The organism is uncultured Sphingomonas sp. (assembly GCF_964237335.1).
GTDB lineage: Bacteria > Pseudomonadota > Alphaproteobacteria > Sphingomonadales > Sphingomonadaceae > Sphingomonas.
In genome coordinates, this window is the sequence record NZ_CAXSHM010000007.1 from 1 (window position 1) to 56,637 (window position 56,637).

The following is a 56,637-nucleotide window of genomic DNA, read 5'->3' on the forward strand; positions in this document are numbered from 1 at the left end:
GCTTCGCAGTCGCCTGATCAAGCCGTCATGCGCCAACCCCGTGAGCAGTTACGCCTCCCGGCAGGTACCATCCATCCGTGTAGGTGTGGCGGACGAGCGCGACGCGGTCATCCTGATCGAGCAGGATGGCCCGAACACCGATCGTGCGGGGCTTGCCGATCCGCCACGCCAACCGGCCAGCCTTGCCGATCAGCTCGTGGTACAACGTCATCGGAGCCGTTCCTATGCCCGGTCGATCCGTTCTGTAGTATGGGAGAGCGGCTCGATTGTAGCAATGCGACATGACCGGGCATCGCCGGGCCAAGCGCGGCAGCCCCGCTACCGCGCCAGCACCCGCACCTTAGCCAAGTCATTCCGGATCGTCGTCGCGGCCACGCCCGCTTCGCCCATCGCGTGGCTGATCTGGTCGAGCCCGCGCGCCACGTCGCCTGCCGCGTACAGGCCGGGGATGCTCGTGCGCTGGTGATCGTCCACCGCCAGGCAACCGTCATTGGTCGCGTCGGCGCCCAGTTCCACCGCCAGCTCGGACCGGATCACCGAGCCGAGCGCGGGATAGATGCTGTCGAACCGCTGCTCGCCGTTCGGCGTCGGCACGATGATGTGGTCGCCGTCGATGTGGATCGCGTGGCACGGCCCGGCGACGATCCCGATGCCCAGGTCGGCTAGCCGGGCGCGCTGGTCGTCGCTCAACCCGTGCTCGGCATGGGGGGAGATCAGCGTGACGTGGGGCGTGTACATGCGGATGAACACGGCCTCGTTCATGCCATGCTCGTGCGTGCCGATCACGCCGACGATCTTGTCGGTCACCTCATAGCCGTCGCAGATCGGGCAATAGCGTAGCAGGCCGCGGGCGAGCGCGAGATCGTGGATCTCGGGCGAGATCGCAGGGCGGTTGTTGACCACGCCGGTCGCCAGCAACACCGTGCGCGCGTGGATCGTCTCGCCGTTCACGGTGGCGACGAACACCGTGGCGCCGTCCCCGTCATCCTCGCGCTTCAGCGTCTCGACCAGCCCGTCGGTCACGGTCACGCCGAACTCCGCCGCCTGCTCGCGCATCTTGGCCAGCAGTTCGGTGCCGGCGATGCCGCCGGGATAGCCCGCATGGTTGCGCGTCCGCGGGATCCACGTGGCGCGGCTCTTGCCCGCATCGACCACCCGCACCGATAGCAGGAACCGCGCAAGATAGATGGCAGCGGTCAATCCCGCGGGCCCGGCGCCGATGACGAGACAATCTTCCATGCGGAGTGGACGCGGGAAGCGCGCGACGGTTCCTTGCGAGCAAACCTGACATGACGTATATCCACGCCGTCAATCCGGAGGGCGACATGGTGGATTTTCGAACTAAAATCTTCAAGTCGGGCAATTCGATGGCACTGCGTCTACCCAAGAGCTTAGGCCTGCAAGAGGGAGACGAGGTGGTACTCGTTCCTCACGCGGACAGCAGCGTGTCGTTCTGGCGGGCAAGCGACGCCGCGGCAGTACTCGACAGTCTCTATGGCGCATTCTCGCCCGGCTTCATGGCTGAGGGCCGTGGTGACACAGAGCAGGAAGAACGAGATTGGAGCCGACCGGCGAGAGATGCGGCGGCCTGATCGTGTTTCTGCTGGATACCAATGTCTGTCTCGACTTTACCTTGGCGCGTAGCGATCGGCTGCGGTCACGGGTGCGCGCTCAGAATGGGCGAGCGATGGCCATCTCCGCGATAACCCTGTCCGAACTACGCTACGGCGCGCGCCGCCCCGAAGCGGACCCGGAGGACGATCGCCGGCTGGCCTTGTTCGTTAGCGTGTTGACCCTGCACCCGTTCGGCGTGGAGGCGGCGGAAGCCTATGGCCGTTTCGGCGGGCTGGTGCCGCTCAAACGAACGAACTTCGATCGTCTCATTGCCGCCCATGCACTCGCGCTCGACCTGACGCTCGTGACGAACAACGAACGCGACTTCGCGGACGTGCCCGGGCTGCGCGTCGAGAACTGGACAATTTAGCGTGATGCCATGACCTTCCGCGCCACCGTCCTAACGCTATACCCCGAGATGTTCCCCGGCCCGCTCGGCCATTCGCTGGCCGGGCGCGCGCTGGCCGAGGGGGTGTGGTCCTGCGAGGCGGTCAACATCCGCGGCTTCGCGACCGACCGGCATCGCACCGTCGATGGCACGCCCGCGGGCGGCGGGGCGGGGATGGTGTTGCGCGCGGACGTTTTAGCAGCGGCGCTCGACACGGTCGCGGCTGCGCAGCCGGTGCTCGCCATGACGCCGCGCGGGCTTCCCCTGACCCAGGCCCGCGTCCGCCAGATCGCCGCCGGGCCGGGCGTCACCATCCTGTGCGGCCGGTTCGAGGGGTTCGACGAGCGCCTGTTCGAGGCGCGCGCCATCGAGGAGGTGTCGATCGGCGACTACATCCTGTCGGGCGGCGAGATGAGCGCGCTGGTGCTGCTCGATGCTTGCGTCCGGCTGCTGCCCGGCGTAATGGGCACGGCCTCGAGTGGGGACGACGAGAGCTTCGAGACAGGGCTGCTCGAATATCCCCATTACACCCGTCCCGTCACCTGGGAGGGGCGCACGATCCCTGAAGTGCTGCGATCGGGGGATCATGCGAAGGTCGCGGCCTGGCGCCATGCCAGGGCCGAGGCCGATACACGGCTACGGCGGCCGGACCTGTGGGAGCGTCACGAGGGCGCTCGGGTCCCGTCGCCCTCTGGCGCGCGGCATGAGAAGGACGAGACGCAATGAACCTGATCCAGACGCTCGAAGCCGAGCAGATCGCCAAGCTGACCGCCATCCGCGCGATCCCCGAGTTCCGTGCCGGCGACACGCTGAAGGTCGGCGTGAAGGTGATCGAGGGCGAGCGCACCCGCGTCCAGGCTTATGAGGGCGTGTGCATCGCGCGCTCCAACAAGGGCATGGGAAGCAGCTTCACCGTGCGCAAGATCAGCTTCGGCGAGGGCGTCGAGCGCGTCTTCCCGCTGTATTCGCCCAACATCGACGCGATCGAGGTCGTCCGCCGCGGTGCCGTGCGTCGCGCCAAGCTGTATTATCTGCGCGGCCGCACCGGCAAGTCGGCGCGCATCGCCGAGCGCCGCGACCCGCGCCCCGCCAAGAACGCCTGACCGCGATCCGGCCCCGCGCTTCGGTGCGGGGCCTGGCGGCGATTAACGGCCCGTACCTCGCGGTGCGGGCCGTTTTCGCGTGGTCAGGATGTAACGGGCGCGATCATCAGCGCCAGCGTCGGCGCCTTGTTGCCTGATACCTGCAACAGGTAGCGGCCGGGCGTCAGCGTGAAATCCACCATCTTGCGCACGGGGCTGCACGCCGGCCCGCGGCCGTGGGCGCTCGACGCCACGAAGCGGCCGTCGCGTACCATGTCGATCCAGGGGCCCGCGCCTAGCGCCACACGGTAGGTCCCGCTCTTCGTTACCGCAAAGGCGAACAGCCCGCCGCTCGTGCCGGGCTCGCCCGCATGGGCCGGCGCGACCGGATAGCTGACCTTGGCGACGGGCGAGAGCGTCGCGCGCACGCCGCGGCCGGGCACGATCGTCGCGAGCGCCAGCTCGCCGGGCATGCTCGCCGCGGTGATCGGCACCGCCGCGGCCCAGCCGGCAAGCTCGGGCGGCAGCGCGGCGGGCGTGGCAGGGCACGGGGCTTGAGCCGCATCCATCGGACCGGTCATCGCCATCGGCGGCGCCGCAGGCGTGGTCTGCGCGCTCGCCATCCCGGCACTCAGCGAAAGGGCCGCGAGGAAACGGGCAGGGCGGTGGAAGGCATCGGGCATCGTCGTCTCGCTCCGTGAAACACCATCACCGGATACAGGCTTGCGAGCGACTGCCAAGCCATTGCGTGACGCCGTCCGTCATCTCCGGCGGATGCTGGAATCGAGACGGTCTTTCGGCAGGCAATCTTGGAGGTCACGGCTCGGCGCCAACCGACGTGGCGCATGGCTTGCCATCACTGCGGCCGTATCGCTTGCGGCTCGACCGGGGCTTGCCTGTCCGCGCGCTTCGAGCCATGCCCCGCGGCGATGAGCTCGACCCGTGATCCCGACGCCGACAAGCGGCTCGCCGCGCTCGCCGCGGTGGCGGAGGTCGAAGCGGGGATGCTGGTCGGGTTGGGCACCGGTTCCACCGCGCGCCACGCGATCGACGCGGTCGGCGCGCTGATCGCCAAGGGCATGCGGCTGCGCGCGGTCGCGACGTCGCTCGCCAGCGCGCGGCAGGCGGAGGGGGTCGGCATCCCGCTGCTCGACATGGCGGACACGGCGGCGGTCGACCTGACGATCGACGGCACGGACGAGGTCGATTCCGCGCTGATCGCGATCAAGGGCGCGGGCGGGGCGATGCTGCGCGAGAAGGTGGTGGCCGCCGCCTCTGCCCGGATGGTGGTGATCGCCGACGGCTCGAAGCGGGTAGCGAGGCTCGGCGCCGCGCCGCTGCCCGTCGAGGTGGTGCCGTTCGCGCTCGCGTCCGTGCGCGCGCGCATTGCGGCGCTTGGCGCGGAGCCGATGCTGCGGATGGCCGATGACGGTCCCTATCGCACCGATCAGGGGAATGCGGTGTTCGACTGCCGGTTCGGCACGGTTCCCGATCCACGCGGGCTGGCGGCGCGATTGCAGGCGATACCGGGGCTGGTCGGTCATGGCCTGTTCCTCGACGAGATCGCCTGCGCCTACATCGCCGCGGACGGTGTCGTGAGCCGTATCGAGCGTCCCGTGCAATGATCGCGCAACCACCGCGTGTCCGCTTCGTTCGAGGCGGCGTGCGGTTTGAGTATGAGGGCTGAATGGCTGACGCAGATACGATGGATCACGTGTCCGACGCGAAGGTACGTGAGGATGGTCCGCCGCTCGACCGCAAGGCGATCGACACGATCCGAACGCTCGCCATGGATGCGGTGCAGAAGGCCAATTCAGGCCATCCCGGCACCGCAATGGCCTTGGCCCCGATCGCCGAGACGCTGTGGACGAAGTTCCTGCGCTACGATCCGACCGCGCCGGACTGGCCCAACCGCGATCGGTTCGTGCTGTCGGTCGGCCATGCCTCGATGCTGCTTTACTCGCTGATCCACCTTGCCGGCATCGAGGAGATCGACGCGGACGGCAACAAGACGGGCAAGCCCGCCGTCAGCCTCGACGACATCAAGCAGTTCCGCCAGCTATCGTCCAAGACGCCGGGCCATCCCGAATATCGGATGACCACGGGCGTCGAGACGACCACCGGCCCGCTTGGCCAGGGTTGCGGCAACTCGGTTGGCATGGCGATCGCCGAGCGTTGGCTCGCGTCGCACTTCAACAAGCCCGGTTATCCGGTATTCGAACACGATACGTACGTCTTCTGTTCGGACGGCGACATGATGGAGGGTGTTGCGAGCGAGGCGGCGTCCATCGCCGGCCACATGAAGCTCGCGAACCTCTGCTGGATCTACGACAGTAACCACGTCACGATCGAAGGCGGCACCGATCTCGCGTTCGACGAGGACGTTGCCGAGCGTTTCCGCGGCTATGGCTGGAAGACGCTGGTACTGGAGGATGCGGAGGACATCGCGACCTTTGCCGAGCTGATCGAGGAGTTCCGCGCGACCGACGACCGGCCGACGTTCATCCTCGTCCGGTCGGTGATCGGCATCGGCTTCCCCACGCGCGCCGGCACGCACAAGGCGCATTCCGACGCGCCGGGCGAGGAGGAGATCCGCGGCGCGAAGAAGAGCTACGGCTGGCCCGAGGACGCGCAGTTCCTGGTGCCGGCGGACGCCAAGCAGCATTTCCAGGACCAGATCGAAGGCCGCGGCAAGCCGTTGCGCGCCGAATGGGAGGCGATGTTCGCCCGCTACGAACAGGCGTTCCCGGACCTCGCCAAGGAACTGAAGGACGCGCGCCAGGGCAAGCTGCCCGACGGATGGGACGCGGACCTTCCGATGTTCGAGGCGGATGCCAAGGGAATCGCCAGCCGCGAGGCATCGGGCAAGGTCCTCAACGCGCTGGCGCCGAAAATCCCCTATCTGATCGGCGGCGCCGCCGACCTGTCGCCGTCGACCAAGACCGACATCAAGGGTGCGGACTCCTTGGAGCCGGGCAACTATGGCGGCCGCAACATGCATTTCGGCATCCGCGAGCATGCGATGGGCTCGATCGCCAATGGCATGGCGCTGACCTACCTGCGGTCGTACACCGGTACGTTCCTTGTGTTCTCGGACTATATGCGACCACCGATCCGGCTCGCCGCGATCATGGAAGTGCCCACGATCTTCGTGTTCACGCACGATTCGATCGGCGTCGGCGAGGATGGGCCGACCCATCAGCCGATCGAGCAACTGACGGCGTTGCGCGGCATTCCGAGCCTCGACGTGATCCGGCCGGGCGACGCCAACGAGACGCGCGAGGCGTGGAAGGCGGCGCTGAACGCGACGAACGAGCCGACCTGCCTGATCTTCTCGCGCCAGGCGCTGCCGACGCTCGACCGCACGAAATATGCACCCGCCGAGGGCCTGCACAAGGGCGCCTATGTCGTGACGCTCGACGAGGGGACGCCGGACGTGATCCTGATCGCCACCGGGTCCGAGCTCGGCCTTGCGGTGCAGGCGTCAGAGAAGCTGATCGAGGACGGCGTGAAGGTGCGGGTCGTGTCGATGCCGTCGTGGCACCTGTATGAGAAGCAGGATCAGGCGTACAAGGACAGCGTCCTGCCTCCGTCGGTGCGTGCCCGCGTCGCGATCGAGCAGGGCGGGCCGATCGGCTGGGACCGCTACGTCGGGTTCGAAGGCGAGACCATCGCGATGAAGACGTTCGGCGCCTCGGCCCCGATCGCGAAATTGCAGGAAAAGTTCGGTTTCACGATCGACAACGTGGTCAAGACCGCCCGGGCAGTGATGGAGAAGGCCAAGTGAGCGCACTCAACGATCTGGAAGCACTGGGCCAGGCGGTCTGGCTCGACTTTGTCGACCGCAAGTTCCTGGAGGCCGGCGGCCTGAAGAAGCTCGTCGACGAGGACGGTCTGACCGGCGTCACGTCCAATCCGTCGATCTTCGAGAAGGCGATGGGTCATGGCGATGCTTATGACTCCAGCCTCGCCGACTATGACAAGGCGCATCCCGACGCGGCGACGCTCGATCGCTACGAGAGCTTGGCGGTGCAGGACATCAAGGCGGCGGCGGAGACGCTGGCGCCGGTGTACAAGAAACTGGACGCCAAGGACGGCTATGTCAGCCTGGAGGTGTCGCCCTATATCGCCGACGATACGGACGCGGCGATCGCCGAGGCGGCCAAGCTGTGGAAGATGGTCGATCGCGACAATGTGATGATCAAGATCCCCGGCACCGCCGCCGGCGCGCCGGCGATCGCGGCGACGATTCGCGCGGGGATCAACGTCAACGTGACGCTGCTGTTCTCGGTCGAGGCGTACAAGCGCGTCGCCGAGGCCTATGTCTTGGGGCTGGAGGAGCGGGTGAAGGCGGGCGAGCCGATCGACCGGATCGCCAGTGTCGCAAGCTTCTTCGTCAGCCGTATCGACGGCAAGATCGACGATGAGATCGACAAAAGGCTGAAGGCCGGTGATGCCGACGCCGAGGCGCTGAAGGCGGTGCGTGGCAAGGTCGCGATCGCCAACGCCAAGCTCGCCTATGTCTGGTATCAGGAGTTCATCGCGTCCGATCGCTGGCAGTCGCTGGCGGCCAAGGGCGCGCAACCGCAGCGATTGCTGTGGGCGTCGACGGGCGTCAAGAATCCCGACTATCCCGACACGCTCTACATCGCCGAGCTGATCGGTCCCGACACGGTCAACACGATGCCGCCCAAGACGATGGACGCGTTCCGCGACCACGGCACCGCCGCGGCGACGCTGACGCAGGACGTCGAGGGCGCGCGCCGCACGCTGGCTGAGGCTGAGCGGCTCGGGCTCGACCTGAACGGCGTCACCGACACGCTGGTGCTCGAAGGCGTCGCCTCGTTCGTCAAATCGTTCGATGACCTGCTGGGCGCGATCGCGGCCAAGCAACCGGCCGACGCCTGACCCCTTATTGCTGACGGAGTGACCGCATGAAAATCGGGATGATCGGCCTTGGCCGGATGGGCGCCAACATCGCCCGCCGGCTGGTGAAGTGTGGCCACGAGATGGTGGTCTATGACCATGACGACAAAGTCGTGCAGACGCTGGCGGGTGAGGGCATGATGGCGGCGACGTCGCTGCAGGACATGCACGACAAGCTCGACGATCCCAAGATATTCTGGGTGATGCTGCCGGCCGGCGATCCGACCGAGCAGACGATCCTGACGCTCGCGGGCATGATGGGCGGGACGGAGATCATCATCGACGGCGGCAACACCTTCTACAAGGACGACATTCGCCGGTCGAAGATGCTGGCGGACAAGGCCGTCAAATATGTCGACGTCGGCACTTCGGGCGGCGTGTGGGGCTTGGAGCGCGGTTACTGCATGATGATCGGCGGCGACGACGAGGTCATTGCCTATCTCGACCCGATCTTCGAGGCGCTCGCCCCTGGTGTCGGCTCGATCGAGCGCACGCCGGACCGCAAGGACGACCCGATCAGCCTCCGCGCGGAAAAGGGCTATATCCACGCTGGTCCCGCGGGTGCCGGGCATTTCGTCAAGATGGTCCACAACGGCATCGAATACGGCCTGATGCAGGCCTATGCCGAGGGCTTCGATGTGCTCAAGACCAAGAAGTCGGAGCGGCTGGCCGAGGACGAACGGTTCGACATCAACATCGCCGATGTGGCCGAGGTCTGGCGACGCGGCAGCGTCGTCTCGTCCTGGCTGCTCGACCTGACGGCGATCGCGCTCGCGAAGGACCCGCTGCTCACCGGCTTCTCGGGCAAGGTCGCCGACTCGGGCGAGGGCCATTGGACGATCGACGCGGCGATGGAGCAGGCGGTGCCCGTCAACGTACTCGCGGCGTCGCTGTTCGCGCGCTACCGCAGTCGCGTGGAGCACACGTTCGGCGACCAGGTGTTGTCGGCGATGCGTTACGGCTTCGGCGGTCACGTCGAGATGCCGCAGTGAGTGGTTCGGCGTTGGAGAACGGCCGATGAGCGACGGGCGGATCGCGCTCGTCATTTCCGATGTTGACGGCACGTTGGTGGATCGCAAGAAACAGCTCGCACCCGCAACGGTCGATGCGGTCAGGCGGTTGCGTGAAGCGGGGGTGCCGTTCACGATCATCAGCGCGCGGCCGCCTTCGGGCGTGCTGCCGCTGGTAACGACGCTCGGCATCGAGGGACCGGTCGGCGCCTTCAACGGCGGCACGATTTTCAAGGCTGATGGGACGACCATCGAGCGGCACTCGATCGATCCAGACGTGGTGCGAGGCATGTTCGCGCTCGTCGCGGACGCGCCGGTGTCGGCGTGGGTGTTCTCGGAAGGGCAGTGGCATGCCGACACGCTCGACAACCCGCACGTCCCCAACGAGCGGATCGCCGCCAATCAGGAGCCCGTCGTTCTCACCGACATGAGCGCGCTGTACGACAAGGCCGACAAGGTGACCTTCGTCAGCGACGATCCCGCCCTGCTCGGCCGGCTGACACGCGAAGGGCATGACCGGTACGGCGACAAGGCCACGATCGGCCAGTCGCAGACCTATTATCTCGACGTTACCGACCTGGCCGCCAACAAGGGGACCGGTGTCGAGGCGTTGGCGAAGGCGCATGGCGTCGCGCTGGCGCAGGTTGCGGTGTTCGGCGACATGAACAACGACGTTCCGATGTTCGATCTCGCCGGCTTCTCGGTCGCGATGGGGCAGGCGCCTGCGGATGTGAAGGCGCGCGCCGATGCGGTGAGCACCAGCAACGACGACGACGGGGTCGCGCACGCGATCGACACGATGGTTCTGCCGCGCCTGGGGGTGCCGGCTCGGTTAGAGGCTCAGGGGGGCACGAAATGAAGAAACTGGTCGCGTTCGACATGGATGGCACGCTCGCGCTGTCCAAGCAGAAGCTGGACGAGGACATGGCGGGCAAGCTCGCCAAGCTGCTGACGGTCGCCAAGGTCGCGGTGATATCGGGCGGCGACTGGCCGCAGTTCGAGAAGCAGGTGGTGTCGCAGCTACCGGCGGACGCCGACACTGATGGTCTGTTTATCCTGCCGACGACGGGCACCAAACTGTACCGCCACGACGGATCGGGTTGGAAGGCGATCTACGCCGAGCTGTTCGACGATGCGCAGAAGAAGCAGATCGTCGACTCGTTCAACGCCTCGTTGGAGGCAACCGGCTTCAAGCCCGAGCAGACCTGGGGCGAGCGGATCGAGGATCGCGGCAGCCAGATCACCTTTTCCGCGCTAGGCCAGCAGGCGCCGCTGGACGCCAAGGAGCATTGGGATCCGGATTTCGCCAAGCGCAAGGTGATCCAGGCGGACCTTCGCCAGCGGCTGCCGGGGCTTGCGATCAACATGGGCGGCGCGACCTCGATCGACATCACGCGCGAGGGGGTCGACAAGGGCTACGGCCTCAAGAAGCTCGCCGAGCACAGCGGAGTGGATCTCACCGAGATGATCTTCATCGGCGATGCGATCTTTCCGGGCGGCAACGACTATCCGGCGATGACGCTTGGCGTCGACTGCATCCGGGTCAAGACGATCGACGACACGCGCTCGGCGATCGACGCGATCGTGTTGTGCCTGAAGGATTGATGCGGGTCTGACAGTTTTGGCGGGCCAGGTAACCCGGTCCGTTATCCGTCATCCCCGCGAAGGCGGGGACCCATCTCCGGCCGTATTGTGGAGCATCCCATGGCGATGGGTCCCCGCTTTCGCGGGGATGACGGAATGCCTTAAACGCCGGCCTCGGGCAGGTCGGGCATCGCATGGTTGCCGTACCCGGCACCCGACTCCGCGTCCTCGCCGCCCGTCTGGTTGGGATCGGTCGCTTCCTTCTTGTCCAGTGCCGCGGGCGTGTTCGCCGTCTTTTCCTCGTTGCCGGTGTCCGATCCGATCGGGCCCTGGTCGCCGTTGCCTCTGTCCATCGTCGCTCTCCTTGTCGGTATCCGTCATCAACGGTCGAGCACTGTCGAAGCTGCATCAGCCGAACAGCTCGCCCTGACGTCCCGGCGGCGGACGAAACAGGTCCGATCGCAGCACGATCCGCTCGGCGTTGAGGCCATGGCGGCGACAGGCGATCTGGAAGCGGGTGCGCAGAAGCTCCGCCCAAGGCCCGCTGCCCTTCATCCGCGTGAAGAAGCCGGGATCGTTGTCACGGCCGTCGCGCAAGCCGCGGATCGTCGCCATCACCTTGGCCGCGCGATCGGGGAAATGCTCGTCGAGCCAAGCGCGGAATAGCGGCGCGACCTCATGTGGTAGCCGTACCGGGATGAAGAACGCATGGCGGGCGCCGGCGTCGGCCGCATGCGCGAGGATCGCCTCGACCTCATGGTCGGTGATCGCCGGGATGACGGGCGCGATCGAGACGTAGACGGGCACACCCGCCTCCGACAGTCGCCGCACGGCCGCCAGCCGCCGGGCGGGGGTCGGCGCGCGCGGCTCGACGGTGCCCGCCACCTTGGCATCGAGCGAGGTGATCGACACGCACACGGTCGCCAGCCCCTTGGCCGCCATCGCTGCTAGCAGGTTGATGTCCTGCACCACGCGATCGGATTTGGTGGTGATCGTCACCGGATGATCGCACTCGGCGAGCACCTCCAGCACGCCGCGCGTGATCCGCCAGTCGCGCTCGATCGGCTGGTAGGGATCAGTGTTGGTCCCCAGCGCCATCGGCTTGGCGACATAGCCCGGCCGCGCGAGCTCGGCGCGCAGTAACACCGCCGCATCGAGCTTGGCGAACAGCCGGCTCTCGAAATCCAGCCCCGGCGACAGATCGTGATACGCGTGGGTGGGCCGTGCGAAACAATAGATGCAGCCATGCTCGCACCCGCGATAGGGGTTGATCGAGCGGTCGAACGGCACGTCGGGCGAGGCGTTGCGGCTGATAATCGTGCGCGGGTGCTCGACCGTCACCGTGGTGCGCAGCGGCGGCGCGGCCCCATCCACGAGGTCGCGGGCATCGAGCCAGTCGCCGTCGGACTCGATCGTCGGCAGCGCGAACCGGGCGCTCTCCCAATTGACGGTCGCGCCGCGGTCGGGTCGGGGACGGGTTCCGGGCTGGGCCATTGACACGGGCTAGAGGCCGTAACAGAACATAGCAAGAACGAAGTGGAGGAAGGACGATGGCGAGACTGAACTACCTCGAACTGCCGGTCGGCGACGCCGCCGACGCCAAGGCATTCTATGCCGCCGTGTTCGGCTGGTCGTTCACCGACTTCGGCCCGAGTTATGCCTCGACGATGAGCGGCGACACCGACGTCGGCGTGCAGGCCGATCCGGCGGAGCGCACGGCGGCGCTGCTGCCGGTGATCGCGGTCGACGATCTGGAGGCGACGCTGGCGGCGGTGGAGCGGGGCCGGGGCGTGGTGACGAAGCCGGTGTTCGCGTTCCCGGGCGGCCGACGCTTCCACTTCCGCGATCCGGACGGGCATGAACTGGCGGTTATGCAGATCCACAGTCCGGCTGGAACGTGACGCCGCCGTTGAAAGAGTCGGTTGCGAAACGCCAAGTCCACTGAGAGAATGCTTTTTTGATCTATTAGGGGATGCAATGGCGATGAGAGGATCAATTCTGGCGCTGACTGCGGTTTCGGCGATCGTGGCTTCGACTTCGGTTAGAGCCAACGACCTGGCTCCATGTCCTGTCGGCATGGTCTGTGCAAGTGATCCGGCAACGATCGTGGCTGCGCTTCAGAAAGCAGGTTACAAGGCCGAGGTCACCAAAGACAACAGCGGCGATCCCGAGGTCGACAGCTCAGCGGGAGGATATAACTATCAAGTCTATTCTACGATTGCGAAACGCATGTCCACTGTAAGTCAATCCAATTTTATGCTAGCTTCAAGGCCGATCCAAAGATAACCTTCGCTTTTGCCAATGAATGGAACCAGTCGAAGCGGTTCCTCAGCGCTGCGCTGCTAAAAGATGGCGCGCTTGAGCTAAAGCATGATGTGTCGACCGTTGGAGGGATCAATCAGGTAAACTTTGCCGACATTGTCGATTGGATGAACACTGCATTGCAGTCATTTGACAAACGGCTAAACGCGCAAACGCCGGCAAAGCCTGGAACCTAATTGATCACCGCTCCCTGAGCCGCGGCATCAGCTCGACGAAGTTGCAGGGCTTGTGGCGGCTGTCGAGTTGGCTCGCGAGGATGCCATCCCAGCCGTCCTTCACCGCGCCGGTCGAGCCTGGCAGCGCGAACAGATAGGTGCCGCGCGCGACGCCCGCGCAGGCGCGCGACTGGATCGTCGACGTGCCGATCTTGGCGTAGCTGAGCCAGCGGAACAGCTCGCCGAAGCCGGGGATGATCTTCTCAGCGACTTGGCTGATCGCCTCGGGCGTCACGTCGCGCCCCGTCACGCCGGTGCCGCCGGTGGTGATGATGCAGTCGATATCGGGATCGTCGATCCACGCGTCCAGCCGTTCCACGATCAGATCGGTATCGTCGCGGACGAGTCCGCGGTCGGCGAGGAGGTGGCCCGCGCCCAGCAGCCGCTCGACCAGCGTGTCGCCCGAGCGATCCTCGGCAAGGCCGCGCGTGTCAGACACGGTCAGCACCGCGATCCGGACCGGCAGGAACGTCGCGGCGGTGTCCGGCGGCATCAATCCGCCCGGATCAATCGGCCGTCGCGAAGGTGCGCGCCGGCGATGCGAGGCTGACCGGCACGCTCGCGCTCGTCGCGACCACGCTGGCGGTCGCGGTGCGCAGCGGCCGCGCGTTCATCCGGATGGCGCTTGGGCCCGCGAGGCCCGGGAAGCGCGGCCACATGCCCTGCGCCAGTGCCACCCGGCTCGGCGACGCGCCCTTGCCCGCCGAGGTGCCGAGCTGCCCCTCGTACATCCAGTAGTTGCGCAGCACCGTCATCACATAGCCGCGCGTCTCCCAATAGGGGATCGACTCGATGTAGAGCAGCGGATCGCCGCCGTCGCGCGACAGGGCGTTCCACAGCTGAACCGGTACCGGCCCGGCGTTATAGGCCGCGATCACCTTGGGCAGCAGCCCGCCCGTTGCCTGCTGGTCGCGCAGCCGCTCGAGCTGCATCTGGCCTAGCTCCATGTTGGTCGACGGCAGACGGAGCGCAGCGCGATCGGGCAGCGTGCCATGCGCGCGCGCATAATCCTTGGCGACCGACGGCATGATCTGCATCAGGCCATAGGCGCCGGCATGGCTGACGACGTCGGTGCGGAAGCGCGATTCCTGCAGCGTGTGCGCGTAGACCAGCGCCTTGTCGACGCGCCAGCCGCCGTCCGGCGTCCAGTTGGGAGCGGGATAGCGCGCCGCCACCGTCGGCGTGATGCCTACGGGTCCGTTGTGCGATAGCCAGATCACCGTCGCCGGCAGGTCGAGCTTGGCGGCGAGCCGGACGAGCGGCGCGAAATCATTGGGGTCGCCGATCGCGGCCTGATGCCGAAGCACCTGGTCCGCGAGCGTCGCCTCGCCGATCTCGGTCAGCGCGGCGGCGACGCGGATGTTCGGGCGCCGCTCCAGCGCGACCCAGTCGGCGAGGACGAACCGGTCACCCGCCTTCGCGCGCGGGTCCTGGATGCCGAGCGACTGGCGCGCGAGGAGGCCGTAGAAGGTCTCCTTGAACTGGCTGGCGTTCTTCAGCCGCGCCTCGATCCGGTCGGGACGGCCGCAGGCCATGTCGGCGCGCGCGGCCCAGAACAGCCCGGCGGCGCGCAACTCGGTATCGGATGCGCGGGCGGCGACGTCCTCGAACGCCTTGCCGGCGGCGGTGCAATCGTCCTGGCGCCACGCGGCGAGCGCGCCGATCCACTCGCCCTGGATCGCCCAGTCGCCGCTACCCGCGGAGGCCTTGGCGGCCATGACGCGAGCGTTGGCGTCATCGCCCTGCAGGTAGTAGATCCAGCCCACCTTCTGCTGCCACTCGGTCTGCGCATCGGGTGACAGCCCGTCGGTCGCATCGAGCAGCGCCTGCGCGGCGGCGCCTTGATCGTCCTTGACGTACGGCTGCATCTTCTGCGCCAGATCGGCGGCGATCAGGTCGCTCTTGATGCTCTTGGCGCGCGCACGGCTGGGAGAGCCGTCGATCCAGGTCATGCGCTGCGCCACCGGCAGCTCGGGCAGGTCGCTCGCGCCCTTCGCGCGCGCCAGGCGGGCGAGCGCGTCGGCCTCCGGCAGTTCGGGCGATTGCGTCAGCACCTCGACGATCGGCGCGGCCTCCACCTTGGGCGAGCCATGCGATGTATACAGTTCGGCGCGGGCGATCGCATGGAGCGGTCCGGGCTTCATCCCGTCAAGCGCGAGCTGCGCGTCGGTCCAGCGGCTCTCGCGGATCGCCTGGAAAACGGTGCGATACCCCGCCCGCTGCGTGGCATCGAGCTGGTCGGGTATGCCGTCGCCCTTGGGTGCCACGTGGATGCCTGCCGATCCCTCCGCGGGCGTGGCGTCCGTATCGCTGGGCGCGGCCCAAGCCGGACCCGCAATCGCCGCTCCCGCCAGCATCGCCGCCGCCACCATCGTCCTGCGTCGCGTCATCGCCCGACAATCCCCATCAGCAATCGCAAGTCCCGCCACGCATCCGCCTTGGCCGTCGGTCGCTCCAGCAGGAAGCGCGGATGGAAGCTCGCTATTACTCCAGCTTCTCCGCTCTCGTGGTTAACGATGTGCAAAGAACCGCGCGCAGCCTGGCAGTCCATCCCAAGCACCGCACGGCTCGCCGCATTGCCGAGCAGCAGCACGCGTTCCGGCCGCGCGAGCGCCAGATGACGGCGGATCGTCTCGGCAAGCTGCGGCTCGTCAGCGGGCGGGATGCGGCCGGCCGGCGGGCGGGCGGTTGCGACCGGCACGAGCTGGACCGTCCCGCGAGACAGGCCGATCGCGGCGAGCATCCGATCGAGCAACACGCCGCTCGTGCCGCTCATCAGCCGTCCGGCGGTCAGGTCCTCGCGGTCGGGCAGGTCGGTGACGACGATCGTCGTGGTGACGGCGCCCTCCGGTCCGAGCCGTCGGCCGGGCCAGGCGGCTTCGGGCGCGCCCGGCCCGATCCGCCAGGCGAGGAAGCTCGCGAGGTCGGCGGGCATCGCGGCCGGTCCGGGTGCGGGGCTGACGGGCTGCGCGGGCGCGACTGGCGGTGGCGGCTCGAGCCAATCGACCGGGTCCTCGTCTACCAGCAGATCGACCCCGGCATCCCGCCACCAGTCGAGCGTGCTGGCCGCGAGCGCGCGCCAATCAAGTTTCTGGTATGCTCCCATCACTCAGGTTACTGCCCCCACGTTGACGACGCCGTCAATCCGCGGAAACGGCGTATAGGATGGAGTGTGGCGGAGCCGCGTCGAAGATGCGGTATGCCGAGCGAGAGAGAGTTTGAGTGATGTCCGAACGCGAGTCGATGCCCTATGATGTGGTGATCGTCGGCGCCGGCCCGGCAGGGCTGACGGCCGCGATCCGGTTGAAGCAACTGGCGGCGGCCGAACGGGGCGGCGAGCTGTCGGTCTGCGTGCTGGAGAAAGGATCGGAGGTCGGCGCGCACATCCTGTCGGGCGCGGTGATCGATCCGCGCGCGATGGACGAACTGCTGCCCGACTGGCGCGACACCGATTGTCCGCTGGCCGAGACGCCGGTGACGGAAAACCTCCATTGGGTGCTGACCAAGGGCAAGAAATACGTCCTGCCGCACCTGTGGACGCCGCCGTTCCTGCACAACGAGGGGACGTATACCTGCTCGCTCGGCAATCTGTGCCGCTGGCTGGCCGGGCGGGCGGAGGAGTTAGGCGTGGAAATCTTCCCAGGGTTTGCCGCCGCCGAGGTGCTGTTCAACGACGACGGGTCGGTGAAGGGCGTCGCGACCGGCGACATGGGCGTCGCGCGCGACGGCACGCGCAGGGCCGACGGGCAGGCGGGACTGGAGGGGGACGCGAAATAGACCGTGCTGGCGGAAGGGGTGCGCGGGCATCTGACCAAGGAGCTGATCCGCACCTTCGACCTCGCGCGCGACGCGCAGCCTCAGGTGTACGGCCTGGGCGTGAAGGAGCTGTGGGACCTAGCGCCCGAGAAGCACCATCCCGGCCGCGTGATCCACACCCAGGGCTGGCCGCTCAGCGAGACCGATGGGTCGAACGGCGGCGGCTGGATCTATCATCAGGCCAACGGGCAGGTGTCGATCGGCTTCGTCACCTGGCTGTCCTACACCAATCCGCATCTGTCGCCGTTCAGCGAGATGCAGCGGTGGAAGACGCACCCGGCGGTGCGCGAGCTCCTGGAAGGCGGCAAGCGCGTGTCCTACGGCGCGCGGGCGATCAACGACGGCGGGTTGCAGTCGATCCCCAAGCTGACCTTCCCGGGTGGTGCGCTGATCGGCTGCTCGGCGGGTTTCCTCAACGTGCCGCGCATCAAGGGCACGCACGGCGCGATGAAGTCGGGCATGATGGCGGCGGAAGCGGCGTTCGACGCGGTCCAGGCCGGGCGCTCGGGCGACGAGCTGTCCGCTTATCCCGCCGCGTTCGAGGCGAGCTGGCTGCACAAGGAGCTTTCGATCGTCCGAAACGTCGTGCCGATCGTCAAGAAGTTCGGCGACTTCGTCGGCTCGGGCCTGTCGGGCATCACCATGTGGCTCGAGCATTTCGGCCTCAAGATGCCCTTCACGATGAAGCACCACCCCGATCACGAGAGCCTGTGGCGCAAGGACCTGGTCAAGCCGATCGACTATCCCAAGCCCGACGGCAAGCTGACGTTCGATCGCCTGTCGTCGGTGTTCCTGTCCAACACCAACCACGAGGAGGATCAGCCGGTCCACCTGACGCTGCGCGATCCCGCGGTTCCGATCGAGTACGACCTTCCGATGTACGACGAGCCGGCGCAGCGATATTGCCCGGCCGGCGTGTACGAGGTGGTGGGGCAGGACACGAATGAGCCGCGCTTCGTCATCAATGCGCAGAACTGCGTCCACTGCAAGACGTGCGACATCAAGGACCCGACGCAGAACATCAACTGGGTGGTGCCCGAAGGCGGCGGAGGACCGAACTACCCCAACATGTAGGCACCTCGCCGTAGCGTAGTGCGGCGGTTGGCCCGTCACCCCGTCCACACGCCGTCACCCCGGGCTTGACCCGGGGGCCCGCTTCTTCTTCGAAACCCGAAGGTAACGGCGGGACACCGGCTCAAGGCGGCGGTGACTAGGAAAGGGCGATCCGGACGATGCTGGATAACGACGTGATCGTGGAGATCGCCCCCGCCAAGCTCAACCTGGCGCTCCACGTCCGCCGCCGCCGCGCGGACGGCTACCACGAGCTGGAGACGCTGTTCGCGTTCGCGCGAGACGGCGACGTGGTGACGGCCGCTCCGGCGGAAACCGATTCGTTCGTGATGACCGGGCCGTTCGCGTCGGCGCTATCGGGCGAGGGCGACAACCTCGTCACCCGCGCCGCCCGCGCGTTCGTCGATGCGTTCGCGCCCGACACCGCGCATGCTATCGCGCTGGAGAAGATCCTGCCGATCGCATCGGGGATCGGCGGCGGTTCGGCGGATGCGGCGGCGACGTTGCGCGCGCTCGCACGGCTGCATGGGGTCGAGGCGGGGGACACCGGGCTCGTCGCGGTCGCGCGCGCGCTCGGAGCCGACGTTCCCGCCTGCCTGCTCGGTCGGACCGCATTGGGCACCGGACGCGGCGACGATCTGATCCCGCTCGAGCCGCTGGGCGGCATGCCCGCGCTGCTCGTCAACCCGCGCGTCGCGGTCGCTACCGGACCAGTGTTCGCCGGCTGGGACGGCGTGGACCGCGGCGGCGTCGCGAGGGAAGGCGACGTGATGACGCGCGCCCGCGCCGGCCGCAACGATCTCGCCGCGCCCGCGATCGCGACTGCGCCCGTCATCGCCGACCTGCTCGCGTGGCTGGAGGCGCGGCCGGGCGCCGCGTTCGTCCGCATGTCCGGGTCGGGCGCCACCTGCCTGGCCTTGTTCGACTCGCCCGCGGACCGCCACTCCGCCGCTGCTGCGCTAAGGACGGAGCACCCCGATTGGTGGGCGCTGGAGACGGCCCTGGCATGATCCGATCGAATAGCAGGCCACGACCGCGACGCTGCGACGAGACGGCCGGCACTCCACGCCATCGAACGGAATAATACGATGTTCCACTCTTGTTCTGCCAGAACAGAACGGATACATGCGTCATCGACGCGTTGAACCCATGGCGCGGCTGTTCTAGCAAAGGATCGGGCTGATGGCTGCCTCTCTCAAGGTGATCGACACGGGCATGGCGAACGAGAAGGCGGCCGCGACCGCAAGCACGGACCGGCAGAAGGCGCTCGACGCCGCGCTGGCGCAGATCGACCGCGCCTTCGGCAAGGGCTCGGCGATGAAGCTGGGCTCCAAGCAGTCGATGGAGGTCGAGACGATCTCGACCGGGTCGCTTGGGCTCGACATCGCGCTCGGCGTCGGCGGCCTGCCGCGCGGTCGGGTGATCGAGGTGTACGGCCCTGAATCGTCGGGCAAGACGACGCTGGCGCTCCATGTCATCGCCGAGGCGCAGAAGGGCGGCGGCACCGCCGCGTTCGTCGATGCCGAACATGCGCTCGACCCCGTCTATGCCAAGAAGCTGGGCGTCAACATCGACGAGCTGATCGTGTCGCAGCCGGACACGGGCGAGCAGGCGCTGGAGATCGTCGACACGCTGGTCCGCTCCAACGCCATCGACGTGCTGGTGATCGACTCCGTCGCCGCGCTTGTCCCGCGCGCGGAGATCGAGGGCGAGATGGGCGACAGCCACGTCGGCCTGCAGGCGCGGCTGATGAGCCAGTCGCTGCGCAAGCTGACCGGATCGATCAGCCGCTCGCGCTGCATGGTCATCTTCATCAACCAGCTGCGCATGAAGATCGGCGTGATGTACGGCAATCCGGAGACGACGACCGGCGGCAACGCGCTCAAGTTCTACGCCAGCGTCCGCCTCGACATCCGCCGCACCGGCCAGATCAAGGACCGCGAGGACATCGTCGGCAACGCGACCCGCGTGAAGGTGGTGAAGAACAAGGTCGCGCCGCCGTTCAAGCAGGTCGAGTTCGACATCATGTACGGCGAGGGCATCTCCAAGATCGGCGAGATCCTCGATCTCGGCGTCAAGGCGGGGCTGGTCGAGAAGTCGGGCAGCTGGTTCAGCTACGACAGCGTCCGGATCGGGCAGGGACGCGAGAACGCCAAGACGTTCCTGCGAGAGAACGCCGACATGGCCGACCGGCTGGAAAAAGCGATCCGCCAGCGGACGGAGAAGGTGAGCGAAGCGCTCATGGTCGGTCCCGACGCCGAGGACGATGTGTGATCTGCGGCGATCCTCAAGTTGATCGATAGTGGAGGGCTCGCCGGCGACGGCGGGCCCTTCGCGCGTCCGGGGGCGTTGCCTCGCCGATCCATCTCACGTCACTCGCGCGAACGTCACGCGTTCGCCGCCATCCCGGAGGAGCCCGCATGACGATCACCGTCCACCATCTCGAGAACAGCCGGTCGCAGCGCGTGTTGTGGATGCTCGAGGAGCTCGGCCTGCCCTATGAGGTGAAACGGTACGAGCGGAACAAGGCGACGATGCTCGCGCCGCCGGAGCTGAAGCGCATCCACCCGCTCGGCAAGTCGCCGGTGATCGTGGACGCCGTCGGCGTCTCTGGCGAGGGGGGCGTCGTGGTGGCCGAGACGGGCGCGATCATCGAGTATCTGGTCGAAAAGGCGGACGGCCGGCTCGGCCCCCCGGCGCACCGCGACGCGGTGCTGCGCTACCGATACTTCCTCCACTATGCCGAAGGGTCGGTAATGCCCCCGCTGCTCCTGCTGCTGGTGTTGAGCCGGATCCCGGTCGTCGGCGGCTTGGCGGCCAAGAAGGTGCAGCCGATGATTGACGTCCACCTCGACTATATCGAGCAGGAACTGGCGCAGCGGCCCTGGTTCGCCGGCGACGAGTTGACGGGCGCAGACGTCATGATGAGCTTCCCGCTGGAGGCGGCGCGCAGTCGCGGCGGACTGAACGCCACGCGTCCGCACACGATCGCGTGGCTCGACAAGGTCCACGCCCGGCCCGCGTACCAGCGCGCGCTGGCCGCGGGGGGACCCTACGCCTACGCGTGATCCCACTCTCCGTCTGGCTGAGCTATTGCCGTTGCAGCCAGTCGGAGGAGGCTCGCTTATCGCAGCAAGAAGAGCGGTGCTTCGACAAGCTCAGCACGAACGGTCTGGGAACTACCTTACCGAGACGTCCGCCCGATCTCGTCGAAGCTGCGGTCGTCGATCAACGGCCCGTGGCCTGACGGCGCGGTCGCGGGCACGATGTCCGGTTCGCGCAATGCGCCCAGTCTGCCCTCCCACCGCGCGACGACGCTGGCGGCGATCGCGTTGCCGATGACGTTCGTGGCGGACCGGCCCATGTCGAGGAAATGGTCCACCGCCAGGATCAGCAGCAGGCCGGCCTCCGGGATGTTGAACTGCGACAGGGTGGCGGCGATCACCACCAGGCTCGCGCGCGGCACGCCGGCGATGCCCTTGGACGTCACCATCAGCACGAGCAGCATCGCCACCTGCTCGCCGAGCGGCAGATGGATGCCATAGGCTTGCGCGATGAACAGCGACGCGAACGTCATGTACATCATCGACCCGTCGAGGTTGAACGAATAGCCGAGCGGTAGCACGAAGCTCGCGATCCGGGGCGGCACCCCGAACCGGTCGAGCGCCTCCAGCGTGCGGGGCAGCGCCGCCTCCGACGAGGCGGTGGTGAAGGCGAGGATCAGCGGCTCGCGGATGTAGCGGACCAGATGCACGATGCGCGGGCCGACGACCGCGAACCCGGCCGCGACCAGAAGGCACCACAGGAGGCCCAAGCCGAGGTAGAAGCTGCCCATGAACCAGGCGAGGTCGCGCAGCACGCCCGGGCCCCGCTCCGCGAGCGTCGAGGCGACCGCGGCGAACACGGCGAAGGGCGCCACGCGCATGACATAGTCGGTGATCTGCAGCATCACCGCCACCAGCGCCTCGGACGCGCGCACCAGCGGCTGCGCCCGCTCGCCCACCGCGGTGATCGCGACGCCGACGAAGACGGAGAAGACGACGATCTCGAGGATCTCGTTGTTCGCCATCGCCTCCACCATCGACTGCGGCACGATGTGGGCGACGAACTTGGCGGCGTCGAAGCTTGCACGGTCGACGCCCGCGCTGGCGGTGACAGGCGGCAGCGGCAGCGCGAGGCCGACGCCGGGCTGGATCAGATTGACCAGCACGAGCCCGAGCAGCAGCGACACGAGGCTCGCGCCCAGGAACCAGGCGAGCGCACGCAAGCCGACGCGGCCGAGCGCCGACGTGTCGCCCATGTGCGCGATGCCGACCACGAGCGTCGAGAAGACCAGCGGCGCGATGATCATCTTGATGAGCCGCAGGAACAACTGCGTCAGGATCGACAGATAGCCCGCGATCCTCGCCAGCCGTTCGGCCGATGCCGTGCTGCCGTCGTCGATCGCGCGATGCAGCCCCCAGCCGACGACGAGCCCGGCGACCAGTGCGATGACGATCCAGAAGGTCAGGCGGCTGCGCATGCGATGTACGATCCCGGGTGAGGCGAGCCGACAGGGAAGGGGATTGCCGCGCCGCGGTCAAGCGCCGTACGCTCCGCGCGCGGCGTCCATGGCGTCCACCACCCTCAACCGTTCGCCCTGAGCTTGTCGAAGGGCCGTCTTTACAGGCTCGGGAGAAAGCAGTGCTTCGACAAGCTCAGCACGAACGGACTGGGGCGGGATTGATCCCGACCGTTGAGGAGGCGGCTGTCGTTGTCTGACCTGACCCGACGCGCGGTCCTCGCCGGTGCGGCCGCCCTGCCGCTCCTCCAGACCGCCTCGATCCTGCGTGCGGCAGAGCCGGACTTGTCGGCCCTGCACGACCTCACCACCGCCACCATCCCGATCGGCCCCGACGAGCGCCGCCTTCGCCTTTCGCGAGCCCAGGCACTGATGCGAGCGAACGGCTTGGTGGCGGTGCTGATCGAGCCCGGATCGTCCATGATCTATTTCACGGGCGTCGCCTGGCATCGCAGCGAACGCCCGACGCTTGCGGTGTTGCCGGTCGAGGGCGAGCCCTGCCTCGTCACGCCGTTCTTCGAGGAGCCGTCGGTGCGCGAGAGCCTCGCCGTCCCCGCCGAGGTCCGCGTGTGGCAGGAGGACGCCGATCCGATGGCCGTCGTCGCGGGCTTCCTGCGCGATCGGCGGCTCGGCGCCGGGTCGATCGGGGTGGAGGAGACGGTGCGCTTCTTCATCGCCGATGGCCTCCGCCGCGTCCTGCCCGAGACAAAAACGGTCAGCGCCGACCCGGTCGTGCGCGGCTGCCGCATGGTGAAGACGCCGGCCGAGATCGCGCTGATGCAGGTAGCCACCGACGTGACGATCGCCGCCTATCGCTGGGTGCACGCGAGGGTGGAGCGCGGCATGACCGGGCCGGACATCTCCGCGCTGATGGACGCCGCGACGCGCAAGCTGGGCGGGGCGCCCGAGTTCGCCCTCGCGCTGATCGGTCCCGCCGCCGCGCTGCCGCACGGCAGCCGCGAAGTGCATCGCGTCGCCGACGGGTTGCCGCTGCTGATGGACTGCGGCTGCACGGTACAGGGCTATCAGTCCGATGTGTCGCGGACGTGGGTGCCGACCGGCGCGGTGCCCGCCGACGTCCGCACCGTGTGGGACCAGGTGCATCGCGGGCAGCAGGTCGCGCTCGCCGCCGCCCGGATCGGCGCGCCGGCGGGCAGCGTCGACGATGCGGTGCGCGGCTACTATACGTCGCTCGGCTACGGTCCGGGATACAAGCTGCCCGGCCTGTCGCACCGGACGGGCCACGGCATCGGCCTCGACGGGCACGAGCCGGTCAACCTCGTTCATGGCGAGACGATGCCGCTGGCGGCCGGCATGTGCTTCTCCGACGAACCGGGGCTGTACCTGCCCGGGCGCTTCGGCGTGCGGCTGGAGGATTGTTTCCACATGACCGACGCAGGCCCGCGCTGGTTCAGCGAACCACCCGCCTCGATCGACGCGCCGGTTTGAGGGCGGTACGGTTTGAGGCACGAGCGGGGGCGGCCGACGATCAGGGCGCCGGATGACCCGCGACACGGCTCGCGTGCCGGTCCTCGTCAACGTTGCGGGCGGCACCGCTCGCCGGCTCGGCGGCCGTCTGCGCCACGATGTGGAGGCCGCGTTCGAGGAGGCCGGGGTCCCGATCGCGCTCGAACTGCTGGCCGGTGCTGCGATCGCCGGCCGGGCGGCGGCGCTCGTCGGTGCGCCGGTGGTCGTCGTCGGCGGCCACGACGGGACGCTGGGCGGCGCGGCCGGCGCGCTGGCGGGAACGCCGACCGCGCTCGGCATCCTGGCGCTCGGCACGCGCAACCACCTTGCGCTCGAACTCGGCGTGCCCCGGGACCTGCTCGCGGCGGCGCGGCTGATCGGGGAGCGACCCGCGCGCACCATCGACCTCGGTCGCGTGAACGGGCGGGCGTTCGTCAACAACGCCTCCATCGGCCTCTACCCGGCGCTGGTGCGCGGACGGGACGGGATCGCCGCGCCCAAGTGGCTCGCCGCGCTGCCGGCCGCGCTGGGCGCGCTTCGGCGGATGCGCCACCATCGGCTGCGGCTGGTGCTGCCCGGCGACAGCCGTCCGATCGTGACGCCGCTGCTGTTCGTCGGCAACAACCGCTATTCGCTCGATCCGGGCTCTGTCGGGCGACGGTCCGCGCTCGATGACGGCAGGCTGTCGATCTATGCGGTCGCCTCCCGCCGCCGGCTCGCGCTCGCCGGGTTCGCCATGCGCGCGGTGCTGGGGCGTGCCGATCGGGAGCGGGATTTTGCCGCGATAGGCGATCACGCGGCGTTCGCGGCCGAGGGCCGCTCGCGGCATATCGATGTTGCGCTGGATGGCGAGGTCGTGCGGCTCGCCATGCCGCTACGCTTCGAGAGCCGGGCGCGCGCGTTGACGGTGGTCGCGCCTACCAGCCGCAGCCTTGAGCGGGGCGGGCCGTTCCACTAGGCCGCTGGCATGATCTCGACCAACGACATCCGCCGCGGCTTCCTCGATTATTTCGGCGGCGAGGGTCATCGCATCGTGCCGTCCGCGCCGCTGGTGCCGCAGAACGACCCGACGCTGATGTTCGTGAACGCGGGCATGGTGCCGTTCAAGAACGTGTTCACGGGGCTGGAGTCCCGGCCGTACAGCACCGCGACCTCGTCGCAGAAATGCGTGCGCGCGGGCGGCAAGCACAACGACCTCGACAACGTCGGCTACACCGCGCGCCACCATACGTTCTTCGAGATGCTCGGTAATTTCTCGTTCGGCGATTACTTCAAGGAACGCGCGATCACGCTCGCGTGGAACCTGTTGACGAAGGAGTGGGGCATCCCGGCGGAGCGGCTGACCGCCACCGTCTACCACACCGACGACGAGGCGTACGGCCTCTGGACGAAGCTGCTGCCGCAGAGCCGCATCATCCGCATCCCGACCAAGGACAATTTCTGGGCGATGGGCGACAGCGGGCCGTGCGGACCGTGCTCGGAGATCTTCTACGATCACGGCGACCATATCGCTGGCGGCCCGCCCGGATCGCCGGACGAGGACGGGGATCGGTTCGTCGAGATCTGGAACCTCGTCTTCATGCAGTATGAGCAGGAAGCGAACGAGATCACCGGCAACCTGCCGCGCCCGTCGATCGACACCGGCATGGGGCTGGAGCGTGTCGCGGCGGTGCTGCAGGGCGTCCACGACAATTATGACACTGATACGTTCCGTGCGCTGATCGCCGCGTCGGAGGCGCTGACGCACACCAGGGCGGAGGGCGCGAACCTAGCAAGCCACCGCGTGATCGCCGATCACCTGCGCGCGTCGGGCTTCCTGGTCGCCGATGGCGTGCTGCCGGCCAACGAGGGGCGCGGCTACGTCCTGCGCCGGATCATGCGCCGCGCGATGCGGCACGCGCATCTGCTCGGCGCCATCGAGCCGTTGATGGACCGGCTGGTGCCGGCGCTGATCGCCGAAATGGGTGGTGCCTATCCCGAACTGCTCCGCGCGCAGCCGCTGATCGAGGCGACGCTGCACCAGGAGGAGACGCGCTTCCGCCAGACGCTCGACCGCGGCCTGAAGCTGCTGGACGAGGCGACGGCGGGGCTGGCGCCGGGCGGCACGCTTGCGGGCGAGACAGCGTTCCGGCTCTACGACACGTTCGGCTTTCCGTATGATCTGACCGAGGACGCGTTGGGGGCGCAGGGGCTGGCGGTCGATCGCGCCGGCTTCGACACCGCGATGGCGGAGCAGAAGCGCGCCGCGCGGGCGGCGTGGAAGGGATCGGGCGCGAGTGCATCCGCGGACCTGTGGTTCGACATCGCCGAGGCGCATGGCTCGACCGAGTTCACCGGCTATGCCGCCGACACCGGCGAGGCCGAGGTGGTCGCGCTGGTGCGCGACGGCGCGCGCGTCGATCACGCGACCGTCGGCGACACGGTGTCGGTGGTCGTCAACCAGACGCCCTTCTACGGCGAAAGCGGCGGGCAGGTCGGCGATGCGGGCACGATCGCCAGCGATGCCGGGCTGCGCGCGCGGGTGTCGGAGACCAGCAAGCAGCTCGGCCGCATCTGGGTCCACCACACGCTGGTGGAGGCGGGGACGATCCGGGTCGGCGACGCGGTGAGGCTGGCGATCGACACCGGCCGGCGCGCCGCGATCCGGGCCAATCACTCCGCGACGCACCTGCTGCATGAGGCGCTGCGCCAGCGGCTCGGCACGCATGTAGCGCAGAAGGGCTCGCTCGTCGCACCCGACAGGCTCCGCTTCGACTTCTCGCAACCCGTCGCGATGACGCCGGCCGACATCGCCGAGGTCGAGGCCCGCGTGAACGGGCAGGTGCGCGGCAACGGCGCGGTCGTCACCCGGCTGATGACCCCGGACGAGGCGATTGCGGAAGGCGCGATGGCGTTGTTCGGCGAGAAATATGGCGACGAGGTTCGGGTCGTCTCGATGGGCGAGGATGCGGACGGGACCTACTCGCTGGAGCTGTGCGGCGGCACGCATGTCGGCGCGCTGGGCGAAATCGGACTGTTCAAGGTGATCGGCGAGGGCGCGGTCGCCTCGGGCGTCCGCCGCGTCGAGGCGCTGACGGGCGAGGCGGCGCGGGCGTGGTTCTCGCGCCGCGACGAGGTGCTGCGCGAGGCGGCCGCCGCGCTGCGCTCGACGCCGGACGAGGTGCCCGCGCGGGTGGCGGCGCTGATCGAGGACCGGCGCAGGCTGGAGCGCGAACTGGCCGACGCGAAGAAGGCGCTGGCGACCGGTGGCGGGTCGAACGGTCCGGCCGGTCCGGAGCGGATCGGCGAGATCGCCTTCGTCGGCCAGGTGCTCGACGGCTTCGACGCCAAGGGCCTGCGTGGGGCAGTGGACGACGCGAAGGGGCGGATCGGCAGTGGGATCGCCGCCATCATCGCCATCAACGACGGCCGCGCGTCGGTGGCGGTCGGCGTCACCGCGGACCTGGTCGGGCAGTGGGACGCGGTCGACCTGCTGCGTCGCGCGGTGGCGGTGCTTGGGGGCCAGGGTGGCGGCGGTCGGCCGGACATGGCGCAAGGCGGGGGGCCGGACGGACGTAAGGCGGCGGAGGCCCTGGACGCGGTCCGCGCCGGACTGACGGAACGGAAAGCGACGGCCTGACTCTTGGGCCAGACCGTCGCGACAGTGGCTATTTCGCCGATGCGCCCAGAGACTGGGCCACCGCCGCGTTGAACTGATCCGGGGTCATCGACACGATCAGTCCGCTCGGCCGCGCGGCGAAGGCGCCGGCGGGGAAGCGTACGTCGCCTTTGGGCGTCGTCAGCGTCACGAACTGCGCATCGGCGGTCTTGATCGTGCCGACCGCGGTCGTCTCGTCACTGGCGTGGACGCTCGTTCCAGCGACGAGCAGCGCCTTGAGCTGTGCCGCATTCTGCGCGGCGGCCGCTTCGAGCTGCACCTTGGTCACGGTCGTGATCAGACCACCGCTCGGCCCGGGACCGACGGCGGCGAGCGGCACACCGGCCTTGATGGTGCCGGTGTCGATCACGACGATGTTGCCGTTGATCTGGGTGATGGTGCCAACCGGCATGCCCGCCTGGTCCGACACCGCCGCCTCGACGGTCGGCGTGGCCGCAGCGGTTCCGGCGGCGGGCGCGGCGGGCTGCGTCTGCGGCGGCGTGGTCTGTGCGCCAGCGAGCAGGGCTGCGGCGATGAGCGGGATGGTCACCATGTCATTCGTCTCCCGAGTGGTTGGTCACCCGGAACGAACGACAAAGGTTTCCGCCCGGTTCCCGCGCCGCGGCCCCGCTCGTCGCGGCTCAGGCCCAGCTCGCCATGGCGGTCTCGAGGTTCAGCCGCACCGCCTCGAAGAACTGCTCCGTCGTCATCCAGCGCTGATCGGGGCCGATCAGGATGGCGAGGTCCTTGGTCATGTCGCCCTTCTCCACCGTCTCGACGCAGACGCGCTCCAGCGTCTCGGCGAAGCGGGTGACGTCGGGCGTGTCGTCGAACTTGCCGCGGTACTTGAGCCCGCCGGTCCAGGCGAAGATCGACGCGATCGGGTTGGTCGACGTCGCCTTGCCCGCCTCGTGCTGGCGGAAGTGGCGGGTGACGGTGCCGTGCGCCGCCTCCGCCTCCACCGTCTTGCCGTCGGGGCTGAGCAGCACCGACGTCATCAGGCCGAGCGAGCCGAAGCCCTGCGCCACCTGGTCGGACTGTACGTCGCCGTCGTAGTTCTTGCACGCCCACACGAACTCGCCGTTCCACTTGAGCGCGGAGGCGACCATGTCGTCGATCAGGCGATGCTCGTAGACGATGCCCGCCGCCTTGAACTTGTCGGCGAACTCGGCCTCGAACACCTCGGCGAACAGGTCCTTGAAGCGGCCATCATAGGCTTTCAGGATCGTGTTCTTGGTCGACAGGTACACCGGCCACTTGAGGTTCAGGCCATAGTGCATCGATGCGCGCGCGAAGTCGCGGATCGAATCGTCGAGGTTGTACATCGCGAGCGCGACGCCCGCCGCCTTGAACTGGTAGACCTCGCGATCGATGACCGTGCCATCGTCGCCCTCGAACACCAGCCGCAGCTTGCCGGGGCCAGGCACCTTATAGTCGGTCGCGCGATACTGGTCGCCGAAGGCGTGGCGGCCGACGACGATCGGGTGCGTCCAGCCGGGGATCAGCCGCGGCACGTTGCTGATGACGATCGGCTCTCGGAAGATCGTGCCACCCAGGATGTTGCGGATCGTGCCGTTGGGCGATTTCCACATCTGCTTGAGGCCGAACTCCTTCACGCGCGCCTCGTCGGGCGTGATCGTCGCGCATTTGACCGCGACGCCGTATTTCTGCGTCGCATAGGCTGAATCGATGGTGATCTGGTCGTTCGTCTCGTCGCGCTTCTCGATGCCGAGGTCGTAATAGTCGAGGTCGATATCGAGATAGGGCTTGATCAGGCGTTCGCGGATCCATTCCCAGATGATCCGCGTCATCTCGTCGCCGTCGATCTCGACGACGGGCGTCTTCACCTTGATCTTTGCCATGGACACTTCCTGATGAGGGGGATGGCCGGCGTCTAGGCGGCGGTGCGGTCGGGATCAAGGCGACAGGCATCGCGGACCTCGCCAGGGCGCAGGTCGATTGAATCCGTCCCGCCCGGTCGCTAGACCCGGTCGCTATGCCATCGTTAGAAAAGCCGCCCGTCGTCACCTCTACCGTCAAGTGGCGCTTCCCGTCCGTTCATCCCAAGGGCCGCGTGTTCGTCGCCATCGCCGTGGGGATCGCGCTGCTGTCGTTGCTGGTCTGGAACGTGTTGTTCTGGCCGCTGGTCGGGCTCGCCATCTGGGTAGCGACCTTCTTCCGCGACCCGATCCGCGTCACGCCGCAGGGCGAGGGACTGGTGATCGCGCCGGCGGATGGCCTGGTGACCATGATCCAGCGCGTGGCTGTCCCGCGCGAGCTCGACGGCCCCAACGGGATCGGGGTCGAGCATGGCGGATCGGCCGCGCTGGTCCGCGTGTCGATCTTCATGTCGGTGTTCGACGTCCACATCAACCGCACGCCGATCGCGGGCACGATCACCCAGGTCGTCTACATATCGGGCAAGTTCCTCAACGCGGACCTCGACAAGGCGAGCGAGGAGAATGAGCGCCAGCATTTCGTCGTCCAGGGCCATCCCGACGCGAACGGCCTGACGCGCCGGATCGGCTTCACCCAGATCGCCGGCCTCGTCGCGCGGCGGATCGTCGGTTTCGTGAAGCCGGGCGACATGGTGGCGAGCGGGCAGCGGATCGGGCTGATCCGGTTCGGCAGCCGCCTGGACGTGTATCTGCCGGACGATGTGACCCCCCAGGTGGTGCTGGGACAGCGGACGCTGGCGGGTGAGACCGTGATCGGACGGATCGGCGGCGCGTCCGTGACCGGGATCGCGCAGTGAATACGAAGCCCGATGCAGTCGTTGCTTCTCGACGAACGGCGGGTGATCGCCGGTGAGGATCCCCGTTCGACGTATTCCGCGCCCGCCACGGCCCGGGCTGCCGCTGCGATCCGTCGCGCCCAATGCGGTGACCGCACTGGCGCTGTGTTTCGGGCTCAGCGGCGTCCGGTTCGGCATCGCCGCGCGGTGGGAGCTGGCCGTCACGATGGTGCTGGTGGCCGGCGTGCTCGACGGGATCGACGGGCGGATCGCGCGGATGCTGCATGGCGAGAGCCGGTTTGGTGCGGAGCTCGATTCGCTGTCGGACGCGATCTCGTTCGGGGTCGCGCCGGCGCTGATCCTGTATCTATGGTCGCTCGTGACCATGCCGGGGCTCGGGTGGATGTGCTCGCTGATGCTGGCGGTCTTCTGCGCGCTGCGGCTCGCGCGGTTCAACGCCAACATCGACACGTCGGAACAACCGCACAAGTCCGCCGGCTTCCTAACCGGCGTTCCCGCGCCCACGGCCGCCGGACTTGCCATGTTGCCGATGTTCCTGTGGAATGCGACGGGCGAACCGCTGCTGCGATCGCCTTATCTGGTCGCGCCCTGGGTGGCGCTGGTCGCACTCCTGATGGTGTCGAGCGTCCCCACCTACTCCTGGGGGTCGATGCGCCTGCGCAGGACGATCCGGTTCGAGGCACTGGCTGCCGTCGTCATCCTGGGTGCCGCACTCGTGTCAGCACCATGGATGACGTTGAGCGTAATCTCATTCGTGTACATAGCGACGATGCCGTTCAGCACCGTCGGCTACGCGCGGGTCAGGCGACTTCGCGCCATGCAAGCGGCAACCGCACTGGGGAAGACCAGCGGCGTACGGCGATCCGACGTTCTGCCTGGACAAGCTGGCTGAGCGGAGCGTACGACACTTCCGGAATGCCAACGGCGAGACGCGCGATCCTCTGCCATTGCGGCGCGACCGACGACCATATCGTCGACCCTGCCAATCCTGCCGCCCCCGAAAACACCACCGTACCGACAAGCTGCGTAATCATGTCCGCCTCCTTAGGCTGTGACGTCGACTTCAATGGTGGCGAACCACCATATTCTTCGACGGTTCCCTGTCCTTGATCCATATTTCGACCTGATTGCTTCAGGTTACCGGTATTTTGCACGATCCCTGCGAATCGCCATTCGGTATGATCATCATATGTTCCCATTCCGTTCCGATCGTCAATACTTGTTTTCGGATGGGACAAAGGCTAGACGCCCCGCTCTCAAACCCGCACGGGAGGCATCATAGCCCGGTGCTCTGGACTCAGGGTCTCAGCAGAACAGTAGTTTGCTGGGTTCCTGATCCGGGGTCATCCGCTTCCCAGAGGCACAACCGGAAGGATTTATCCCTATGGCGGCACCTGTCGTCAGCATGCAGCAGCTGATCGAAACCGGCGCGCACTTCGGACACCAGACGCACCGCTGGAACCCGAAGATGAAGCCCTACATCTTTGGGGACCGCAACGGCGTCCATATCCTCGACTTGTCGCAGACCGTCCCGCTGTTCGCGCGCGCACTCGAATTCGTGTCGTCGGCGGTGGCCGGCGGCGGCAAGGTCCTGTTCGTGGGCACCAAGCGCCAAGCGCAGGAGCCGATCGCCGATTCGGCACGCAAGTCCGGGCAGCATTTTGTCAACCATCGCTGGCTGGGCGGCATGCTCACCAACTGGAAGACGATCTCCAACTCGATCAAGCGCATGAAGGCGCTGGAGGAGCAGTTGTCCGGCGACACCCGCGGCCTCACCAAGAAGGAAGTGCTGCAGCTCACCCGCGAGCGCGACAAGCTGGAGTTAAGCCTGGGCGGCATCCGCGACATGGGCGGCGTGCCCGACGTCATGTTCGTGATCGACGCCAACAAGGAGGAGCTCGCGATCAAGGAGGCCAACACGCTGGGCATCCCGGTCGTGGCGATCCTCGATTCGAACGTGTCGCCGGACGGCATCGCCTTCCCGGTACCCGCGAACGATGACGCGAGCCGTGCCATCCGCCTGTATTGCGAGGCGATCGCGATCGCCGCAACGCGTGGCGGCCAGCAGCAGCAACAGCGCCGCGGCGTCGATTTCGGCGCGATGGAGCAGCCGCCCGAGGAGGCCGCGCTGGGCGTGGAGGCGCCGATCGACACGGACGTGAACGCCGAGGGCGACGTGCTCGCGGCCCAGGTCACGGAAGCGGACTTCACGGGCGCCGAGGCGGAGCCGCAGCCGGCGGCGTAAGCCCCAATCAGCTTCGACTCCTATCCCCGTTCGTGCTGAGCTTGTCGAAGCACTGTCTTTTCTTCGTCACCGAAGAAGGGCAGCCCTTCGACAGGCTCAGGGCGGACGGTTTTGTTTGACGGGCTCGATCTCCCCCCCAGCGGGATCAAGAAGAGGATACGGAACATGGCCGACATCACGGCTTCGATGGTCAAGGACCTGCGCGAGAAGAGCGGCGCGGGCATGATGGACTGCAAGAAGGCGCTGGGCGAGACGGGCGGCGACATGGACGCGGCGATGGACTGGCTGCGCACCAAGGGCCTCGCCGCCGCCGCCAAGAAGTCGAGCCGCACCGCCGCCGAGGGGCTGGTCGGCGTCGCCGTCGCCGGCACGAAGGGAGCGGCCGTCGAGGTGAACTCGGAAACCGATTTCGTGGCGAAGAACGAGCAGTTCCAGGCCTTTGTCCGTGAAGTGACGCAGATTGCGCTCGCCACCGGCGACGATGCCGAGGCGCTGAAGGCCGAGGCGATGGCGTCCGGCACGACCGTCACCGACGTGCTGACGAACAACATCGCGACGATCGGCGAGAACCAGTCGCTGCGCCGTGCCCGCCGGCTCGAGGTGAGCCAGGGTGCGGTTGTGGGCTATGTTCACAACAAACAGGCCGACGGTTTGGGCAAGATCGGCGTTCTCGTCGCGCTGGAGTCCGACGCGGGCGCCGACGTGCTGGAGCCGTTGGGCAAGCAGCTCGCGATGCACATCGCCGCGGCCTTTCCGCAGGCGCTGCACGGCGATCACCTCGACTCCGCCGTGGTCGAGCGCGAGCGCGGCATTGCGCGCGAGAAGGCGGCGGAGAGCGGCAAGCCGGCCAACATCATCGAGAAGATGGTCGAAGGCGCGGTCGCCAAGTTCAAGAAGGAGGCCGCGCTCCTGTCGCAGCTGTTCGTCATGGACAACAAGACGCCCGTCGAGGACGTCGTCGCCAAGGCCGCGAAGGAGTCCGGCAAGACGATCGTCCTGAAGGATTATGTCCGCTTCCAGCTCGGTGAGGGGATCGAGAAGGAACAGTCGGACTTCGCCGCCGAAGTCGCGGCCGCGTCGGGCGTGCCGCAGAAGACGGACCCGCAGCCCGAGCCCACCGCCTGAACCGGGGGGCGGGGATGTGCCCCGCCCCGTCGCGACGTCGGACGGCAAGCCATTGCTCCTCGCGCGCTCCGCGAGTACCCGCTTCGCCATGGCATCCCGGCGTTTTACCCGCATCCTCCTGAAGCTCTCTGGCGAGGTCCTGATGGGCGAGGGAGGCTTGGCGATCGACCCGGCCGTGACGGCGCGGGTGGCGGGCGAGATCAAGGATGCCCGCGACGCGGGGCACGAACTGTGCGTCGTGGTGGGCGGCGGCAACATCTTCCGCGGGCTGTCCGCCGCCGCCAAGGGCATCGAGCGCGCGACGGCCGATTACATGGGCATGCTCGCGACGGTGATGAACGCGCTCGCTGTGCAGAATGCGCTGGAGCAGATCGGCGTCGAGACACGCGTACAGTCGGCGATCCCGATGGCGTCGGTCTGCGAGCCGTTCATCCGCCGTCGCGCCGAGCGGCATCTCGCCAAGGGACGCGTCGTGATCTTCGCCGCGGGCGTCGGCTCCCCCTATTTCACCACCGACAGCGGCGCGGCGCTGCGCGCGGCCGAGATGAAGTGCGACGCGCTATTCAAGGGCACCAGCGTCGACGGCGTGTACGACGCCGATCCCAAGAAGGTGCCGGGCGCGCGCCGCTATGAGACCGTCAGTTATTCCAAGGTGCTGTCCGACGACCTGAAGGTCATGGACGCGAGCGCCATCGCGCTGTGCCGTGACAATCATATCCCGATCGTCGTCTTCAACATCCGCGACCATGGCAACCTCGCCGCGGTCCTGGCGGGCGAGGGCGTGTCGACGATCGTGCAGACCATCGAGAAGGAACCGATCCATGCCGGCCTATGACAAGAGCGACCTCGAACGCCGCATGGCCGGCGCGGTCGAGTCGTTGAAGCATGATCTGGGCGGGCTTCGCACCGGCCGTGCGTCGACGGCGTTGCTCGATCCGGTGCAGGTGACGGTGTACGGCGCGTCCATGCCGCTCAACCAGGTCGCGACCGTGTCGGTGCCCGAGCCGCGGATGCTGTCGGTGCAGGTGTGGGACAAGACCAACGTCGGCCCGGTCGAAAAGGCGATCCGCTCCGCCGGGCTCGGGCTCAACCCGATCAGCGACGGCACCACGCTGCGTCTGCCGATCCCCGACCTGACGGAGGAGCGCCGCAAGGAACTCGCCAAGCTCGCGGGGCAATATGCCGAAAAGGCGCGGATCGCGGTGCGCAACGTGCGCCGCGACGGGATGGACAACCTCAAGACCGACGAGAAGAAGAGCGTGCTGAGCGAGGACGAGCGCAAGCGTCACGAGACCGAGGTGCAGAAGCTGACCGATGCGACGGTCGCCGAACTGGACGCGGCGGCGGGTGCGAAGGAAAAGGAAATCCTCGGCAAGTGATCTTCTCTTCCGTTCACCCTGAGCGTGTCGAAAGGCTATCGTTCCGTTCTGCGGGAAGAAGGGCAGTGCTTCGACAGGCTCAGCATGGGCGGAACGGAAGGTGTCGCCGATGAGCGAGGCCCAATTGCTGGCGACAGGGCAGCCGGAATTGTCGCTCCCCCGCCATGTCGCCATCATCATGGACGGCAACGGCCGCTGGGCCAAGCAGCGGCATCTGCCGCGCGCTGCGGGGCATCGCGCGGGTGTGGAGGCGGTGCGGCGCGTGACGCGGGCGGCGCGGTCGCTCGGGATCGAGGCGCTGACGCTGTACGCCTTTTCCAGCGAGAACTGGCGCCGGCCGGAGGACGAGATCGGCGCGTTGATGGGCCTGCTGCGGCTGTTCATCCGCAGCGACCTCGCCGAGATGGTGCGCGACGACGTGCGGCTGCGCATCATCGGCGACTACAGCCGGTTTGCGCCCGATCTGGTCGCGCTGCTCGACGATGCACTCGCCCGTACCGCGCCGAACACCGGACCGATCCTCGCCATCGCGCTCAACTATGGCGCGCAGGACGAGCTCGTCACCGCGGCCCGCCGGTTGGCGCAGCGGGTGCGCGATGGGGCGATGGCGGTCGAGGCGATCGACGCCGAGGCGATCGAGGCCGAGCTGGAGACGCGCGAGCTGCCGCCGCTCGACCTGATGATTCGCACCTCGGGCGAGCAGCGGCTGTCCAACTTCCTGTTGTGGCAGGCGGCCTATGCCGAGCTGCTGTTCGTCGACACGCTGTGGCCCGATTACGGCGCCGACGATCTGGCGGCGGCGGTCGCGGCGTTTGGGCAGCGACAGCGCCGGTACGGCGGCCTGTGAGCTCGGCCGTTCCCCGCAACCGGTCGGACCTTGCGACGCGGATCGTGACCGGGGTGGGATTGGCGGCCCTAGCCATCCTGGCGCTGGTCGCGGGTGGGCTGTTGTTCTGGCTGCTGGCGGTCGTGGCCTCGCTGCTGATGATGGCGGAATGGGCGGACCTGCACGGCGCGACCGCTCGGCAGAAGCGGACCGCGCAGTTCGCGCTGTCCGTGCCGCTGGCGATCATGGCGCCGGCGTCGCTGATCCTGGAGACGCGCAACTTCTTCGTGCTCGGCCTGCTGGCGGGCGCGGCGTTCTTCACCGTCATCATCACGCGCCGCGAGAAGCTGGGGCGGGAGCTGGCGCTGGGCGTTCTCTATTGCGGGCTGCCGGTGCTGGCGCTGACGCTGATCCGCCGCCAGCATGCGCCCGGCACCGAGAGCCAGGCCTGGGGGCTCGTCTGGGCGATCTGGGCGATGGCGCTGGTGTGGATGACCGACATCGGCGCCTATGCCGCGGGCCGGCTTGTCGGCGGGCCCAAGCTGTGGCCGGCGGTCAGCCCGAAGAAGACTTGGGCGGGGCTGATCGGCGGCGTGCTCCTCGCCAGCCTCTTCGCGGGCCTGATGCACAAGGTCTATGGCCTGCCCCTGCGGCTGACCATCGCCACGCCCGCGCTCGCGGTGCTGGCGCAGGGCGGCGACCTGTACGAAAGCTGGATCAAGCGCCGCGCCGGGGTGAAGGACTCGGGGCATCTTCTGCCGGGCCACGGCGGCGTCCTCGATCGCCTCGATGGGCTCGTGCCGGTCGCGCCGGCGGCCGCACTGCTGGCGGTACTGCCGACCCTCTACCATTTCACCGCGGGCTGGCATCGTTGAAGATAATGGATTGAAGGTATCGGGATGAAGACCGTCACAATCCTCGGCGCGACGGGATCGATCGGCACGTCAACGCTCGACCTGATCGAACGCTCGCCGGAAGCGTTCCGCGTCGTCGCGCTCACCGCCAACGCCGATGTCGCCAAGCTCGCCGCGGCGGCAAAGCGTACCGGTGCGCGCCGCGCCGTCGTCGCCGACGAGACGTGCCTCCCGGCGCTGTGTGAGTTGCTGGCCGGCTCGGGGATCGAGGCGGCGGCCGGTGCCGAGGCGGTATGCGAGGCGGCGGCGATGGGCGCCGACGTGACGGTCGCCGCGATCGTCGGCTGCGCGGGGCTGAAGCCCGCGATGCGCGCGGTGGAGGCGGGCGGCACGCTCGCGCTCGCCAACAAGGAGGCGCTGGTCTCCGCCGGCGACGTCATGAAGCGCGCGATCGCGGCGCATGGCGCGACACTGCTGCCGGTCGACAGCGAGCATAGCGCGATCTTCCAATGCCTCGACCGCACCGCGCCCGCCGGCGTCGCGCGCATCGTGCTGACCGCCAGCGGCGGCCCGTTCCGCGACCGCAGCACCGACGAGATGCGCGCCATCACGCCCGCGCAGGCGATCGCGCACCCCAACTGGTCGATGGGCGCGAAGATCAGCGTCGACAGCGCCACGATGATGAACAAGGGACTGGAGCTGATCGAGGCGTTCCACCTGTTCCCGGTCCCGGCCGAGCGGATCGACGTGCTCGTCCACCGTCAGTCGGTGATCCACTCGATGGTGGAATATGTCGACGGGTCGGTGCTGGCGCAGCTCGGTACGCCCGACATGCGCACGCCGATCGCGGTGGCGCTCGCCTGGCCGCAGCGGATGGCGACGCCGGGCGAGCGGCTGGACCTCGTCGCCGTCGGACGGCTGGACTTCGAGGCGCCCGATCCCGTGCGCTTCCCCGCGCTGACGCTGGCGCGGGAGGCGCTGATGGCGGGCGGCGCGCGGCCGGCGATCCTGAACGCCGCGAACGAGGTGGCGGTGGCGGCGTTCCTGGCGGGCCGGATGGGCTTCCTCGAAATCGCCGCAATCGTGGCCGATACGCTGGAACGTTACGATCCGGCCGCGCCGGAAACGCTCGATGCGGTGCTTGCGGTCGATGCCGAGGCGCGGGCGCTGACCGCGGAGCGGATCGGGGCAGTAAAGGCTGGAGCGGGACGCGTGATGACGCAGGTCGTAGGTGTGACTTGATCGAGACTCCCGGCATCCTGTTGACGATCGTCGCCTTTGCGCTGGTGATCGGGCCGCTCGTGTTCGTCCACGAAATGGGCCATTATCTCGTCGGCCGCTGGTTCGGGATCGGCGCGGACGTCTTCTCCATCGGGTTCGGGCGCGAGATCGTCGGCTGGACCGACAAGCGTGGCACACGGTGGAAGCTGTCGGTGCTGCCGCTGGGCGGATACGTCAAGTTTGCGGGCGACATGAACCCGTCGTCGCAACCCTCGGCCGAGTGGCTCGCGTTGCCCGCCGCCGAGCGGCAGCGCACATTTCAGGCGAAAGCGGTATGGCAGCGCGCGCTGGTCGTGCTGGCCGGGCCGGCGGTGAACTTCCTGGTCGCGATCCTCATCATCAGCGCGGCCGTCGTCGCCTATGGCGACGAGCGGACGCCGCCCGTGGTCGCCGGCGTCGGCCACCGGACCGCGGCGGCGAGCGCCGGGCTTCGGGCCGGCGACCGGATCGTCGCGATCGGCGGTCGCTCGATGGCGACGTTCGACGACCTGTTCCACTATGTGGTGATCCACCCGCGCGAGACGGTCAGGATCGACCTCGTCCGCGACGGCGCGCCGCGATCGGTGGACGCCACGCTGGGCGTGCTGGCGGAGGTCGACCGCTTCGGCAACCATTACGAGCGCGGCCTGCTGGGCATCGCGCCGCCGCCGGCGGTGCACGTTCGGGTCGGCGTGTTGCAGGCACCGGTCGTCGCGGTCGGCCGGACGTGGGATTATGTGCGGATGACGGTCGATACGCTCGGCCAGCTCGTCACCGGGCGCCGATCGATCAAGGACATGAGCGGACCCGTGGGCATGGCGCGCGCGGCTGGCGAGCAGATCACGCTCGGCTGGGCGGCGTTCGTGTCACTGATCGTGCTCATCTCGATCAACCTGGGGTTCATCAACCTGCTGCCAGTGCCGATGCTCGATGGTGGCCACCTGTTCTTCTACGCGATCGAAGCGATCCGGCGACGGCCCGTCACCCCGGCGGTACAGGAGTGGGCGTTCCGCACCGGGCTCGCCGCGTTGCTGGCGCTGATGCTGGTGGTGACCGCCAATGACATCGGCAAGACGGCGCTTTGGCAGGGTGTTGGTAAAAGCCTGGCCGGGTTGATCGGGTGAGCGGGTTCGGGCAGGGCGACAGCGCGGGGCGTTGCGGTTTGATCGCGTTTTGGGTCGGGGTGTTTGAGTGACAGTGAAGGTTTCAACTCTTGGCGCGCGTGCCACCGCTGCGCTGCTGACAGGCACGATCCTGTCCGGCCTGCCCGTCGCCGGCCAGGCTCAGGTGCGGTCCGGTCCTACCGCGGCCGGACCCGCCACCGATGGCCGCCCTGCATCTCAACTGTCGGCCAACGCTCCGGTTCCCGCGACCCCGCCTGCTCCTGCTCCCGCAGCGCCCGCTGTCGTCCGCACAGTGAAGACGCTGCGGGTTGAGGGCTCGCAGCGGATCGAGCCCGAGACGGTGCTGTCCTACACCAAGCTGCGCATCGGCCAGACGTACACCAACGAAACGCTCGATCAGGCGATCAAGGACCTGCAGGCGAGCGACCTGTTTGCCGACGTGCAAATCGCGGGCGCGGTGACGGGCGACATCGTGCTGCGCGTGCGCGAGAACCCGATCGTCAACCGCGTGATCTTCGAAGGCAACAAGAACCTCAAGGAAGACAAGATCACCAAGGAGGTGAAGCTCAAGCCGCGGCAGATCTTCACCCGCACCGCCGTCCGCCAGGACGTCGCACGCATCATCGAGCTGTACCGCCGTCAGGGCCGCTTCGCCGCGACCGTCAGCCCCAAGATGGTCAGCCTCGACCAGAACCGCGTCGACGTGGTGTTCGAGGTGACGGAGGGCGCGAAGTCCAAGGTCCGTCAGATCAACATCATCGGCAACCAGATCTTTTCCGACGACAAGCTGCGCGAGCAGATGGCGACGAAGCAGGCGCGCTTCTTCCGCCTGCTGTCGTCGAACACGACCTATGACCAGGATCGTCTGGCGTACGACCAGCAGAAGCTGCGCCAGTTCTACCTGACCAACGGCTACGCCGATTTCCGCGTGACGAGCGCGGTCGCCGAGCTGACGCCCGACAAGAAGGACTTCATCATCACGTACGTGGTGGAGGAGGGCAAACGCTATCACTTCGGCGACGTGACGGTCGACAGCGACATCCGCGATTTCGACAATACCAAGCTCGCCGCGACGCTGCCGATGAAGAAGGGCGACTGGTACAACGCCAAGCAGGTCGAGGATTCGGTCGATAGCCTGAACCAGGCGACCGGGCTGTTCGGCTATGCGTTCACCGACGTGAACCCCGAGTTCCAGCGTGACAAGGACACGCTGACGATGGGGATCAACTTCCACATCGCGCAGGCGCAGCGCACCTACGTCGAGCGGGTGGAGATCACGGGCAACACGCAGACGCAGGACAAGGTAGTGCGCCGCGAGATCCGCCTGGCGGAAGGGGACGCGTTCAACAGCTTCCAGGTCAAGCGCTCGCAGGACCGGATCAACTCGCTCGGCTATTTCCAGGACAAGTTCGAGATCAAGCAGACGGCGGGCTCGACGCCCGACCGCGTGGTGCTGAGCGCGCCGGTCGAGGAGAAGTCGACGGGCGAGCTGCAGCTGTCGGTCGGCTATTCGAGCCTCGAACAGTTCATCATCCAGGCCAACATCACGCAGCGCAACTTCCGCGGCAAGGGCGAGGAGCTGCGCGCCGGCGTCAATTACTCCTATTATTCTAAGTCGGTCGAGCTCGGCTTTACCGAGCCTTATTTGTTCGACAAGAACATCGCACTCGGCGTCGACCTGTTCCGGCGCGATTACAACTCGTTCAACACTGTCGGCGATACACGCCAAACGACCTATCAGCAGAACTCGACCGGCTTCCAGATCCGTGCCGGCGTGCCGCTGACTGAATATTGGTCGCTGTCGGGCCGCTATGGCTTGTCGTACGACCAGGTGACGCTCGACAAGGCGACCTATTATACTGACAACAACGCCGATGGCATTCGTGGCAATGGTCCCAACGACACGTGCGATCCGCTGGTGGCGGGCCGCTACTTGTGCGACTCGCTCGGCAATCGGCTGACCTCGTCGGTCGGCTACTCGCTGATCTACGACAGCCTCAACAGCCGCTTGCGGCCGACGGCCGGCACCAGCGCCTCGTTCAGCCAGGACTTTGCCGGCCTCGGCGGCGACGTGAAGTACATCCGCACGGTCGCCAAAGCGTCGAAGTTCAAGAACATCGGGTCGGGCTTCATCCTCTCCGCCGCCATGGAGGGGGGGTATATCCAGTCGCTCGAAGGCGATCGTGGGGTGGGCAACGACCGGGTGCGCATCACCGATCGCTTCTTCCTCGGCGAGCCGCAGTTCCGCGGCTTCGACATCCGCGGCGTGGGCCCGCGTGTGAAGCGGTACACGTACAACACGACCGATGCCGTCACCAACGCCGATGGCAGCATCACTCCCGCCACCCAGACGCTCATCACCGACAAGAACTCGGTGACCGACGATGCGCTGGGTGGCCGTGCCTATTACCTCGGCAAGATCGAGCTGGAGCTTCCGCTGGGCGCGGGTGCGCGTGAGCTTGGACTGCGGCCCAGCGTCTACGCCCAGTTCGGCAGCCTGTTCGGGCTGACCGCGCCGCAGACGACCGGACCTTGCGCGACAGGGCAGACGACAACCTGCTTCCAGACCGATGCGAACGGCATCGTCCAGCCGATCATCACGCCGATCAAGGACAGCAACGGCAATCAGGTGTACATCGTACCGACGACGGACGCGTCCGGCAATGCCATCGCCAATGGCGGCACGACGACGATCTGCCCGACCGGCTATCCCGATGCGACGGGCACCTGCGTGGGAACCGTCACCAACACGGCTTCGGCGAACACGACGGCGCCGTTCAAGGAAGTCTATTATGGCAGCACCGCGATCCCGCGCATCTCCATCGGCATCGGCGTCAACTGGAACTCGCCGTTCGGGCCGCTCCGCATCGATCTCGCCAAGGTGGTTCACGCTCAACCGGGCGACGACAAGAAACTCATCACCTTCAACGTAGGAACCCAATTCTGATGACCAAGACCAAGCTCCTCCTCGCCGCCGCCGCCGCGCTCGCGCTGCCCGGCACGATCGCCGCCACCGGAGCCGTCGCGCAGGTTTCCGGCGTCGCTGTCGCCGATCCGGACGGCGCGATTGCCGGCACCAAGGCGTGGACCGCCGCGCGCGCGCAGATCCAGACGACGTACAAGGCGCAGATCGATCAGGCGAATGCCCGCCGCACCGCGCTCAGCGCCGAAATCCAGCCGCTCGTCACCCAGTTCCAGACCGCGCAGCGTGCGCCCGGCGCGACCGATGCCAGCCTCCAGCCGCAGGCGCAGGCGATCCAGGCGCGCGAGAATGCGGCTAATCAGGAACTCGGCACGATCACCGCGCCCGTGACCCGCGCGCAGCAATATGCGATCGAGCAGCTTCGCGCCAAGCTGCCAGACGCGGTGCAGAACGCGTCGCGCGCGCGCAACGTCAGCCTGCTGCTCTCGCCGCAGGCGGCGATCTTCGCGCAGCCCGCCGCCGACATCACCTCGTCGGTGACCGCCGAGCTCGACAAGCTGATCCCGTCGGTCAGCATCACGCCGCCGGCCGGATGGCAGCCGGGCCAGCAGGGTGGCGGCCAGTCCGCTCCCGCGTCCGCCCCGTCCGCTCCCGCAACCGGTCGTCGTTCTTCGGGCCGGTGAGCCAGATCGGAGCGGCCGCCGTCACGCCGGCGGAGGGCGACGCCGTCAACCGCGGCCCGCTCGACATCGGGCGCGTGATGGCGGCGCTGCCGCACCGTTATCCGATGCTGTTGGTCGACCGCGTCGAGGAGTTGATCCTCGACCGGTCGATCGTGGCGATCAAGGCGGTGACGATCAACGAGGGCTTCTTCCAGGGGCACTTTCCGGGCCGGCCGATCATGCCGGGCGTCCTGATCGTGGAGGCGCTGGCGCAGGCAGCCGGCGTGCTCGCGGTGGAAAGCCTGGGCCTCGCCGGCTCGGGCAAGCTCGTCTATTTCATGGCGATCGACGGCGCCAAGTTCCGCAAGCCCGTCGAACCCGGGGTGCTGCTGCGGCTGGAGGTGGCGTTCGTGCAGAAGCGATCGAGCGTCTGCAAGTTCGCCGGCCGCGCGCTGGTGGACGGGCAGCTGGCGGCCGAGGCCAACTTCACCGCGATGATCGCCGATCCGCCGAAGGCATGATCGTCACCCCAGCGAACGCTGGGGTCTCCTCGTTCCGGGTTCGACCCCAAACGGGGAGATGCCAGCGTTCGCTGGCATGACGGCAGGCGAGGGGTTGAGGGCCTCGCCCTGTACGGTAAAGCCCTTCCATGACCGATCTGCCGAAGACCTTCGATCCCGCCGCCATAGAGGCGCGCTGGTACGCGCATTGGGAGCGGGAGGGCCTGTTCCATCCCGACCGGCCGGGCGCGGAGCCGTGGACAATCGTCAACCCACCCCCCAACGTGACCGGCTCCCTGCACATCGGCCATGCGCTCGACAACACGCTGCAGGACATCCTCGTCCGCCATGCGCGGCTGCAGGGCAAGGACGCGCGCTGGGTGGTCGGCACCGATCACGCGGGCATCGCCACGCAGATGGTCGTCGAGCGACGCATGGCGCTCCAGCAACAGAAGCGCACCGATTTCACCCGTGACGAGTTCGTCGCGAAGGTCTGGGAGTGGAAGGCCGAAAGCGGCGGCGAGATCACCAACCAGCTCCGCCGCCTGGGCTGCTCGATGGACTGGCGGAACGAGCGGTTCACGATGGACGAGGGCTTCTCCGCCGCCGTCCGCCGCGTGTTCGTGCAGTTGCACCGCGAGGGCCTGCTGTATCGCGACAAGCGGCTGGTGAACTGGGACCCGGGCCTCGGCACGGCGATCAGCGACCTGGAGGTCGAGACGCGCGAGGAGCAGGGCGGCTTTTGGCACCTGCGCTATCCGCTGGCGGACGGGTCCGGAGCGATCTCGGTCGCGACGACGCGGCCCGAGACGTTGCTCGCCGACATGGCGGTGGCCGTGCATCCCGACGACGAGCGTTACCGGGCGCTGGTCGGCAAGCAGGTGCGGCTGCCGATCACCGGACGGTTGGTGCCGATCGTGGCGGACGAGCATGCCGATCCGGCGCTGGGATCGGGGGCGGTGAAGATCACGCCGGGACACGATTTCAACGACTTCGAGGTGGGTCTTCGCGCCGGGATCGAGGCGCGCGCGATGCTCAACATGCTCGATGCGCAAGGGGCGGTGACGCAGACGGCGGACGGGCTGGTGCCGGACGAGCTGATCGGTCTCGACTGGTTCGCGGCGCGCGAGCGGATCGTCGCGCTGCTCGATGCCGACGGCGCGTTGGAGAAGGTGGAGACCCGCACGATCCAGCGCCCGTACGGCGATCGCTCGGGCGTGGTGATCGAGCCTTGGCTGACCGACCAATGGTACGTCGACGCGAAGACGCTCGCGCAGCCGGCGATCGAGGCGGTGCGGTCAGGCGCGATCCGCATCGTGCCCAAGACGTGGGAGAAGACGTTCTTCAACTGGATGGAGAACATTCAGCCGTGGTGCGTGTCGCGGCAACTGTGGTGGGGGCATCGGATACCGGCGTGGTACGCCGAGGATGGCCGCATCATCGTCGCCGAGGACGAGGCAGCGGCGCAGACGGAGGCGGGCGCAGGCGTGGCGCTTCGACAGGACGAGGATGTGCTCGACACCTGGTTCTCCAGCGCGCTCTGGCCGTTCGCGACGCTGGGATGGCCGGACTCCCATGCTCCGTTCGTCTCGAGCGAAGTCGAGAGACAAACCGCGAGCACCGCCTCTGGAGCAGGTGTCTCGACTTCGCTCGACACGAACGGGTTGGGAAAAGCGAGCAGCGGTTTTGTAAACCGAAGGTCGCAACTCCACGGCCGCTATCCCAACGACATCCTCGTCTCCGGGTTCGACATCCTGTTCTTCTGGGATGCGCGCATGATGATGCAGGGGCTCCATTTCTTGGGAGATGTGCCCTTCAAGACCTTGTATCTTCACGGTCTCGTCCGCGCCGCCGACGGCTCGAAGATGTCGAAGTCCAAGGGCAATACCGTCGATCCGCTCGGGCTGATCGACCGCTACGGCGCCGACGCGCTGCGGTTCTTCATGGCGGCGATGGAAAGCCAGGGCCGCGACATCAAGATGGATGAGAAGCGGGTCGAGGGATATCGCAACTTCGCGACCAAGCTCTGGAACGCCGCGCGCTTCTGCCAAGGGCACGGCATCGGCGGTTCGGCGTTCGCGGAGCCGCCGCCGGCCACGCTCGCGGTCAACAAGTGGATCGTTGCCGAATGCGTCGCCGCGATCCAGGCGGTCGACCTGGCGCTCGCCGACCTGCGCTTCGATGCCGCGGCGGACGCGATCTACCAGTTCATGTGGAGCCGGTTCTGCGACTGGTATCTTGAGCTCATCAAGCCCCTGCTTCAGAGCCATACCTTATATTCCGCTCAGGCTGAGCCTGTCGAAGCCCTGTCCTTCTCTGCCGATCAAGAAAGGACAGCCCTTCGACAAGCTCAGGGAGAACGGGAGAAAGAAGAGACCAAAGCCGTCGCCGGCTGGGTGCTCGATCAGATGCTGGTGGTGCTCCACCCGTTCATGCCGTTCATCACGGAGGAGCTGTGGCATGCGTTGGCGCCGCGAGAGCATGACCTGATCGTCGCCGACTGGCCTATGGCGGACGCGCGCGCGATCGATCCGGCGGCGCGGGCCGAGGTCGAGTGGCTGATCCGGCTGGTCAGCGAGGTGCGGGCCGCACGAACCGGGCTCAACGTGCCGCCGGGGGCCAGGCTGCCGATGCATGTGCGCGATGCTGGACCCGAGACGCAGGCGCGATTGGAGCGCAACGCGGCCGCACTCGCGCGGCTCGCGCGCGTGGACGTTGTCGAGGGAACGGCGGCCGGCGGAGCCGCGCAGGTGGTGGTGGACGAGGCGACCTTCGTGCTGCCGCTCGATGGCGTGATCGACCTCGACGCGGAGCGCGCGCGTCTTGCAAAAGGGATCGCCGTTGCCGCGAAGGATCGCGACCAGCTCGCCGCCCGACTCGGCAACCCGAGCTTCGCCGAGCGCGCCAAACCCGAGGCGGTCGACAAGGCGCGCGCCGACCATGCCGAGCGGGCGGCGGAGGCGGATCGGCTGACGGCGGCGCTCGCGCGGCTGGGTTAGGGCTGTCCTGCCCGCCCATCTTGACGCATGAAGGGCGGATGGTGCGTCCGTCCCACTCCCCGTCACACCGGGCTCGACCCGGGATCCCGCTTTGTCCGTTTCGCCGGATGCTCGGCAAGTCGAGGGAAATGGCATGAGGCCGCCGGGGAAGACCAACGGTCGCGATCTCACCACCGGCTCGATCGGCCGGACGCTGATCGTGTTCGCGCTGCCGACGCTTGGCGCCAACGTGCTCCAGTCGCTCAATGGGTCGATCAACACGATCTGGGTCGGGCGCTTCCTGGGCGAGGGTGCGCTGGCGGCGACGTCCAACGCCAACATCATCATGTTCCTGATGTTCGGGCTCGTCTTCGGCTTCGGCATCGCCGCGACGATCCTGGTCGGCCAGGCGATCGGTCGGCATGACCTGGACGCGGCGCGGCGCGCGTTCGGGTCGGCAGTGGCGCTGGTGGTGGGCGGGTCGGTCGTCATCGGCGCGCTCGGCTGGCTCTTCGCGCCCGAGATCCTGCGCTTGCTGGCGACGCCGGGCGACGCGATGCCGCTTGCGCTCGCCTATCTGCGCGTCATCTTCTTAGGGTTGCCCGCCTCGATGCTGCTGATCCTCATGATGGCGGTCCTGCGCGGCGCCGGTGACGCGGTGACGCCGCTGTGGTTCATGGGACTGGCGGTGCTGATCGACGGCGGGCTCAACCCGCTGCTGATCGACGGGATCGGGCCGTTTCCGAAGATGGGCATCGCCGGCTCCGCCACCGCGACGCTGATCGCCAACCACGTGGCGGTGATCGCGCTCGCGCTCTTCGTCTACGCCCGCGACATGCCGCTCCGGCTGCGCGGGGCGGAGTGGCGCTACCTCCTCCCTGATGGCCAACTGGTGCGCACCATCGTCGGCAAGGGCGTGCCAATCGGTGCGCAGATGCTGGTGATGTCGACGTCCGGCCTGACGATGATGGGGCTGGTCAACAGGCTGGGGGTGGAGACGACAGCGGCCTATGGTGTGTCGCAGCAGCTGTGGACCTATCTGCAGATGCCCGCGCTGGCGATCGGTGCGGGGGTGAGCGCGATGGCGGCGCAGAACATCGGCGCCGGGCGGTGGGATCGCGTCAACCGGATCACCGGATCGGGCATCGCGATCAACGTCGCCGTCACCGGCACGGTCGTGGCGCTGATCCTGCTGTTCGACCGACCGGTGATGACGTTGTTCCTGGCGGGCACCAGCCCCGCGATCGGCATCGCCCGGCACATCCAGCTGCTGTCGAGCTGGAACTTCATCCTGTTCGGGATGGCGATGGTGTTCTTTTCCACCGTGCGCGCCAACGGCGCGGTGCTGGCGCCGCTCGCGATACTGGTGATCGCGATGTACCCCGTCAGGATCGGCTTCGCGCTGGCGATGCGGCCGGTGATCGGGGCCGACGCGCTGTGGTGGAGCTTCCCGCTCGGCTCGACGGCGAGCTGCGCGATGGCCTGGGCCTATTATCGCTACGGCGGCTGGCGATCGTTGACGATGGCCGGCGTGCGCCAAGGCCATCAGGCGCGCGGGCACTTGGCGGCGGGCGAGGAGCCGGCGGGCATGGATCACGCCATCAGTTGAGCCTCGCTTGCGCGGCGCAGCGCCATCCCGCATGGCGGCGCCCATGTCCCGCTACCCTGCGATCCGCCTGCGCCGCACCCGCGCGAGCGACTGGAGCCGCCGCCTCCATGCCGAGACGGTCCTCACCCCCGCCGACCTGATCTGGCCGCTGTTCGTGACCGATGGGCAGGAGGTGGAGGAACCGATCGCCAGCCTGCCGGGCGTCAGCCGCTGGTCGCTGGACGGTATCGCCGAACGGGCGCGCGATGCGGTGGCGCTCGGCATCCCGTGCGTGGCGCTGTTCCCCAACACGCCGCGCGCCCTGCGTACCGACGACGGGCGCGAGGCGCTCAATCCCGACAATCTGATCTGCCGCGCGGTCAAGACGATCAAGGATGCCGCGCCTGCCCTGGGCGTGCTGACCGACGTGGCGCTTGATCCCTATACCAGCCACGGCCACGACGGCCTGCTCGACGCCGCCGGCTATGTGATGAACGACGCGACCGCGGACGTGCTCGTGGAGCAATCGCTGGTCCAGGCCGCAGCCGGGGCGGACATCATCGCGCCATCGGACATGATGGACGGTCGCGTCGGCCTGATCCGCGATGCGCTGGAGGCGGGCGGGCACCACAACGTCCAGATCATGGCCTATGCCGCCAAATATGCGTCGGCCTTCTACGGCCCGTTTCGCGACGCGGTCGGCTCGTCCGGGCTGCTGAAGGGCGACAAGAAGACGTACCAGATGGACGCCGCCAACGCCGAGGAGGCGTTGCGCGAGGTGGCGCTGGACCTGGCCGAGGGTGCGGACAGCGTGATGGTGAAGCCGGGCCTGCCGTATCTCGACATCGTGCGCCGCGTGAAGGAACGGTTCGAAGTGCCTGTCTTTGCTTATCAGGTGTCGGGTGAGTATGCGATGATCGAGGCGGCGGTCGCGGCCGGCGCCGCGGATCGCGATGCGATGTCGATGGAGACGCTGATGGCGTTCAAGCGCGCTGGATGCTCGGGCGTGTTGACCTATTACGCCGCCCATGCCGCGCGGCTGATGGGCGCCTGACACCGGCGAGGCACGCTCAGCCTGCCGGGATCGTCGCCTGCAACGCCTTGATCCGCGCCGCCTCGCGGTCGAGAAGAGCCGTCGCCTGCCCCCGCGCGGCCTCGAGCGCCGGATAGTCGATCAACCCCGTCTGCGCGCGGCTGCCGGCAAGGTCCTCGATCGTGGTCGCGGTGTCGCTGGCGGCGGCGCGTTGCGCGTCGAGCTCGGCCAGCGCGCTCTGCGCTGCGATCCACCGCTCGCTGCCCGCCGCCTGGCCGCGCGCAGCGCCGACCAGCGGCGCCGCCCGCCTGGCCGCCGCATCGAAGTCGCGTCCGTTGCCCGCCAGCGCCGTCGTTGCGGTGGCGATCTGCGCGTCGAGCGCGGGATCGGCCACGACGGCCGCGGGCGGCGGCGTCGCCGGTTCGGCCCAGCCACGCGCCTCCGCGGGGCGCACCGCGAGCGACGGATATCCGCGCCCGCCGGCCGAACAGCCGGCGGCGAACAACAGCATCAGGGCGGGGGCCATCCGGTACGTCATGCGGCATCGCTAGGACGGCGCACCAACTCGCGCAACGCCCTTGCATCCCGCGAAAGCCGCTTCTAAAGGCACCCCTCCAAAGCGCGCCCGTAGCTCAGCTGGATAGAGCATCAGACTACGAATCTGAGGGTCGGACGTTCGAATCGTTCCGGGCGCACCATTGGTTTACCGCATGAGTGCAAACTCTACCCGCTGGCCGAGAGGCGGACGGCGTCATGCCGGCACGACGTCGGCGGCGGGCATGGCCCTCTGCCGAGTCGACCCGCGATAGAGCCGGCGCCAGACCCACTCGAACGGTCCCGACTCGAAGTGTTGCAGCCACGCACGCGACCAAAGGATCTGAAGTACCCAGACCGCGACGACGATCGCCGCCAGCGCCGGCCTGTCGAACCGTCCGAACAGGTCCGGGCCGCGGCCGCCGTAGAACAGCGCCGTCATCATCAGCGACTGGGTAAGATAGTTGGTGAACGCCATCTGCCCGACGGGCGCCAGCATGCGCGGCAGCGCCGCCCAGCGCCTCGACCGGAACGCGAACGTCAGCATGCTGACATAGCCAAGCGAGATGAACGGCGAGAACATGTACTGGATGCCGCCGAACCAGAACAGGGCGGCGGGCGACCCGTTCATCAGGATCAGGACCGTCGCCGCCATCATCATCAGCATGAGGCTCGTGGCGCCCGCTGCGAGGAGGGTGAAGTAGACGGAGCGCGCGGCGCTGCTCGTGAAGACGCCGAGCTTGAACAGCCCCAGGCCGATGAGCATCAGCGCGCCGCCCCAGATGATGTTGATGACCTCACCCGGGCCGATGGATCGCGCGACAACGTTGGCGTGGAGCGACTGAAGGAAGCTGCCCGAGAAGTCCCGCGCGGCGCTCGCCGCCGCCGCGACGTCCCCCGCGTCGCCGGCATGGATCGCCGCTACCGGTCGGGTCAGGAAGGCAAGCGCCATCGTGAACCCGAAAGCGATCCAGACGACAAAGAGACAGATGCCCACGGTCAACAACCGTTGCGGAGCCCAGGACCGGCACCACATCACCGCCAGCCCGGCGATGGCATAGTCCAGCAGGATGTCGCCGTGCCAGATCACGAAGCCATGGACGAGGCCGAACACCAGCAGCCATATTAGCCGCCTCACCACGATCGGCCCGCGCTGCCGGTTACTACGCTCGCCACCAACAAGAAATATAGACGCCCCAAACAGCATCGAGAACAGGGTGACGAACTTTTCGCGGAAGAACACCTGGGTGACCAGCCACACCGCCGTGCTGGCGGGCGAGTGGCCATAAGGCCACAGCGGCAGCGACTCGGCGGTCGGCGGCGCAGCCGCGAAGTCCGGGATGTTGCAGAGCAGGATGCCTAGGACGCCAAGTCCACGGATCGCATCGAGCAAGACGAATCGATTGCCGGTCACAGCATCCCCTTTCGCTGTTCCGCAAGTAACACGCGTCTTATCTGGCCGCAACGAAACGGGCGCGCACCGGTCGGAGCCTCAATGATCTGGACTCCGGGAGGTCATTGGCTGTACTAACCGCGGCTAATCAGTAGCTTGTCGATTTGCGGCGATTGTCATCGCTCGTAAGTCACGACAGCTCGTGCCGCTTTGCTCAACGGCAAATATCAGGCATGACGATGAAGATCGGCATTCTTGAGACGCGCGGCCTGCCCGGGAACTTGGCGGGCATCCACTAGCGGTACGATGCGATGATGTACAGGGTGCTGGGCGCGGCGCATGATTACGCTACGTTCCGCGTCTTCGCGAGAGCGACTAAAGTAGGATACCGGATATTTGACACGTTCGTCATCACCGGATGATGGCGCAGGCCTCGGCGGTGTCGTCGAGAAGGTACGGCTCCAGCCCCTCCACCCAAGCCACGTCGTACCGGTCAGGCGCCCTGGCGCGCCAGCCAGTCTTCGAGCCACTTGATCGTGTACTCGCCGGCCAGGAACTCGGGGTCCTCCAGCAGCGCCTGGTGCAACGGGATGGTGGTCACCGGCCCGTCGATCACGAACTCTTCCAGCGCGCGCTTCAGCCGCGCCAGGCAACGCTCGCGCGTGGTGCCGTAGACGATCAGCTTGGCGACCATCGAGTCGTAATAGGGCGGGATGCGATAGCCGGCGTAGAGGCCCGAATCGACGCGGACGTGCATGCCGCCGGGCGCATGATAGTGTTTCACCGTGCCCGGCGACGGCGCGAAGGTGCGCGGGTGTTCGGCATTGATGCGGCACTCGATCGCGTGGCCGGCGAAGCGGACCTCGCCTTGAGTGACGGACAGCGGCTCGCCCTCGGCGACGCGGATCTGCTCGCGCACCAGGTCGAGGCCGGTGATCATCTCCGTCACCGGATGCTCGACCTGGAGCCGCGTGTTCATCTCGATGAAGTAGAAGTCGCCCGCCTCCCACAGGAACTCGATCGTGCCCGCGCCGCGATAGCCCATGTCGGCCATCGCACGCGCGACGATGCCGCCCATCCGATCGCGTTCCTCCGGCGTGATGACGGGGGAGGGTGCCTCCTCCAGCACCTTCTGGTGTCGCCGCTGGAGCGAGCAGTCGCGCTCGCCGAGGTGGATCGCCTGGCCCTTGCCGTCGCCGAACACCTGGAACTCGATGTGGCGCGGGTTGCCGAGATATTTTTCCAGATAGACGGTGGCGTCGCCGAACGCGGCCTTCGCCTCGCTGCCCGCCTGGCTCATCAGCGTCTGGAGCTGGTCCTCCGACGTGCAGACCTTCATGCCGCGCCCGCCGCCGCCTGACGCGGCCTTGATGATGACCGGATAGCCGATCGCGGCGGCGATGCGCTTCGCCTCGGCCGCGTCGCTCACCGCGCCGGCGGAGCCCGGCACGAGCGGCAGGCCGAGCACGCCCGCGGTGCGCTTGGCCTCCACCTTGTCGCCCATCGTGCGGATATGCTCGGGCTTGGGGCCGACGAAGATCAGCCCGTGGCTCTCGACGATCTCGGCGAAGCGCGCGTTCTCGGACAGGAAGCCGTAGCCGGGATGGATCGCGTCCGCGCCGCTGATCTCCGCCGCCGAGATGATGTTGGGAATGTTTAGATAGCTCTCCGCCGCCGCCGGCGGCCCGATGCAGATCGCCTGGTCCGCGAGCCGCACGTGCATCGCGTCCGCATCGGCCGTGGAGTGTACCGCGACCGTCTGGATGCCCATCTCGTGACAGGCACGATGGATGCGCAGCGCGATCTCGCCGCGGTTGGCGATCAGCAGCTTGCGGATGGCGGCCAAGTTATTCGACCACGACGAGCGGCTGGTCGAACTCGACGGGCTGGCCGTTGTCGACCAGCACCTCGCGCACCGTCCCGGCGCTGGGGGCGAGGATCGGGTTCATCACCTTCATCGCCTCGACGATCAGCAGCGTGTCGCCCGCCTTCACCGGCTGGCCGGGGCTGACGAACGGCCGGGAGCCCGGCTCGGCCGACAGATAGGCGGTACCGACCATCGGCGACTTGACCGCCTCTACACGTGGCGCGGGCGTCGGCACGGCGATCGCCTCGATCGGCGCGGCGGCCGGTGCGGCTTGCTGCGGCGGATAAGATGGCGCGGTAGCCCCGCCGCCGCCGACCTTGCGCGCGACGCGGATCTTGCGCGGGCCGTCCTCCACCTCGATCTCGGTCAGCGCACTTGCGTCGAGCAATTCGGCGAGCTGGCGCACGAGGTCGATGTCGACCTGCATCGCTCCCGTCTCAGTCGTATCGGTCATGCGACCCTTCCCCGTTCCAACCGGCCCAGTTCCAACCGGGCCCGTGCCAGGCGGCCCATTTCAAGCGGGGGCGTGTGTCAGAAGCGTGCGGCGGCTTCAAGCGCGAGGATGTAGGAGTGGGCGCCGAAGCCCGCGATCGTGCCCCGCGCGGCACGACCGACGAAGCTGCGATGGCGGAAATCCTCGCGCGCGTGGGGATTGGACAGATGGACCTCGATGACCGGCGTGGTCACCGACTTGATCGCGTCATGCAGCGCGACCGACGTGTGGGTGAAGCCGCCCGCGTTCAGCAGCACCGCCTTCGCCCCGCTCGCCTGCGCCTCGTGCAGCCAGTCGATCAGATGCCCCTCGTGGTTGGACTGGCGCATGTCGATCGCGAGGCCCAACGCCTGCGCGCGGTCCTCCAGCAGGCCGGCGATGTCGTCCAGCGTGTCGTGGCCATAGACGTCGGGCTCGCGCGTGCCGAGCAGGTTGAGGTTGGGGCCGTTGAGGACGAAGACGGTTGGCATCAGGTCTCGCACTTTGCGTGTCGCCTCTTATCGGCTAACAGACGGCATGGCTACCGACCCAATCAGATCCGAGCCGCCGTTCGATATCCGCGAGCAACTGGCGCGGATCGACAAGCTGATGGCCGAGACCGGGAAGATCAGGCAGGAGACCCGGCTGGCACCGTGGACGATCGTGGTTACGGCGTTGGGAGCAGGCGCCGCACTGTTCGCCGCGGGTGCTGCTTTCACCAAGCTTGTCCTGGGCTGATCTTGTAGCATGCCCCATAGCGACGGCACCGTCTCCATCACCATCAACGGCGAGCACCGGCGCGTCGTTGCCGGCCTCACCCTCGCGAGCCTCGCGACCGAGCTCGGCCTGGTACCCGAGAAGGTCGCGGTGGAGCGCAACCTGGAGGTCGTGCCGCGCTCGACGCTGGCGGCGGTGATGGTCGAGGACGGGGACGACATCGAGATCGTGCACTTCGTGGGAGGTGGCGACCACCCGGCCGCGGGGAGCGTCGGCGATCATGCCGCGCCGATCGTCGAGGATGGCTGGAGCGTCGCCGGCCGTACCTTCCGCTCGCGGCTGATCGTCGGCACCGGCAAGTACAAGGACTTCGCGCAGAACGCCGCGGCGGTCGAGGCGTCTGGCGCGGAGATCGTCACCGTCGCCGTCCGCCGCGTCAACATCGCCGACCGCAACGCGCCGATGCTGACCGACTTCATCGATCCCAAGCGCATCACCTACCTGCCCAACACGGCCGGCTGTTTCGACGCGGAAAGCGCGATCCGCACGCTGCGGCTGGCGCGCGAGGCGGGGGGATGGGACCTTGTGAAGCTGGAGGTGCTGGGCGAAGCGCGCACGCTCTACCCCGACATGGTCGAGACGCTGCGCGCGACCGAGATCCTCGCCAACGAGGGCTTCCTGCCGATGGTGTATTGCGTCGACGATCCGATCGCCGCGAAACGGCTGGAGAATGTCGGCGCGGTCGCGATCATGCCGCTGGGCGCGCCGATCGGATCGGGGCTGGGCATCCAGAATCGGGTGACGATCCGGCTGATCGTCGAAGGCGCCACGGTGCCGGTGCTGGTGGATGCGGGCGTCGGCACCGCGAGCGAGGCGGCGGCGGCGATGGAGCTTGGCTGCGACGGCGTGCTGATGAACACCGCGATCGCCGAGGCCAAGGACCCGATCCTGATGGCGCGCGCGATGAAGGCCGGCGTCGACGCGGGGCGGCTCGCCTATCGCGCCGGGCGGATGGGCATCCGGCGCTACGCCGATCCGTCCAGTCCGCTCGCGGGCCTGATCTGACCGCCTGGCGGCAACGCGATCGGAACGCCGGTGTTACGGAACCCGTTCGCCGGTGGCGTGTTGATATAGGGTAAGTTGGAGCAAGGTCAGCATCGGCCTCTGCGACGAGTGATGGAGAGCATCATGGGTGAGTTCACGGACAAGGTCAAAGCCGCCGGCAACAAGGTCGCGGGCGAGGCCAAGGAAGCGATCGGCAAGGCGACCCATAACGAGGACCTGACCGCCGAGGGCCAGGCCCAGCAGGTCAAGGGCGTCGGTCAGGACGTCAAGGGCAGCGTCAAGGGCGCGCTTGGCGACGACATCTAAGGTCGTCTGCTTCGATCGAACGAGGAACGGGCCGCTCCTGATCGGGGCGGCCCTTTTTGTTGGGAGCGGCGGATGCGGGGGTTGCTGATCGCCTTGCTGGCCGGGCTGCAATCCGGCGACGGGGCGGTACCGTGCCGTCTGGACGTCCCGGCCGCTTGCCGCGATACCAATACGCTCGTGTCGTCCGACGGGTTCGACGCGGCGATATCGGCCTTCCTCGGCGATCGGCGCGCCGACTTCCTCTACAAGGACCATAGCGTCGCCGAGCAGGCGACCGACGTGCTCGGCGGACCGCCCGATGTGCCGACACGGATCGGACCCTATTGGCGTTTCACCGCCTGCCGGGCGCACTCCTGCGGCGAGAAAGGCGCGGTCGTGTTGCTGCCGAGCGGCGCGATCGTCGCGGTCGCCATCCTGCACAGCCGCTGCGCGCTGCCGCAGCCGGGGGCGGACTGTTTCGCGCACGACACGCTCACGCTGTTCGTCCGGGCCGCGGGCCCGGACGTGATCCGCAATCTTCGGTCCTGGGGCGAGGATCAGGCTCGGGTCGGGCGGGTGGCGGGCCTTCGCGCGACGACGCTGGACGCGGTTGAGGTGGTGCCGGTATGACCCTGGCACTGGCTTGACCGCCGTTGTCGCCGAGCCCTAAGCCGCCGACAGCCAAGGAGAGCCGTCCATGAAGAAACTCTACCCCGATGCCGCGGCCGCGCTCGACGGGCTGCTGCGCGACGGCATCACGATTTGCGCCGGCGGCTTCGGCCTGTGCGGCATCCCGGAGCGGCTGATCGACGCGATCCGCGACTCAGGCGTCACGGGGCTCACGATCGCGAGCAACAACGCCGGCGTGGACGGTGAGGGATTGGGCAAGCTGCTGCGCACGCATCAGGTCGCCAAGATGATCTCGAGCTATGTCGGTGAGAACAAGGAGTTCGAGCGCCAGTATCTGTCGGGCGAGCTGGAGGTGGAGTTCTGCCCGCAGGGAACGCTCGCCGAACGATGCCGCGCGGGCGGGGCGGGCATTCCGGGGTTCTACACCAGGACGGGCGTCGGCACGCTGGTGGCCGAGGGTAAGGAAGTGAAGAGCTTCGACGGGCCGAACGGACCCGAGGACTTCATCCTCGAACGTGGGATCCGCGCAGACCTGTCGATCATCAAGGGCTGGCGCGCGGACGAAGCGGGCAACCTCCAGTTCCGCAAGACGGCCCGCAACTTCAACCAGCCGATGGCGACCGCCGGGCGCATCTGCGTCGCCGAGGTGGAGGAGGTGGTGCCGGTCGGCAGCCTCGATCCCGACCAGATCCACTTGCCCGGCATCTATGTGAAGCGGATGATCGTCGG

General features: G+C 67.8%; 54 protein-coding genes, 1 tRNA gene and 2 pseudogenes (1 of these 57 only partly in view). 41 read left to right on the plus strand and 16 right to left on the minus strand.

What is annotated here, in order from left to right:
* Positions 1-25 precede the first annotated feature (25 nt).
* On the minus strand, positions 26-211 hold the full coding sequence (locus ACFE65_RS05335; protein ID WP_375381315.1) for a hypothetical protein: 186 nt from the start codon (positions 209-211) through the stop codon (positions 26-28).
* Positions 212-318: 107 nt separating this feature from the next.
* Entirely contained in the window at positions 319-1,239 is a 921-nt protein-coding gene (locus tag ACFE65_RS05340; RefSeq protein WP_375381316.1) for an NAD(P)/FAD-dependent oxidoreductase, read from the minus strand.
* A 50-nt stretch (positions 1,240-1,289) separates the two neighbouring features.
* On the opposite strand from ACFE65_RS05340, the gene ACFE65_RS05345 reads away from it, so the two are divergent.
* From ACFE65_RS05345 to rplS, 4 genes are read left to right on the plus strand one after another with little or no spacing between them, the layout of a single operon-like run.
* Positions 1,290-1,592: an antitoxin gene (locus ACFE65_RS05345; protein WP_375381317.1), complete on the plus strand. Its 303-nt coding sequence runs from the start codon at positions 1,290-1,292 to the stop codon at positions 1,590-1,592.
* Positions 1,559-1,984, plus strand: coding sequence for a type II toxin-antitoxin system VapC family toxin (locus ACFE65_RS05350; RefSeq protein ID WP_375381318.1), 426 nt, complete (start codon positions 1,559-1,561; stop codon positions 1,982-1,984). Before ACFE65_RS05345 ends, ACFE65_RS05350 begins: the two co-directional genes overlap by 34 nt.
* Before the next feature lie 9 nt (positions 1,985-1,993).
* The gene (gene trmD / locus ACFE65_RS05355) at positions 1,994-2,728 is read left to right on the plus strand and encodes a tRNA (guanosine(37)-N1)-methyltransferase TrmD (protein WP_375381319.1); all 735 of its coding nucleotides are present in this window, start codon (positions 1,994-1,996) and stop codon (positions 2,726-2,728) included.
* On the plus strand, positions 2,725-3,105 hold the full coding sequence (rplS, locus tag ACFE65_RS05360) for a 50S ribosomal protein L19 (protein ID WP_375381320.1): 381 nt from the start codon (positions 2,725-2,727) through the stop codon (positions 3,103-3,105). Before trmD ends, rplS begins: the two co-directional genes overlap by 4 nt.
* Before the next feature lie 83 nt (positions 3,106-3,188).
* Here the strand turns inward: rplS and ACFE65_RS05365 are convergent, their stop codons facing one another.
* Positions 3,189-3,767, minus strand: coding sequence for a homogentisate 1,2-dioxygenase (locus ACFE65_RS05365; protein ID WP_375381321.1), 579 nt, complete (start codon positions 3,765-3,767; stop codon positions 3,189-3,191).
* 246 nt (positions 3,768-4,013) lie between these two features.
* Between ACFE65_RS05365 and rpiA the strand changes: the two genes are divergently transcribed.
* From rpiA to ACFE65_RS05395, 6 genes are all read left to right on the plus strand, one after another.
* The gene (gene rpiA / locus ACFE65_RS05370; protein ID WP_375381322.1) at positions 4,014-4,709 is read left to right on the plus strand and encodes a ribose-5-phosphate isomerase RpiA; all 696 of its coding nucleotides are present in this window, start codon (positions 4,014-4,016) and stop codon (positions 4,707-4,709) included.
* Positions 4,710-4,771: 62 nt separating this feature from the next.
* The gene (tkt, locus tag ACFE65_RS05375) at positions 4,772-6,871 is read left to right on the plus strand and encodes a transketolase (RefSeq protein WP_375381323.1); all 2,100 of its coding nucleotides are present in this window, start codon (positions 4,772-4,774) and stop codon (positions 6,869-6,871) included.
* Positions 6,868-7,992 carry a transaldolase gene (tal, locus tag ACFE65_RS05380; RefSeq protein ID WP_375381324.1) on the plus strand — a complete coding sequence of 375 codons (1,125 nt, stop codon included), beginning with the start codon at positions 6,868-6,870 and terminating at the stop codon, positions 7,990-7,992. The genes tkt and tal overlap by 4 nt, the downstream gene beginning before the upstream one ends.
* Positions 7,993-8,018: 26 nt before the next feature.
* The gene (gene gnd / locus ACFE65_RS05385; RefSeq protein ID WP_375381325.1) at positions 8,019-9,002 is read left to right on the plus strand and encodes a phosphogluconate dehydrogenase (NAD(+)-dependent, decarboxylating); all 984 of its coding nucleotides are present in this window, start codon (positions 8,019-8,021) and stop codon (positions 9,000-9,002) included.
* A 25-nt stretch (positions 9,003-9,027) separates the two neighbouring features.
* Positions 9,028-9,879: a Cof-type HAD-IIB family hydrolase gene (locus tag ACFE65_RS05390; protein WP_375381326.1), complete on the plus strand. Its 852-nt coding sequence runs from the start codon at positions 9,028-9,030 to the stop codon at positions 9,877-9,879.
* On the plus strand, positions 9,876-10,625 hold the full coding sequence (locus ACFE65_RS05395) for an HAD-IIB family hydrolase (protein ID WP_375381327.1): 750 nt from the start codon (positions 9,876-9,878) through the stop codon (positions 10,623-10,625). The genes ACFE65_RS05390 and ACFE65_RS05395 overlap by 4 nt, the downstream gene beginning before the upstream one ends.
* Before the next feature lie 140 nt (positions 10,626-10,765).
* Here the strand turns inward: ACFE65_RS05395 and ACFE65_RS05400 are convergent, their stop codons facing one another.
* Together ACFE65_RS05400 and ACFE65_RS05405 are read right to left on the minus strand one after the other, a co-directional pair.
* Entirely contained in the window at positions 10,766-10,957 is a 192-nt protein-coding gene (locus tag ACFE65_RS05400; RefSeq protein ID WP_375381328.1) for a hypothetical protein, read from the minus strand.
* 55 nt (positions 10,958-11,012) lie between these two features.
* A complete protein-coding gene (locus ACFE65_RS05405; protein ID WP_375381329.1) occupies positions 11,013-12,098 on the minus strand; it encodes a PA0069 family radical SAM protein in 1,086 nt (361 codons plus the stop codon).
* Positions 12,099-12,154: 56 nt separating this feature from the next.
* On the opposite strand from ACFE65_RS05405, the gene ACFE65_RS05410 reads away from it, so the two are divergent.
* Together ACFE65_RS05410 and ACFE65_RS05415 are read left to right on the plus strand one after the other, a co-directional pair.
* A complete protein-coding gene (locus ACFE65_RS05410; protein ID WP_375381330.1) occupies positions 12,155-12,505 on the plus strand; it encodes a VOC family protein in 351 nt (116 codons plus the stop codon).
* Positions 12,506-12,826: 321 nt separating this feature from the next.
* Positions 12,827-13,102: pseudogene (locus ACFE65_RS05415) on the plus strand (YbjN domain-containing protein); the annotation flags it as partial.
* 4 nt (positions 13,103-13,106) lie between these two features.
* Here the strand turns inward: ACFE65_RS05415 and moaB are convergent.
* The 3 genes from moaB to ACFE65_RS05430 are packed head-to-tail and all read right to left on the minus strand — an operon-like array spanning position 13,107 to position 16,247.
* Positions 13,107-13,634 (minus strand): molybdenum cofactor biosynthesis protein B, encoded by a 528-nt coding sequence (gene moaB, locus ACFE65_RS05420; RefSeq protein ID WP_375381331.1) that lies wholly within the window; start codon positions 13,632-13,634, stop codon positions 13,107-13,109.
* Positions 13,635-13,647: 13 nt separating this feature from the next.
* Entirely contained in the window at positions 13,648-15,531 is a 1,884-nt protein-coding gene (locus ACFE65_RS05425) for a lytic transglycosylase domain-containing protein (protein ID WP_375381332.1), read from the minus strand.
* Positions 15,528-16,247, minus strand: coding sequence for a uracil-DNA glycosylase family protein (locus ACFE65_RS05430; protein WP_375381425.1), 720 nt, complete (start codon positions 16,245-16,247; stop codon positions 15,528-15,530). Before ACFE65_RS05430 ends, ACFE65_RS05425 begins: the two co-directional genes overlap by 4 nt.
* A gap of 119 nt (positions 16,248-16,366) precedes the next feature.
* Here ACFE65_RS05430 and ACFE65_RS05435 point away from each other — a divergent pair.
* From ACFE65_RS05435 to ACFE65_RS05450, 4 genes and pseudogenes are all read left to right on the plus strand, one after another.
* Positions 16,367-18,031: pseudogene (locus ACFE65_RS05435) on the plus strand (4Fe-4S dicluster domain-containing protein).
* 158 nt (positions 18,032-18,189) lie between these two features.
* Complete coding sequence (locus ACFE65_RS05440) at positions 18,190-19,038, plus strand: 4-(cytidine 5'-diphospho)-2-C-methyl-D-erythritol kinase (protein WP_375381333.1); 849 nt, start codon at positions 18,190-18,192, stop codon at positions 19,036-19,038.
* 172 nt (positions 19,039-19,210) lie between these two features.
* On the plus strand, positions 19,211-20,302 hold the full coding sequence (recA, locus tag ACFE65_RS05445; protein WP_375381334.1) for a recombinase RecA: 1,092 nt from the start codon (positions 19,211-19,213) through the stop codon (positions 20,300-20,302).
* Positions 20,303-20,448: 146 nt separating this feature from the next.
* The gene (locus tag ACFE65_RS05450) at positions 20,449-21,096 is read left to right on the plus strand and encodes a glutathione S-transferase family protein (protein ID WP_375381335.1); all 648 of its coding nucleotides are present in this window, start codon (positions 20,449-20,451) and stop codon (positions 21,094-21,096) included.
* 116 nt (positions 21,097-21,212) lie between these two features.
* Here the strand turns inward: ACFE65_RS05450 and ACFE65_RS05455 are convergent, their stop codons facing one another.
* On the minus strand, positions 21,213-22,550 hold the full coding sequence (locus tag ACFE65_RS05455; RefSeq protein ID WP_375381336.1) for a dicarboxylate/amino acid:cation symporter: 1,338 nt from the start codon (positions 22,548-22,550) through the stop codon (positions 21,213-21,215).
* A gap of 231 nt (positions 22,551-22,781) precedes the next feature.
* Here ACFE65_RS05455 and ACFE65_RS05460 point away from each other — a divergent pair, with 231 nt between their 5' ends.
* Genes ACFE65_RS05460 through alaS form a run of 3 tightly spaced genes read left to right on the plus strand, consistent with a single transcriptional unit; the run spans position 22,782 to position 27,675 of the window.
* Positions 22,782-24,038: a M24 family metallopeptidase gene (locus ACFE65_RS05460; RefSeq protein ID WP_375381337.1), complete on the plus strand. Its 1,257-nt coding sequence runs from the start codon at positions 22,782-22,784 to the stop codon at positions 24,036-24,038.
* 52 nt (positions 24,039-24,090) lie between these two features.
* Entirely contained in the window at positions 24,091-25,014 is a 924-nt protein-coding gene (locus ACFE65_RS05465) for a diacylglycerol/lipid kinase family protein (RefSeq protein ID WP_375381338.1), read from the plus strand.
* A gap of 9 nt (positions 25,015-25,023) precedes the next feature.
* The gene (gene alaS / locus ACFE65_RS05470) at positions 25,024-27,675 is read left to right on the plus strand and encodes an alanine--tRNA ligase (protein WP_375381339.1); all 2,652 of its coding nucleotides are present in this window, start codon (positions 25,024-25,026) and stop codon (positions 27,673-27,675) included.
* Between the two features lie 28 nt (positions 27,676-27,703).
* Here the strand turns inward: alaS and ACFE65_RS05475 are convergent, their stop codons facing one another.
* Together ACFE65_RS05475 and ACFE65_RS05480 are read right to left on the minus strand one after the other, a co-directional pair.
* Entirely contained in the window at positions 27,704-28,246 is a 543-nt protein-coding gene (locus tag ACFE65_RS05475; protein ID WP_375381340.1) for a hypothetical protein, read from the minus strand.
* A gap of 88 nt (positions 28,247-28,334) precedes the next feature.
* On the minus strand, positions 28,335-29,555 hold the full coding sequence (locus ACFE65_RS05480) for an NADP-dependent isocitrate dehydrogenase (protein ID WP_375381341.1): 1,221 nt from the start codon (positions 29,553-29,555) through the stop codon (positions 28,335-28,337).
* A gap of 134 nt (positions 29,556-29,689) precedes the next feature.
* Here ACFE65_RS05480 and ACFE65_RS05485 point away from each other — a divergent pair, with 134 nt between their 5' ends.
* The 16 genes from ACFE65_RS05485 to hemB all read left to right on the plus strand — a co-directional run bounded on the left by ACFE65_RS05485 (position 29,690) and on the right by hemB (position 48,966).
* The gene (locus tag ACFE65_RS05485; RefSeq protein WP_375381342.1) at positions 29,690-30,448 is read left to right on the plus strand and encodes a phosphatidylserine decarboxylase; all 759 of its coding nucleotides are present in this window, start codon (positions 29,690-29,692) and stop codon (positions 30,446-30,448) included.
* A gap of 52 nt (positions 30,449-30,500) precedes the next feature.
* Positions 30,501-31,340 (plus strand): CDP-alcohol phosphatidyltransferase family protein, encoded by an 840-nt coding sequence (locus ACFE65_RS05490; protein ID WP_375381343.1) that lies wholly within the window; start codon positions 30,501-30,503, stop codon positions 31,338-31,340.
* Positions 31,341-31,832: 492 nt separating this feature from the next.
* Positions 31,833-32,693 (plus strand): 30S ribosomal protein S2, encoded by an 861-nt coding sequence (gene rpsB / locus ACFE65_RS05495; protein WP_375381344.1) that lies wholly within the window; start codon positions 31,833-31,835, stop codon positions 32,691-32,693.
* Positions 32,694-32,858: 165 nt separating this feature from the next.
* Positions 32,859-33,818: a translation elongation factor Ts gene (gene tsf, locus ACFE65_RS05500; protein WP_375381345.1), complete on the plus strand. Its 960-nt coding sequence runs from the start codon at positions 32,859-32,861 to the stop codon at positions 33,816-33,818.
* Positions 33,819-33,906: 88 nt separating this feature from the next.
* The gene (gene pyrH, locus ACFE65_RS05505) at positions 33,907-34,653 is read left to right on the plus strand and encodes a UMP kinase (protein ID WP_375381346.1); all 747 of its coding nucleotides are present in this window, start codon (positions 33,907-33,909) and stop codon (positions 34,651-34,653) included.
* Positions 34,640-35,197, plus strand: coding sequence for a ribosome recycling factor (gene frr / locus ACFE65_RS05510; protein WP_375381347.1), 558 nt, complete (start codon positions 34,640-34,642; stop codon positions 35,195-35,197). Before pyrH ends, frr begins: the two co-directional genes overlap by 14 nt.
* Positions 35,198-35,306: 109 nt before the next feature.
* Complete coding sequence (locus ACFE65_RS05515; RefSeq protein ID WP_375381348.1) at positions 35,307-36,044, plus strand: isoprenyl transferase; 738 nt, start codon at positions 35,307-35,309, stop codon at positions 36,042-36,044.
* Positions 36,041-36,898, plus strand: coding sequence for a phosphatidate cytidylyltransferase (locus tag ACFE65_RS05520; protein ID WP_375381349.1), 858 nt, complete (start codon positions 36,041-36,043; stop codon positions 36,896-36,898). Before ACFE65_RS05515 ends, ACFE65_RS05520 begins: the two co-directional genes overlap by 4 nt.
* Before the next feature lie 24 nt (positions 36,899-36,922).
* Positions 36,923-38,119: a 1-deoxy-D-xylulose-5-phosphate reductoisomerase gene (locus ACFE65_RS05525; protein WP_375381350.1), complete on the plus strand. Its 1,197-nt coding sequence runs from the start codon at positions 36,923-36,925 to the stop codon at positions 38,117-38,119.
* Positions 38,116-39,261: an RIP metalloprotease RseP gene (gene rseP, locus ACFE65_RS05530; protein ID WP_375381351.1), complete on the plus strand. Its 1,146-nt coding sequence runs from the start codon at positions 38,116-38,118 to the stop codon at positions 39,259-39,261. The genes ACFE65_RS05525 and rseP overlap by 4 nt, the downstream gene beginning before the upstream one ends.
* A 73-nt stretch (positions 39,262-39,334) precedes the next feature.
* Entirely contained in the window at positions 39,335-42,208 is a 2,874-nt protein-coding gene (gene bamA, locus ACFE65_RS05535) for an outer membrane protein assembly factor BamA (RefSeq protein ID WP_375381352.1), read from the plus strand.
* Positions 42,208-42,867, plus strand: coding sequence for an OmpH family outer membrane protein (locus ACFE65_RS05540; protein WP_375381353.1), 660 nt, complete (start codon positions 42,208-42,210; stop codon positions 42,865-42,867). Before bamA ends, ACFE65_RS05540 begins: the two co-directional genes overlap by 1 nt.
* Positions 42,864-43,367, plus strand: a complete 504-nt coding sequence (fabZ, locus tag ACFE65_RS05545) for a 3-hydroxyacyl-ACP dehydratase FabZ (RefSeq protein WP_375381354.1) — start codon at positions 42,864-42,866, stop codon at positions 43,365-43,367. Before ACFE65_RS05540 ends, fabZ begins: the two co-directional genes overlap by 4 nt.
* A gap of 128 nt (positions 43,368-43,495) precedes the next feature.
* The gene (locus tag ACFE65_RS05550; protein ID WP_375381355.1) at positions 43,496-46,345 is read left to right on the plus strand and encodes a valine--tRNA ligase; all 2,850 of its coding nucleotides are present in this window, start codon (positions 43,496-43,498) and stop codon (positions 46,343-46,345) included.
* A gap of 133 nt (positions 46,346-46,478) precedes the next feature.
* Positions 46,479-47,933: an MATE family efflux transporter gene (locus ACFE65_RS05555; RefSeq protein WP_375381356.1), complete on the plus strand. Its 1,455-nt coding sequence runs from the start codon at positions 46,479-46,481 to the stop codon at positions 47,931-47,933.
* Positions 47,934-47,976: 43 nt separating this feature from the next.
* The gene (hemB, locus tag ACFE65_RS05560; protein WP_375381357.1) at positions 47,977-48,966 is read left to right on the plus strand and encodes a porphobilinogen synthase; all 990 of its coding nucleotides are present in this window, start codon (positions 47,977-47,979) and stop codon (positions 48,964-48,966) included.
* A 16-nt stretch (positions 48,967-48,982) separates the two neighbouring features.
* Here the strand turns inward: hemB and ACFE65_RS05565 are convergent, their stop codons facing one another.
* The gene (locus ACFE65_RS05565; protein WP_375381358.1) at positions 48,983-49,483 is read right to left on the minus strand and encodes a hypothetical protein; all 501 of its coding nucleotides are present in this window, start codon (positions 49,481-49,483) and stop codon (positions 48,983-48,985) included.
* A gap of 83 nt (positions 49,484-49,566) precedes the next feature.
* On the opposite strand from ACFE65_RS05565, the gene ACFE65_RS05570 reads away from it, so the two are divergent.
* Positions 49,567-49,643, plus strand: a tRNA-Arg gene (locus tag ACFE65_RS05570).
* Positions 49,644-49,696: 53 nt separating this feature from the next.
* On the opposite strand, the gene ACFE65_RS05575 is transcribed toward ACFE65_RS05570, so the two are convergent.
* The 4 genes from ACFE65_RS05575 to aroQ all read right to left on the minus strand — a co-directional run bounded on the left by ACFE65_RS05575 (position 49,697) and on the right by aroQ (position 53,705).
* On the minus strand, positions 49,697-50,893 hold the full coding sequence (locus ACFE65_RS05575) for a DUF418 domain-containing protein (protein ID WP_375381359.1): 1,197 nt from the start codon (positions 50,891-50,893) through the stop codon (positions 49,697-49,699).
* 472 nt (positions 50,894-51,365) lie between these two features.
* Positions 51,366-52,718: an acetyl-CoA carboxylase biotin carboxylase subunit gene (gene accC / locus ACFE65_RS05580; RefSeq protein ID WP_375381360.1), complete on the minus strand. Its 1,353-nt coding sequence runs from the start codon at positions 52,716-52,718 to the stop codon at positions 51,366-51,368.
* 1 nt (position 52,719) lies between these two features.
* Positions 52,720-53,193: an acetyl-CoA carboxylase biotin carboxyl carrier protein gene (gene accB / locus ACFE65_RS05585; RefSeq protein WP_375381361.1), complete on the minus strand. Its 474-nt coding sequence runs from the start codon at positions 53,191-53,193 to the stop codon at positions 52,720-52,722.
* Between the two features lie 77 nt (positions 53,194-53,270).
* Complete coding sequence (aroQ, locus tag ACFE65_RS05590) at positions 53,271-53,705, minus strand: type II 3-dehydroquinate dehydratase (protein WP_375381426.1); 435 nt, start codon at positions 53,703-53,705, stop codon at positions 53,271-53,273.
* A 43-nt stretch (positions 53,706-53,748) separates the two neighbouring features.
* Between aroQ and ACFE65_RS05595 the strand changes: the two genes are divergently transcribed.
* The 5 genes from ACFE65_RS05595 to ACFE65_RS05615 all read left to right on the plus strand — a co-directional run.
* A complete protein-coding gene (locus ACFE65_RS05595; protein ID WP_375381362.1) occupies positions 53,749-53,949 on the plus strand; it encodes a hypothetical protein in 201 nt (66 codons plus the stop codon).
* A 9-nt stretch (positions 53,950-53,958) separates the two neighbouring features.
* On the plus strand, positions 53,959-54,993 hold the full coding sequence (thiS, locus tag ACFE65_RS05600; protein ID WP_375381363.1) for a sulfur carrier protein ThiS: 1,035 nt from the start codon (positions 53,959-53,961) through the stop codon (positions 54,991-54,993).
* Between the two features lie 123 nt (positions 54,994-55,116).
* The gene (locus ACFE65_RS05605) at positions 55,117-55,299 is read left to right on the plus strand and encodes a CsbD family protein (RefSeq protein ID WP_375381364.1); all 183 of its coding nucleotides are present in this window, start codon (positions 55,117-55,119) and stop codon (positions 55,297-55,299) included.
* Positions 55,300-55,371: 72 nt separating this feature from the next.
* Positions 55,372-55,908, plus strand: a complete 537-nt coding sequence (locus tag ACFE65_RS05610) for a hypothetical protein (protein ID WP_375381365.1) — start codon at positions 55,372-55,374, stop codon at positions 55,906-55,908.
* Between the two features lie 67 nt (positions 55,909-55,975).
* Positions 55,976-56,637: the 5' portion of a CoA transferase subunit A gene (locus ACFE65_RS05615; protein WP_375381366.1), read on the plus strand. It continues 82 nt past the right edge of the window; only the first 662 of its 744 coding nucleotides appear in the window; it begins with the start codon at positions 55,976-55,978; its stop codon lies off the right edge, out of view.

Bases quoted from the DNA above. Each gene is read 5' to 3' on its own strand.
- ACFE65_RS05340 (WP_375381316.1), bottom strand. From the start codon at position 1,239: ATGGAAGATTGTCTCGTCATCGGCGCCGGGCCCGCGGGATTGACCGCT.
- recA (WP_375381334.1), top strand. From the start codon at position 19,211: ATGGCTGCCTCTCTCAAGGTGATCGACACGGGCATGGCGAACGAGAAG.
- hemB (WP_375381357.1), top strand. From the start codon at position 47,977: ATGTCCCGCTACCCTGCGATCCGCCTGCGCCGCACCCGCGCGAGCGAC.
- rpiA (WP_375381322.1), top strand. From the start codon at position 4,014: ATGAGCTCGACCCGTGATCCCGACGCCGACAAGCGGCTCGCCGCGCTC.
- ACFE65_RS05465 (WP_375381338.1), top strand. From the start codon at position 24,091: ATGACCCGCGACACGGCTCGCGTGCCGGTCCTCGTCAACGTTGCGGGC.
- ACFE65_RS05550 (WP_375381355.1), top strand. From the start codon at position 43,496: ATGACCGATCTGCCGAAGACCTTCGATCCCGCCGCCATAGAGGCGCGC.
- ACFE65_RS05480 (WP_375381341.1), bottom strand. From the start codon at position 29,555: ATGGCAAAGATCAAGGTGAAGACGCCCGTCGTCGAGATCGACGGCGAC.
- ACFE65_RS05390 (WP_375381326.1), top strand. From the start codon at position 9,028: ATGAGCGACGGGCGGATCGCGCTCGTCATTTCCGATGTTGACGGCACG.
- ACFE65_RS05450 (WP_375381335.1), top strand. From the start codon at position 20,449: ATGACGATCACCGTCCACCATCTCGAGAACAGCCGGTCGCAGCGCGTG.
- gnd (WP_375381325.1), top strand. From the start codon at position 8,019: ATGAAAATCGGGATGATCGGCCTTGGCCGGATGGGCGCCAACATCGCC.
- ACFE65_RS05455 (WP_375381336.1), bottom strand. From the start codon at position 22,550: ATGCGCAGCCGCCTGACCTTCTGGATCGTCATCGCACTGGTCGCCGGG.
- ACFE65_RS05365 (WP_375381321.1), bottom strand. From the start codon at position 3,767: ATGCCCGATGCCTTCCACCGCCCTGCCCGTTTCCTCGCGGCCCTTTCG.
- alaS (WP_375381339.1), top strand. From the start codon at position 25,024: ATGATCTCGACCAACGACATCCGCCGCGGCTTCCTCGATTATTTCGGC.
- ACFE65_RS05345 (WP_375381317.1), top strand. From the start codon at position 1,290: ATGACGTATATCCACGCCGTCAATCCGGAGGGCGACATGGTGGATTTT.
- ACFE65_RS05410 (WP_375381330.1), top strand. From the start codon at position 12,155: ATGGCGAGACTGAACTACCTCGAACTGCCGGTCGGCGACGCCGCCGAC.
- ACFE65_RS05425 (WP_375381332.1), bottom strand. From the start codon at position 15,531: ATGACGCGACGCAGGACGATGGTGGCGGCGGCGATGCTGGCGGGAGCG.
- thiS (WP_375381363.1), top strand. From the start codon at position 53,959: ATGCCCCATAGCGACGGCACCGTCTCCATCACCATCAACGGCGAGCAC.
- ACFE65_RS05485 (WP_375381342.1), top strand. From the start codon at position 29,690: ATGCCATCGTTAGAAAAGCCGCCCGTCGTCACCTCTACCGTCAAGTGG.
- ACFE65_RS05475 (WP_375381340.1), bottom strand. From the start codon at position 28,246: ATGGTGACCATCCCGCTCATCGCCGCAGCCCTGCTCGCTGGCGCACAG.
- accB (WP_375381361.1), bottom strand. From the start codon at position 53,193: ATGACCGATACGACTGAGACGGGAGCGATGCAGGTCGACATCGACCTC.
- ACFE65_RS05405 (WP_375381329.1), bottom strand. From the start codon at position 12,098: ATGGCCCAGCCCGGAACCCGTCCCCGACCCGACCGCGGCGCGACCGTC.
- tsf (WP_375381345.1), top strand. From the start codon at position 32,859: ATGGCCGACATCACGGCTTCGATGGTCAAGGACCTGCGCGAGAAGAGC.
- ACFE65_RS05605 (WP_375381364.1), top strand. From the start codon at position 55,117: ATGGGTGAGTTCACGGACAAGGTCAAAGCCGCCGGCAACAAGGTCGCG.
- pyrH (WP_375381346.1), top strand. From the start codon at position 33,907: ATGGCATCCCGGCGTTTTACCCGCATCCTCCTGAAGCTCTCTGGCGAG.
- ACFE65_RS05565 (WP_375381358.1), bottom strand. From the start codon at position 49,483: ATGACGTACCGGATGGCCCCCGCCCTGATGCTGTTGTTCGCCGCCGGC.
- rpsB (WP_375381344.1), top strand. From the start codon at position 31,833: ATGGCGGCACCTGTCGTCAGCATGCAGCAGCTGATCGAAACCGGCGCG.
- ACFE65_RS05610 (WP_375381365.1), top strand. From the start codon at position 55,372: ATGCGGGGGTTGCTGATCGCCTTGCTGGCCGGGCTGCAATCCGGCGAC.
- ACFE65_RS05555 (WP_375381356.1), top strand. From the start codon at position 46,479: ATGAGGCCGCCGGGGAAGACCAACGGTCGCGATCTCACCACCGGCTCG.
- trmD (WP_375381319.1), top strand. From the start codon at position 1,994: ATGACCTTCCGCGCCACCGTCCTAACGCTATACCCCGAGATGTTCCCC.
- ACFE65_RS05525 (WP_375381350.1), top strand. From the start codon at position 36,923: ATGAAGACCGTCACAATCCTCGGCGCGACGGGATCGATCGGCACGTCA.
- ACFE65_RS05595 (WP_375381362.1), top strand. From the start codon at position 53,749: ATGGCTACCGACCCAATCAGATCCGAGCCGCCGTTCGATATCCGCGAG.
- ACFE65_RS05400 (WP_375381328.1), bottom strand. From the start codon at position 10,957: ATGGACAGAGGCAACGGCGACCAGGGCCCGATCGGATCGGACACCGGC.
- tkt (WP_375381323.1), top strand. From the start codon at position 4,772: ATGGCTGACGCAGATACGATGGATCACGTGTCCGACGCGAAGGTACGT.
- rplS (WP_375381320.1), top strand. From the start codon at position 2,725: ATGAACCTGATCCAGACGCTCGAAGCCGAGCAGATCGCCAAGCTGACC.
- ACFE65_RS05430 (WP_375381425.1), bottom strand. From the start codon at position 16,247: ATGGGAGCATACCAGAAACTTGATTGGCGCGCGCTCGCGGCCAGCACG.
- moaB (WP_375381331.1), bottom strand. From the start codon at position 13,634: ATGCCGCCGGACACCGCCGCGACGTTCCTGCCGGTCCGGATCGCGGTG.
- frr (WP_375381347.1), top strand. From the start codon at position 34,640: ATGCCGGCCTATGACAAGAGCGACCTCGAACGCCGCATGGCCGGCGCG.
- ACFE65_RS05540 (WP_375381353.1), top strand. From the start codon at position 42,208: ATGACCAAGACCAAGCTCCTCCTCGCCGCCGCCGCCGCGCTCGCGCTG.
- ACFE65_RS05440 (WP_375381333.1), top strand. From the start codon at position 18,190: ATGCTGGATAACGACGTGATCGTGGAGATCGCCCCCGCCAAGCTCAAC.
- ACFE65_RS05515 (WP_375381348.1), top strand. From the start codon at position 35,307: ATGAGCGAGGCCCAATTGCTGGCGACAGGGCAGCCGGAATTGTCGCTC.
- ACFE65_RS05395 (WP_375381327.1), top strand. From the start codon at position 9,876: ATGAAGAAACTGGTCGCGTTCGACATGGATGGCACGCTCGCGCTGTCC.
- ACFE65_RS05335 (WP_375381315.1), bottom strand. From the start codon at position 211: ATGACGTTGTACCACGAGCTGATCGGCAAGGCTGGCCGGTTGGCGTGG.